General features: G+C 72.3%; 44 protein-coding genes and 1 other RNA gene (2 of these 45 running past the window's edge). 24 read left to right on the top strand and 21 right to left on the bottom strand.

Annotated elements, in window-relative coordinates; translation table 11 throughout:
- The 5 genes from ACZ67Q_RS19435 to ACZ67Q_RS19415 all read right to left on the bottom strand — a co-directional run.
- A protein-coding gene (locus ACZ67Q_RS19435; RefSeq protein ID WP_471183423.1) for a DUF58 domain-containing protein crosses the window boundary here: on the bottom strand, nt 1-1,144 show its 5' portion. 167 nt of this gene lie to the left of the window's left edge; 1,144 of the gene's 1,311 nt are visible here — the first part of the coding sequence; it begins with the start codon at nt 1,142-1,144; its stop codon lies off the left edge, out of view.
- Nucleotides 1,144-2,133: an AAA family ATPase gene (locus ACZ67Q_RS19430; RefSeq protein ID WP_471183421.1), complete on the bottom strand. Its 990-nt coding sequence runs from the start codon at nt 2,131-2,133 to the stop codon at nt 1,144-1,146. Before ACZ67Q_RS19430 ends, ACZ67Q_RS19435 begins: the two co-directional genes overlap by 1 nt.
- The gene (locus tag ACZ67Q_RS19425) at nt 2,133-3,329 is read right to left on the bottom strand and encodes a DUF4350 domain-containing protein (RefSeq protein ID WP_471183418.1); all 1,197 of its coding nucleotides are present in this window, start codon (nt 3,327-3,329) and stop codon (nt 2,133-2,135) included. The genes ACZ67Q_RS19430 and ACZ67Q_RS19425 overlap by 1 nt, the downstream gene beginning before the upstream one ends.
- Entirely contained in the window at nt 3,326-4,102 is a 777-nt protein-coding gene (locus ACZ67Q_RS19420) for a DUF4129 domain-containing protein (RefSeq protein WP_471183461.1), read from the bottom strand. Before ACZ67Q_RS19420 ends, ACZ67Q_RS19425 begins: the two co-directional genes overlap by 4 nt.
- Before the next feature lie 142 nt (nt 4,103-4,244).
- Nucleotides 4,245-5,567, bottom strand: coding sequence for a hypothetical protein (locus ACZ67Q_RS19415; RefSeq protein WP_471183416.1), 1,323 nt, complete (start codon nt 5,565-5,567; stop codon nt 4,245-4,247).
- A gap of 140 nt (nt 5,568-5,707) precedes the next feature.
- Here ACZ67Q_RS19415 and mtnA point away from each other — a divergent pair, with 140 nt between their 5' ends.
- The 7 genes from mtnA to ACZ67Q_RS19380 all read left to right on the top strand — a co-directional run bounded on the left by mtnA (nt 5,708) and on the right by ACZ67Q_RS19380 (nt 14,466).
- Complete coding sequence (gene mtnA / locus ACZ67Q_RS19410) at nt 5,708-6,850, top strand: S-methyl-5-thioribose-1-phosphate isomerase (RefSeq protein WP_471183414.1); 1,143 nt, start codon at nt 5,708-5,710, stop codon at nt 6,848-6,850.
- Nucleotides 6,851-6,976: 126 nt separating this feature from the next.
- Nucleotides 6,977-7,666 carry a two-component system response regulator MtrA gene (gene mtrA / locus ACZ67Q_RS19405; protein ID WP_009188938.1) on the top strand — a complete coding sequence of 230 codons (690 nt, stop codon included), beginning with the start codon at nt 6,977-6,979 and terminating at the stop codon, nt 7,664-7,666.
- A 1-nt stretch (nt 7,667) separates the two neighbouring features.
- Nucleotides 7,668-9,743: an MtrAB system histidine kinase MtrB gene (mtrB, locus tag ACZ67Q_RS19400; RefSeq protein ID WP_471183412.1), complete on the top strand. Its 2,076-nt coding sequence runs from the start codon at nt 7,668-7,670 to the stop codon at nt 9,741-9,743.
- Nucleotides 9,733-11,583 carry an LpqB family beta-propeller domain-containing protein gene (locus ACZ67Q_RS19395; protein ID WP_471183409.1) on the top strand — a complete coding sequence of 617 codons (1,851 nt, stop codon included), beginning with the start codon at nt 9,733-9,735 and terminating at the stop codon, nt 11,581-11,583. The genes mtrB and ACZ67Q_RS19395 overlap by 11 nt, the downstream gene beginning before the upstream one ends.
- A gap of 78 nt (nt 11,584-11,661) precedes the next feature.
- Entirely contained in the window at nt 11,662-12,504 is an 843-nt protein-coding gene (locus tag ACZ67Q_RS19390) for a ComF family protein (RefSeq protein WP_471183408.1), read from the top strand.
- 315 nt (nt 12,505-12,819) lie between these two features.
- A complete protein-coding gene (gene hpf, locus ACZ67Q_RS19385) occupies nt 12,820-13,512 on the top strand; it encodes a ribosome hibernation-promoting factor, HPF/YfiA family (protein WP_469813250.1) in 693 nt (230 codons plus the stop codon).
- A gap of 204 nt (nt 13,513-13,716) precedes the next feature.
- A complete protein-coding gene (locus tag ACZ67Q_RS19380; protein ID WP_391676480.1) occupies nt 13,717-14,466 on the top strand; it encodes a response regulator in 750 nt (249 codons plus the stop codon).
- Nucleotides 14,467-14,519: 53 nt separating this feature from the next.
- On the opposite strand, the gene ACZ67Q_RS19375 is transcribed toward ACZ67Q_RS19380, so the two are convergent.
- The gene (locus ACZ67Q_RS19375) at nt 14,520-15,710 is read right to left on the bottom strand and encodes a winged helix-turn-helix domain-containing protein (RefSeq protein WP_471183407.1); all 1,191 of its coding nucleotides are present in this window, start codon (nt 15,708-15,710) and stop codon (nt 14,520-14,522) included.
- An 87-nt stretch (nt 15,711-15,797) separates the two neighbouring features.
- Nucleotides 15,798-16,376: a GNAT family N-acetyltransferase gene (locus tag ACZ67Q_RS19370; RefSeq protein WP_471183405.1), complete on the bottom strand. Its 579-nt coding sequence runs from the start codon at nt 16,374-16,376 to the stop codon at nt 15,798-15,800.
- A gap of 281 nt (nt 16,377-16,657) precedes the next feature.
- On the opposite strand from ACZ67Q_RS19370, the gene secA reads away from it, so the two are divergent.
- Nucleotides 16,658-19,468 (top strand): preprotein translocase subunit SecA, encoded by a 2,811-nt coding sequence (secA, locus tag ACZ67Q_RS19365; RefSeq protein WP_471183402.1) that lies wholly within the window; start codon nt 16,658-16,660, stop codon nt 19,466-19,468.
- Between the two features lie 101 nt (nt 19,469-19,569).
- Here the strand turns inward: secA and ACZ67Q_RS19360 are convergent, their stop codons facing one another.
- Nucleotides 19,570-20,118: an Rv3235 family protein gene (locus tag ACZ67Q_RS19360; protein ID WP_471183400.1), complete on the bottom strand. Its 549-nt coding sequence runs from the start codon at nt 20,116-20,118 to the stop codon at nt 19,570-19,572.
- 284 nt (nt 20,119-20,402) lie between these two features.
- Here ACZ67Q_RS19360 and ACZ67Q_RS19355 point away from each other — a divergent pair, with 284 nt between their 5' ends.
- Together ACZ67Q_RS19355 and ACZ67Q_RS19350 are read left to right on the top strand one after the other, a co-directional pair.
- Nucleotides 20,403-20,918: a DUF6912 family protein gene (locus tag ACZ67Q_RS19355; protein WP_471183398.1), complete on the top strand. Its 516-nt coding sequence runs from the start codon at nt 20,403-20,405 to the stop codon at nt 20,916-20,918.
- Nucleotides 20,919-20,972: 54 nt separating this feature from the next.
- Nucleotides 20,973-21,638, top strand: a complete 666-nt coding sequence (locus ACZ67Q_RS19350) for an HAD family hydrolase (protein ID WP_471183395.1) — start codon at nt 20,973-20,975, stop codon at nt 21,636-21,638.
- Nucleotides 21,639-21,640: 2 nt separating this feature from the next.
- Here the strand turns inward: ACZ67Q_RS19350 and ACZ67Q_RS19345 are convergent, their stop codons facing one another.
- Nucleotides 21,641-22,207 carry a DJ-1/PfpI family protein gene (locus tag ACZ67Q_RS19345; RefSeq protein WP_471183393.1) on the bottom strand — a complete coding sequence of 189 codons (567 nt, stop codon included), beginning with the start codon at nt 22,205-22,207 and terminating at the stop codon, nt 21,641-21,643.
- A 937-nt stretch (nt 22,208-23,144) separates the two neighbouring features.
- Here ACZ67Q_RS19345 and ACZ67Q_RS19340 point away from each other — a divergent pair.
- A complete protein-coding gene (locus ACZ67Q_RS19340; RefSeq protein ID WP_471183390.1) occupies nt 23,145-28,097 on the top strand; it encodes an NAD-glutamate dehydrogenase in 4,953 nt (1,650 codons plus the stop codon).
- Nucleotides 28,098-28,170: 73 nt separating this feature from the next.
- Here the strand turns inward: ACZ67Q_RS19340 and ACZ67Q_RS19335 are convergent, their stop codons facing one another.
- The 3 genes from ACZ67Q_RS19335 to ACZ67Q_RS19325 all read right to left on the bottom strand — a co-directional run bounded on the left by ACZ67Q_RS19335 (nt 28,171) and on the right by ACZ67Q_RS19325 (nt 31,708).
- Nucleotides 28,171-29,823, bottom strand: coding sequence for a serine/threonine-protein kinase (locus ACZ67Q_RS19335; protein WP_471183388.1), 1,653 nt, complete (start codon nt 29,821-29,823; stop codon nt 28,171-28,173).
- 75 nt (nt 29,824-29,898) lie between these two features.
- On the bottom strand, nt 29,899-30,732 hold the full coding sequence (locus ACZ67Q_RS19330) for an ABC transporter ATP-binding protein (RefSeq protein WP_471183459.1): 834 nt from the start codon (nt 30,730-30,732) through the stop codon (nt 29,899-29,901).
- 58 nt (nt 30,733-30,790) lie between these two features.
- Nucleotides 30,791-31,708 carry an ABC transporter permease gene (locus ACZ67Q_RS19325; protein ID WP_471183386.1) on the bottom strand — a complete coding sequence of 306 codons (918 nt, stop codon included), beginning with the start codon at nt 31,706-31,708 and terminating at the stop codon, nt 30,791-30,793.
- Between the two features lie 158 nt (nt 31,709-31,866).
- Between ACZ67Q_RS19325 and ACZ67Q_RS19320 the strand changes: the two genes are divergently transcribed.
- A complete protein-coding gene (locus tag ACZ67Q_RS19320; RefSeq protein WP_471183383.1) occupies nt 31,867-32,493 on the top strand; it encodes a TetR/AcrR family transcriptional regulator in 627 nt (208 codons plus the stop codon).
- Nucleotides 32,494-33,086: 593 nt separating this feature from the next.
- Here ACZ67Q_RS19320 and ACZ67Q_RS19315 read toward each other — a convergent pair.
- Both ACZ67Q_RS19315 and ACZ67Q_RS19310 read right to left on the bottom strand, forming a co-directional pair.
- On the bottom strand, nt 33,087-34,337 hold the full coding sequence (locus tag ACZ67Q_RS19315) for a glycosyltransferase 87 family protein (RefSeq protein ID WP_471183381.1): 1,251 nt from the start codon (nt 34,335-34,337) through the stop codon (nt 33,087-33,089).
- Nucleotides 34,338-34,404: 67 nt separating this feature from the next.
- Nucleotides 34,405-34,902, bottom strand: coding sequence for a MarR family winged helix-turn-helix transcriptional regulator (locus ACZ67Q_RS19310; RefSeq protein ID WP_471183378.1), 498 nt, complete (start codon nt 34,900-34,902; stop codon nt 34,405-34,407).
- Between the two features lie 142 nt (nt 34,903-35,044).
- Between ACZ67Q_RS19310 and ACZ67Q_RS19305 the strand changes: the two genes are divergently transcribed.
- A complete protein-coding gene (locus ACZ67Q_RS19305; RefSeq protein ID WP_361622338.1) occupies nt 35,045-35,458 on the top strand; it encodes an organic hydroperoxide resistance protein in 414 nt (137 codons plus the stop codon).
- A gap of 118 nt (nt 35,459-35,576) precedes the next feature.
- On the opposite strand, the gene ACZ67Q_RS19300 is transcribed toward ACZ67Q_RS19305, so the two are convergent.
- The 6 genes from ACZ67Q_RS19300 to ACZ67Q_RS19275 form a co-directional block, all read right to left on the bottom strand.
- Nucleotides 35,577-37,226 carry a hypothetical protein gene (locus tag ACZ67Q_RS19300; RefSeq protein ID WP_471183375.1) on the bottom strand — a complete coding sequence of 550 codons (1,650 nt, stop codon included), beginning with the start codon at nt 37,224-37,226 and terminating at the stop codon, nt 35,577-35,579.
- A gap of 387 nt (nt 37,227-37,613) precedes the next feature.
- Entirely contained in the window at nt 37,614-38,069 is a 456-nt protein-coding gene (locus ACZ67Q_RS19295; RefSeq protein WP_471183464.1) for a hypothetical protein, read from the bottom strand.
- 134 nt (nt 38,070-38,203) lie between these two features.
- Nucleotides 38,204-39,118 carry a carbohydrate ABC transporter permease gene (locus ACZ67Q_RS19290; RefSeq protein WP_471183372.1) on the bottom strand — a complete coding sequence of 305 codons (915 nt, stop codon included), beginning with the start codon at nt 39,116-39,118 and terminating at the stop codon, nt 38,204-38,206.
- A complete protein-coding gene (locus ACZ67Q_RS19285) occupies nt 39,115-40,458 on the bottom strand; it encodes a carbohydrate ABC transporter permease (RefSeq protein WP_471183369.1) in 1,344 nt (447 codons plus the stop codon). The genes ACZ67Q_RS19290 and ACZ67Q_RS19285 overlap by 4 nt, the downstream gene beginning before the upstream one ends.
- A gap of 4 nt (nt 40,459-40,462) precedes the next feature.
- Nucleotides 40,463-41,854 (bottom strand): ABC transporter substrate-binding protein, encoded by a 1,392-nt coding sequence (locus ACZ67Q_RS19280; protein ID WP_471183367.1) that lies wholly within the window; start codon nt 41,852-41,854, stop codon nt 40,463-40,465.
- A gap of 214 nt (nt 41,855-42,068) precedes the next feature.
- Nucleotides 42,069-45,587, bottom strand: a complete 3,519-nt coding sequence (locus ACZ67Q_RS19275) for an FHA domain-containing protein (RefSeq protein ID WP_471183364.1) — start codon at nt 45,585-45,587, stop codon at nt 42,069-42,071.
- Nucleotides 45,588-45,930: 343 nt separating this feature from the next.
- Between ACZ67Q_RS19275 and ACZ67Q_RS19270 the strand changes: the two genes are divergently transcribed.
- The 4 genes from ACZ67Q_RS19270 (at nt 45,931) to ACZ67Q_RS19255 (ending at nt 52,033) form a co-directional block, all read left to right on the top strand.
- The gene (locus tag ACZ67Q_RS19270) at nt 45,931-47,661 is read left to right on the top strand and encodes a serine/threonine-protein kinase (RefSeq protein WP_471183361.1); all 1,731 of its coding nucleotides are present in this window, start codon (nt 45,931-45,933) and stop codon (nt 47,659-47,661) included.
- A gap of 118 nt (nt 47,662-47,779) precedes the next feature.
- Nucleotides 47,780-49,033: a serine/threonine-protein kinase gene (locus ACZ67Q_RS19265; RefSeq protein WP_471183359.1), complete on the top strand. Its 1,254-nt coding sequence runs from the start codon at nt 47,780-47,782 to the stop codon at nt 49,031-49,033.
- A gap of 693 nt (nt 49,034-49,726) precedes the next feature.
- Nucleotides 49,727-50,833 (top strand): peptide chain release factor 2, encoded by a 1,107-nt coding sequence (prfB, locus tag ACZ67Q_RS19260; protein ID WP_471183356.1) that lies wholly within the window; start codon nt 49,727-49,729, stop codon nt 50,831-50,833.
- A 285-nt stretch (nt 50,834-51,118) separates the two neighbouring features.
- On the top strand, nt 51,119-52,033 hold the full coding sequence (locus ACZ67Q_RS19255) for a hypothetical protein (RefSeq protein ID WP_471183354.1): 915 nt from the start codon (nt 51,119-51,121) through the stop codon (nt 52,031-52,033).
- A 116-nt stretch (nt 52,034-52,149) separates the two neighbouring features.
- Here the strand turns inward: ACZ67Q_RS19255 and ACZ67Q_RS19250 are convergent, their stop codons facing one another.
- Entirely contained in the window at nt 52,150-52,341 is a 192-nt protein-coding gene (locus ACZ67Q_RS19250) for a hypothetical protein (protein WP_361622371.1), read from the bottom strand.
- Between the two features lie 261 nt (nt 52,342-52,602).
- Between ACZ67Q_RS19250 and ftsE the strand changes: the two genes are divergently transcribed.
- From ftsE to ACZ67Q_RS19215, 7 genes are all read left to right on the top strand, one after another.
- A complete protein-coding gene (gene ftsE, locus ACZ67Q_RS19245; protein ID WP_361622374.1) occupies nt 52,603-53,292 on the top strand; it encodes a cell division ATP-binding protein FtsE in 690 nt (229 codons plus the stop codon).
- Nucleotides 53,293-53,343: 51 nt separating this feature from the next.
- A complete protein-coding gene (ftsX, locus tag ACZ67Q_RS19240; RefSeq protein WP_361622377.1) occupies nt 53,344-54,261 on the top strand; it encodes a permease-like cell division protein FtsX in 918 nt (305 codons plus the stop codon).
- A gap of 68 nt (nt 54,262-54,329) precedes the next feature.
- Entirely contained in the window at nt 54,330-55,502 is a 1,173-nt protein-coding gene (locus ACZ67Q_RS19235) for a S41 family peptidase (protein WP_471183350.1), read from the top strand.
- A 65-nt stretch (nt 55,503-55,567) separates the two neighbouring features.
- Complete coding sequence (smpB, locus tag ACZ67Q_RS19230; RefSeq protein WP_471183347.1) at nt 55,568-56,047, top strand: SsrA-binding protein SmpB; 480 nt, start codon at nt 55,568-55,570, stop codon at nt 56,045-56,047.
- 135 nt (nt 56,048-56,182) lie between these two features.
- Nucleotides 56,183-56,587, top strand: a transfer-messenger RNA (tmRNA) gene (gene ssrA / locus ACZ67Q_RS19225).
- A gap of 106 nt (nt 56,588-56,693) precedes the next feature.
- A complete protein-coding gene (tsaA, locus tag ACZ67Q_RS19220) occupies nt 56,694-57,098 on the top strand; it encodes a tRNA (N6-threonylcarbamoyladenosine(37)-N6)-methyltransferase TrmO (RefSeq protein ID WP_471183344.1) in 405 nt (134 codons plus the stop codon).
- Nucleotides 57,099-57,205: 107 nt separating this feature from the next.
- Nucleotides 57,206-57,671: the beginning of a DUF4232 domain-containing protein gene (locus ACZ67Q_RS19215; protein WP_471183342.1), read on the top strand. It continues 476 nt past the right edge of the window; only the first 466 of its 942 coding nucleotides appear in the window; its start codon is at nt 57,206-57,208; its stop codon lies off the right edge, out of view.

The following is a 57,671-nucleotide window of genomic DNA, read 5'->3' as shown; positions in this document are numbered from 1 at the left end:
CGGTGCTGCCTCGGGCCGCTGCCATCCGGGCGATATGGGGATCGGACACAGAGGCCACCAGGACCGTATGGCGCTGGGTCAGTTGGGGGATGACGGGGAGGAGCCCTTCCTCCACGGGCGCCGCGTCCAGCGTCGTCATGAGGACGATCAGGGAGCGGCGGGGGGCCGTACGCAGGGTTGTGGCGGTCAGGCCGCGGGCGTCTGTTTCGACGAGTTCGGGTTCGAGCGTCGCCATGGCGTTGACCAGGGACGGCAGGAGGTCGCCGGCCGTGCGGCCCTGGACCAGGGCGCGGACCCGGCGGTCGTAGGCGAGCAGGTCGACGCGGTCGCCGGCGCGGGAGGCCAGGGCGGCCAGTAGGAGTGCGGCGTCCAGGGAGGCGTCGAGGCGCGGGGCGTCGCCCACGCGGCCGGCCGAGGTGCGCCCGGTGTCGAGAACCAGGAGGATGTGGCGGTCGCGCTCGGGCCGCCACGTGCGGACGGCGACGGTGGTCTGGCGGGCGGTGGCACGCCAGTCGATGGAGCGGGTGTCGTCGCCGGGGACGTATTCGCGGAGGCTGTCGAACTCCGTGCCCTCACCGCGTTGCAGGACGCTGGTACGGCCGTCCAGTTCGCGCAGGCGGGCCAGCTTCGAGGGCAGGTGCTTGCGGCTGGTGAACGGCGGAAGGACGCGGACCGTCCAGGGAACCTTGTGGGTGCCCTGGCGGGAGAACAGGCCGAGGGGGCCGTAGGAGCGGACGGTGACGCGGTCGGCCTGGCGGTCGCCGCGGCGAGTGGGGCGCAGGCGGGTCGTGACGCGGCGGCGTTCGCCCGCCGGGACCGTGAGGTGGTGGCGGGAGGCCTCGACCTCCGTGCCGGGGCGCCAGCTGCTGGGCGGCCAGGCGTCGCGCAGATGGGCGCGGAGCGGGCGGCCGGTGGGGTTGGTGACCGTCAGGGTGACGTCGGCGGCGTCACCCAGGCGTACCGAGGTGTCGCCCGAGCGGGTGAGGCCGAGGCGGCGTACGGGGGCGGCGAGGGCGTAGTCGCAGGCGCACGCCAGGGCCAGGGTGCCGTTGACGGCGAGGATGCCCGTCCAGCCGGGTTCCAGGATGCCGACCGGGAGGGAGCCGAGTGCCGCGAGGAGCGCGGCGCGTCCGGTGAGCGCCATCAGCGGGGCACAGGGACGTGGGCGAGGATCGCGGTGATGACGGAGTCGGCGGTCACGCCCTCCATCTCGGCCTCCGGGCGCAGTTGGACGCGGTGGCGCAGCGTGGGCAGGGCGAGGGCCTTCACGTCGTCGGGGATGACGTAGTCACGGCCGGTCAGCCAGGCCCAGGCGCGGGCCGTGGACAGCAGGGCGGTGGCGCCGCGGGGGGAGACGCCCAGGGTGAGGGAGGGCGACTCGCGGGTGGCGCGGCAGATGTCGACGACGTAGGCGGCGATCTCGGGGGAGACGGTCGTCTTGGCGACGGCGGCGCGGGCGGCTTCCAGCTGGGCGGCGTTCGCGACGGGGCGTACGCCGGCGGCGCGCAGGTCGCGCGGGTTGAAGCCGGCGGCGTGGCGGGTGAGGACGTCGATCTCGTCCTGGCGGGAGGGCAGCGGGACCGTGAGCTTGAGCAGGAAGCGGTCCAGCTGGGCCTCGGGGAGGGGGTAGGTGCCCTCGTACTCGACCGGGTTCTGGGTGGCGGCGACGAGGAAGGGGTCGGGGAGCGCGCGCGGGGTGCCGTCGACGGTGACCTGGCGTTCCTCCATCGCCTCCAGCAGGGAGGACTGGGTCTTCGGCGGTGTGCGGTTGATCTCGTCGGCGAGGAGGAGGTTGGTGAAGACCGGGCCGGGCTGGAAGGAGAACTCGGCGGTGCGGGCGTCGTAGACCAGGGAGCCGGTGATGTCGCCGGGCATCAGGTCGGGGGTGAACTGCACGCGCTTGGTGTCGAGTTCGAGGGCCGCGGCGAGGGCGCGCACGAGGAGGGTCTTGGCGACGCCGGGGACGCCTTCGAGCAGGACGTGGCCGCGGCACAGCAGGGCGACGACGAGGCCGGTCACGGCGGGGTCCTGACCGACCACAGCCTTGGCGATCTCGGCGCGCAGGGCTTCGAGGGCGGCGCGGGGGTCGCCCGGCTGTCCGGTCTGCCCGGCGTTGTCAGTGGTCGGGTCCATCATGGACGGCGTACCTCTCTTTCGAGGGCGTCGAGTCGGTCGGCGAGGGTGATCAGGGCTGCGTCGTCGCTGGGCGGCGGCCCGAACAGGAGGGTGTGCAGGGCTTGTTGTCCGTCGCCGTGCAGGCGGGCGGACAGAGCCGGGAGCAGTGCTTCGGGCGTGTGCGCCTGGGTGGTGGGCACGCCGACGAGGGGGGCGAGGCGGGTGCGTGTGGTGGAGCGCAGAGCGGCGGCGGCGCGGTCGCGGGCGTTCGCCTTGCGGTAGAGGCGGGCGCGGCCTTCGGCGGTTTCGGAGGCGCGGATCGCGACGGGGAGTTTTTCGGGAACGAGCGGGCCGAGCCGGCGGGCGCGCCACAGGGCGGCGAGGGCTGCCGCGACGAAGAGTTGCAGGGTGCCCCAGAGCCAGCCGGAGGGGAGCAGGTCGACGAAGGATTTCTGGTCGTCGGGTGTGGTGGCCGAGGTGTCGGAGAGCGAGGGGAGGTACCAGACGAGATGGGGGCGGGAGCCGAGGAGTTGGAGGGCGAGCGAGGCGTTGCCCTGCTCGTCGAGGTGCTCGTTGAGGAGGATGTCGGGCGCGCCGAGGACGACGGTGTCGCCGCGCCCGGTGGTGTCGGGGACGCGTACGAGGGTGGCCAGGCCGTCGCTGGGGTAGCACGCGTCGGCGTCGGCGTGGGTGGTGGTGTAGCGGATGCCGCCGGTGTCGGCGGTGCCCGCGCGTCGGGCGGCGGGCAGCGCGCAGTCGGGTTCCAGCAGGGAGTCGGTGCTGGTGACGGGGTCGGCGGTGACGCCGGGGGCGAGCCGTTCGACGGAGGTGTTGCCGGCGACGAGGAGGGTGCGGCTGCCCGAGCCGACGGTGGACGTGCGCAGTTGGCGTTGCTGACCAGGTGTCAGCAGGTCGGGGACGGCGACCAGGAGGGTGGTGTCGGGGCCCGCGGCGGTGCGGGCCTCGTCCAGGGTGGTGACCACGCGCGTGTGCACGCCGTGGTCGGCGAGGAGTTCGGCGACGGCGCGGCTGCCGGCGGGGTCGGCGGAACGCGGGTCGAGGGAGCCGTGTTTGGCGGTGGAGCGGACCATGGCGATCGCGACGGCCGCCGCCAGGAGCACGACGAGCGCGAGGGCGATGCCTCGGGCGCGGGTGAGGACCTGACGGGCGGTGGGCGAGGCCGAGGTCGTGGGGAGCGTGGCCTCGGTGGTCATCCGGCGGCTCCCTGGCGGTCGTCGGGGGTCGGGCCGGCGGTGCTGGTGGCGAGCTGGGGCTTGGTGCGGTCCAGGTCACGGTCGAGTTCGGCGAGTCGGTGGTACGACTGCTCGCTCGCTCGGCGGCCGCCGTATGTGACGTCGTCGAACTCCCGGGCGGCGGCGCGCAGTCGTTCCAGGTGCGCGGGCAGGGCGCGGCCGGCTTCGTCGGCGGCTTCGTCGGCGGTGCGGCCGGGGCGTACGTCGAGCAGGGCGCGCTCTTCCAGGGAGCGGACGATGGCGCGCATGCGTTCCTGGACGGCCTGGTTCCAGTGGCCTTGGGCGGCGTGTGCCTCGGCGGCCGCGCGGTGTTCGGCGGCGCTGCGGGGCCGGTCGTCGAACAGGGCGGCGGCGGAGACGGGCCGGCGGCGCGGGGTGCCCAGGCGCCACCAGAGGGCGGCGAGGACCGCGAGCACGGCGACGACGATGACGACGAGGCCGACGGTGCCGCCGGGCGTCGCGGTGGTGGCGGCGCTGAAGAGGCGGTCCAGCCAGTCCCAGAAGGCGTTGAGGGCGCGCTGGAGCGGGCTGGGGTCGTCCTGGTGGTACATCCCCTTGGACAGTTCACGGCGGGCGGCCTCCCGCGCGGGGTCGCGCGGTGTAGTCACCGGGGGCTCGCCGTCGGAGCCGGCGCGCGTGAACAGTGATGTGCCGTGCAGGCGCAGCAGTGCGTGTACGGCGGTGTCGGTGGCGTGGGCCAGTGTGCTCGCGGCGGTGTCGGCGGCGCGGGCCAGCGTCGTGCCGGCCGTGTCCGCCGGGTGGGCCAGTGCCGCCGCGGCTGTGTCGGTGGCGTGTGGCCAGGTCGGCACGGCCGTGGCGGCGGTGTGCGGCGGTGCCGAAGCCGCCGTGACGATTCCCCCCGTCAGGCTCACGGCATCAGCTCCTCGGTGTGCTGCCGGCCGGGCCGGTGCTGTGGTCCTGGAGGCCGGCGGCGCGGGCGAGCTCGAGGTCGAGGGCCTCGCGGCGGATGCGCTGGTCGATGTAGAGCAGCACGGTCACGCCGGCGCTGATCGGGAAGGTGATCATGGAGCCGATCACCGAGCCGACGCCGCTGATGATGAGGAACGTCCAGCCGCGTTCGCCCTCCATGAGGCCGGAGACACCGCCCCCGTTCGCGGCGGCGGCGATGAAGGTGAAGGGGATGACGACGAGCGCGGCGACGATGTTCGCGATGATCGCGGCGAGCAACTGGATGCCGAAGACGCGCCACCAGGTGCCGTGTACGAGCTTGTCGGAGCGGCCCATCGACTTGCGGATGCCCTGCTTCTCCAGCATCAGGGCCGGGGAGGCCAGGGAGAAGCGGACCATCAGCCACAGGACGACGACGAACGCGGCGAGGCCGCCGAAAGCGGCGAGCCCCGCTCCGCCGTCCGCGTTGCCGCCGACGGCCACGAGGATGCCGGGGGTGATGCCCACGCCGACGACGACGGCGCCGATGAGGATCAGCAGCCCGATCAGTCCGAAGAGCCTGGGCAGCTGGGTGCGGGCGTCGCGCCAGGCCTCGCCGAAGGTCACCGGCCGGCCGAGGACGGCACGGCTGGTCACCGTGGTGAGCAGGGCGGTCGCCGTGACCGTGCCGATCATGGAGATCAGGAAGATGACCGTCGAGTTGAGCATCGTGTCGCCCAGGGCACGGGTCACCTCGCTGAGGGTGGCGCTGGGGTCGTCGAGGGCGTCGGTGCCCGTGGTGTCGAGGGCGAGGCCCTGCAGCAGGACGGCGAGGACCTCGGTGACGACGGCGACGGACAGCGTGATGCCGAGCACCGTGCGCCAGTAGGTGCGCATGGTGGACACCGCGCCGTCGAGGATCTCGCCGACGCCCAGGGGGCGCAGCGGGATCACGCCGGGCTTGGCCGCGGGCGGCGGCCCGCCCCAGCCGGCCCCCCAGGCGCCGTGGCCGGGGGCGCCGTAGCCGTAGCCGCCGGGAGGTCCGTAGCCGCCGGGGCCCGCCGGGGGCCGGGTGCCCCAGCCGGGGCCCGGTGGTGGGGGCGGCGGGGACTGGCCCGGGCTCTGCTGCCCGGTCGGCGCCGACCACTGGCCGGCGGGTGGCTGCACCTGGGACCACTTCGTGCCGGGGCTCTGCGGGTCCTGAACCGGCTGGTCCGCGGGCTGCTCCGGCTCGGCGGGGCGGGACGCGCCGGGCTCGTGCCCGTCGGACGGGGCGGATCCGGGCGAGGCCCAGCCCGGAGTGTCGTTCATCGTCGCTCCTTCACGGTGCCCGTCCGCGGTCGCGGCGGCAGGTTGGCAGCCATCGTGCCATGGGGTGGTCACCCGGGTACCGGCCGAGGTCGGGCGCGCACATCTTCAATTGTCCGCCGGATACGGGGAAGACTGACGGCATGGCTGATCAGTACGCGCACGCCGGCGAGGACACGCGGCTCACCGGGATCCCCGCGATCCGCTGGGAGGAGCCGCCCGAAGGCCCCGTTCTGGTCCTGCTGGACCAGACGAGACTGCCGACCGAGGAGGTCGAACTGGTCTGCACGGACGCGTCCGCGCTGGTGGAGGCGATCCGTTCGCTCGCCGTGCGCGGCGCCCCACTGCTGGGTGTGGCGGGGGCGTACGGGGTCGCGCTCGCCGCCGCGCGCGGGTTCGACGTGGACGAGGCCGCGACCGCGCTGGCCGGGGCCCGGCCGACGGCGGTGAACCTGTCGGTCGGGGTGCGCCGTGCCGTCGAGGCGTACCGGGCGGCGTTTGAGAAGGGCGCCACTCCCGGGCAGGCCGCGCAGGCGGCGCTGGCCGCGGCGCGGACGCTGCACAGGGAGGACGCCGAGGCCAGCGCCCGCATGGCCGAGCACGGCATGGCGCTGCTGGAGGAGTTGCTGCCCGCCGGAGGGCACCGGATCCTCACGCACTGCAACACCGGGTCGCTGGTGTCCGGTGGTGAGGGCACCGCGTTCGCGGTGGCGCTGGCGGCGCACCGGGCGGGGCGGCTGCGGCGCCTGTGGGTGGACGAGACACGGCCGCTTCTGCAGGGGGCGCGGCTCACGGCGTACGAGGCGGCCCGGCACGGCATGGCGTACACGCTGCTCGCGGACAACGCGGCGGGGTCGTTGTTCGCGGCCGGTGAGGTGGACGCGGTGCTGATCGGGGCGGACCGGATCGCGGCCGACGGGTCGGTGGCGAACAAGGTGGGCAGCTATCCGCTCGCGGTGCTCGCTCGCTACCACCATGTGCCGTTCATCGTGGTCGCGCCGGTGACGACGGTGGACCTGGACACCCCGGACGGGGCGGCCATCGAGGTGGAGCAGCGTGCCGGGTTCGAGGTCACGGAGATCCCGGTGCCACAGGTGCAGGCGAGCGGCCCGGGTGGCGGGGTGCCGGTGGCGCCGCTGGGCACGCAGGCGTACAACCCGGCGTTCGATGTGACGCCGCCGGAGCTGATCACGGCGATCGTCACGGAGGGTGGCGCGCTGTCGCCGGTGACGGGCAAGGGGCTCGCGGAGCTGTGCGCGCGGTCCCGGGAGGGGGCCGCCGGGTAGGCACGCGGCCGGTGCGGTGCTCGCGCCCGCGACGGTCGTGGGCAGACAGTGACCGGTGAGTACGACTATCGTCACGGGCCAGTGACGTGCCTCACCAGGCGCCCCGGTCACTGTTACGAGAATGGGATGATGTCGTTTATGAAGGGACGAGTCCTTGTCGTCGACGACGACACCGCACTGGCCGAGATGCTCGGCATTGTGCTGCGTGGTGAGGGTTTTGAGCCGTCTTTCGTAGCCGACGGCGACAAGGCGCTGGCCGCGTTCCGGGAGGCCAAGCCCGACCTGGTGCTGCTGGACCTGATGCTGCCCGGTCGGGACGGTATCGAGGTGTGCCGTCTGATCAGGGCGGAGTCCGGGGTGCCGATCGTGATGCTCACGGCGAAGAGCGACACCGTCGATGTCGTGGTGGGCCTGGAGTCGGGTGCTGACGACTACATCGTCAAGCCGTTCAAGCCCAAGGAGCTGGTGGCCCGGATCCGGGCGCGCCTGCGCAGGTCCGAGGAGCCGGCGCCGGAGCAGCTGGCCATCGGTGACCTGGTCATCGATGTGGCCGGGCACTCCGTGAAGCGGGACGGGCAGTCGATCGCGCTGACCCCGCTGGAGTTCGACCTGCTGGTGGCGCTGGCCCGCAAGCCGTGGCAGGTGTTCACCCGCGAGGTGCTGCTGGAGCAGGTGTGGGGCTACCGCCACGCGGCGGACACCCGCCTGGTCAACGTGCATGTGCAGCGGCTGCGCTCCAAGGTCGAGAAGGACCCGGAGAAGCCGGAGATCGTGGTGACCGTCCGTGGTGTCGGTTACAAGGCCGGACCGAGCTGACATGTCCAGGGACAGTGCCGCCTCGGCTCCCGGCCGGTCCGGGGTCCGCGCCGGGCGGCCTGTCGGCCGGAAGCCGGTCAGCTCGCGCTGGGCACGGCTGGTGGAGAGCGGGCTCCTGCAGGGCGGGGTGCACGGCAGCCCCGTGGTCCGGCTGTTCATGCGCTGGATACGCCGTCCGCTGCTGCCGGTGATGCGGCTGTGGCGGCGCAACATCCAGTTGAAGGTCGTCGCCACGACACTGCTGATGTCGCTCGGCGTGGTGCTGCTGCTCGGCTTCGTCGTCATCGGGCAGGTGCGCAACGGCCTGCTGGAGGCGAAGGTGAAGGCCTCGCAGAGCCAGGCCGCGGGCGGCTTCGCCGTGGCCAAGCAGAAGGCCGACGAGGCAGCCGCGGGCACCGACGACGGCACCGGTGTCGACACGCGTCCCTCGCAGAACGTCATCGAGTGGATGAGCAACCTCGTCTCGTCCCTCGCCAGCGGCGGACAGGGCGCCTTCGACGTGGTCACGCTGCCCGCCGGCGCCGCCAGCGCGGGCGGACTCGGCCCGCGCGCCTCCGGGTTCGTCAGCCCGTCGGAGAGCGTGCCGCTCGCCCTGCGCGAGCGGGTCGACTCCAGCCCGGGCGCGGCGCAGAGCTACACCCGCATCATCTACAGCAACGGCCGCCCCTCGCAGCCGGCGCTGGTCATCGGCAAGCAGGTCAACGACCCCAACAGCGACCCGTACCAGCTGTACTACCTCTTCCCGCTCACCCAGGAGGAGAAGTCGCTCAGCCTGGTCAAGGGCACGCTGGCGACCGCGGGGCTGTTCGTCGTCGTCCTGCTGGGCGCCATCGCGTGGCTCGTGGTGCGCCAGGTCGTCACGCCGGTGCGGATGGCGGCCGGGATCGCCGAGCGGCTGTCGGCGGGGCGGCTGCAGGAACGTATGAAGGTCACCGGCGAGGACGACATCGCGCGGCTCGGTGAGGCCTTCAACAAGATGGCGCAGAACCTCCAGCAGAAGATCAGCCAGCTGGAGGACCTGTCGCGGATGCAGCGCCGCTTCGTCTCCGACGTCTCGCACGAGCTGCGCACGCCGCTGACGACCGTGCGGATGGCCGCCGACGTCATCCACGAGGCGCGCGAGGACTTCGATCCGGTGACCGCGCGGTCCGCGGAGCTGCTCGCCGACCAGTTGGACCGGTTCGAGTCGCTGCTCGCCGACCTGCTGGAGATCAGCCGCTTCGACGCGGGCGCGGCGGCCCTGGAGGCCGAGCCGATCGACCTGCGCGAGGTGGTGCGGCGGGTGGTCAGCGGGGCCGAGCCGCTCGCCGAGCGCAAGGGCACGCGGATCCGGGTGGTCGGCGATCAGCAGCCCGTGGTCGCCGAGGCCGATGCCCGGCGTGTGGAGCGCGTCCTGCGCAACCTCGTCGTCAACGCCGTCGAGCACGGTGAGGGCAGGGACGTGGTGGTCAAGCTGGCCGCTGCGGGCGGAGCGGTCGCGGTCGCGGTGCGCGACTACGGCGTCGGGCTCAAGCCCGGCGAGGCGACCCGCGTGTTCAGCCGCTTCTGGCGCGCCGACCCGGCACGCGCGCGTACCACGGGCGGTACGGGCCTGGGCCTGTCGATCGCCCTGGAGGACGCGCGGCTGCACGGCGGCTGGCTGCAGGCGTGGGGCGAGCCGGGCGGCGGCTCGCAGTTCCGGCTGACGCTGCCCAGGACCGCCGACGAGCCGCTGCGCGGCTCGCCGATACCGCTGGAGCCCAAGGACTCGCGGCGCAACCGCGGGCTGAACGACGCAGGGGCCGCGCGCGGCGGCGGGGAGAAGACGGCCACCGTGCCGGCCCAGCCGGCGGCCGGTGAGCAGCGGCCCGGGCTGCCGTGCCGGACGCAGCTGCCGCCCCGGCCGGCCGGGTCCGCGGCCACCGCCGACCCGACGGCCCTGCCCGGCAACGGCGCGCGCGTGGTGCCCCGGCCCGGCGGCGCGGCGCCACGCCAGGACGGTGCGGCGGGTGGGGAGCCCGCCAAGGGCCGGGCGGACGCCGCCGTGGCCCGGCCCGACGACTCGGACACACAAGGGGAGGCCTTCCGTGGGCGCTGACCGCGAGGGGGGCGCCCGGCGCACGCCGGCGCGCGCGGTGGCGTACGCCGCCTGTGGGGTCGTTCTGCTGGCGGGCTGCGCGTCGATGCCCGACAGCGGGGACCTGCGGGGCGTGGAGTCCACGCCGCGGCCGGACTCGCAGGTGCGGGTGTTCGCGATGCCGCCCGCGGAGGGCGCGCCGCCGGCGGACATCCTGCAGGGCTTCCTGGAGGCGCTGACCAGTGACGATCCGGGCTATGCGACGGCACGGCAGTACCTGACGCCGCACGCGGCGCGGGCCTGGCAGCCGGGTCGGGCCACCACGGTGCTGGAGGACGGCCCCAGCACGCAGGCCGCCCGCTCCGCCAGCCGGGAGGACGCCGACGACGCCGCCTTCACGCTGACCGGCACCCGGGTCGCGACGGTGGACGCGCAGCAGTCGTACCGGCCCGCCGAGGGCCCCTACCGGCAGACGGTGCACCTGACACGGGACGACAAGACGCAGCAGTGGCGCATCGACGGACTGCCGCAGGGCGTCGTCATGGGCAAGTCGGACTTCCAGCGCAACTACATGTCCGTCAACAAGTACTACTTCGCGTCCAACGTGGCCGCCACGAACGGCGAGACCACGGCCGTCGCCGACCCCGTCTACGTACGCGAGCGGGTGGATCTGATGACGCAGGTCGTGCGCTCCGTGCTGCAGGGCCCCACGTCGTGGCTGCGGCCGGTGGTCCGCTCCAGCTTCCCCACCGGCACCGACCTGGCGCGAGGTACGGCCGCCCTCGCCCCGGACGACCAGAACAAGCTGACCGTGCCGCTCAACGACAAGGCCGCGCGGGTCGGCCGGGCCCGGTGCGACGAGATGGCGGCGCAGCTGCTGTTCACCCTGCAGTACGTCACGCCCACGGTGAACGAGGTCGAGCTGCGCTCCGGCGGCGAGCACCTGTGCTCCCTCACCGCCGATCAGGCCGAGGCGGTGGCCGCCCGCGGCTCGACCGCGCACCCCGACTACGTGTACTTCATCGACGACAAGAGCCGGCTGGTGCGGCTGGCCACCGGCGCCGCCGGCACCAGGGCCGAGCCGGTGCCGGGCGCCCTGGGCCAGGGGGTACGGCCGCTGCGCGCGGCCGCCGTGTCGCGGGACGAGCGCGAGGCGGCCGGCGTCAGCAGCGACGCGAGCGCCCTGTACGTCGGCTCGCTGGTCTCCAGCAGCTCGCTCGGCAGCGCGGTGGTGACCAGTCATGGCGCGACGCCCGCGGACCGGCTGACGACGCCCAGCTGGGACGCGAACGGCGACCTGTGGGTGGCCGACCGCGACCCCGTCCATCCGCACCTGTGGCTGTTGCAGCAGGGCGGCGGTACACCGGTGGACGTGGCCGTTCCGGGCCTGGACGGGCGCATCCGGGAGGTCCGGGTGGCCGCGGACGGGGTGCGGATCGCGCTCGTCGTGGAGAAGGACGGCAAGCAGTCGCTGTTCGTGGGGCGGATCCAGCGCCCCGACGACAAGGACGGCACCGGGCCCGAGGGCGCGCACCCGGCGGTGTCCGTGCTGGAACTGCGCCCCGCCACGCCCGGCTTGGAGGAGATCAAGGCGATGTCGTGGTCCGGCGACAGCCGGCTCGTCGTGGTCGGGCGCGAGGCGGGTGGTGTGCAGCAGATGCGGTACGCCCAGGTCGACGGCTCCACCCCGGAGGGGCCGCCGCCGGCCGCGTTGTCCGGCGTGGAGGACATCGCGGCCGCCGAGGACGACCGGGTGCCGCTGGTGGCGTACTCCGGTGAGGACGGCATCGTGCGGCTGCCGTCGGGGACGCAATGGCAGAAGCTCGTGAAGAGCGGTACGGCGCCGGTGTACCCGGGCTGATCAGGGCGCTCGGGAGTTTTCCACAGGGCGTTGTCCACAGGGGTGGCCGGGGCTTCGCGGGCTTGGCACAGTGGTCCTATGCGGGGGTGGTGGCAGGACCTCACCGACCTGGTGCTGCCGGTCGAGTGCGCCGGCTGCGGGCGGCCTCGTGCGGTGCTCTGCCCCGAGTGCCGTACGGCGCTGAGCGGGGCCGTGCCGTGCCGGGTGCGGCCGGAGCCGCAGCCGCCGGGCCTGCCGGCCGTGCACGCGGCGGCACCCTATGCGGACGAGGTGCGGGCGCTGCTGCTCGCGCACAAGGAGCGGGGTGTGCTGGCGCTGGCCCGGCCGCTGGGCGAGGCGCTGGCGGCGGCGGTGCGGGCCGGGCTCCGGCAGGGCGGCGCGTCGGGTGACGCGGGGGCGGGTGGGTGCGTGCTGCTCGTGCCGGTGCCGTCGGCGCGTGCGGCGGTGCGGGCGCGCGGGCACGACCCGGCGCGGCGGATCGCGCTGGCGGCGGCCGGGGAACTGCGCCGGGGTGGGATGCCGGCCCGGGTGGCGGCCGTGCTGCGGCAGCGGCGGGCGGTGGCCGACCAGGCGGGGCTGGACTCGCGGGAGCGGCTGGCGAATCTCACCGGGGCGCTGACCGTCGTACCCGGTGGCGGGCGGCTGCTCGCGCGGGGCCCGGTGGTGCTCGTGGACGATCTGCTGACGACCGGAGCCTCGCTCGGTGAGGCGGCGCGAGCGGTGCGTGATACCTGCGTGTCGCCCGTGTACCCGCGAGCCTGTGGGGAAGGACGAGAGGAACACGAAGCCGCTGTGCCGGAAGGGAGACCGGATCGGGCGCACGTGAGGTGGGGAATGCCGGATGAGGACCGCGCGGCTCGTGTCGTCTGCGCGGCGGTGGTCGCGGCTTCTCCGGATGCTTTCGAAATAAACCGGAACTGATCGAGAACCTCTGTCGTTGCAGGTAATGAGGGGTCAATTCACCTGAAGGGAGGTACACGTCAGGAGAGGGTGACGACATCCGGCCGGGCGAGATATGTTCGGTTGTGAGGGAAAGCCGCAGGCCATGCCCCTCGTTTCCGAATGCCGTGCCGCGGGTTTTGAGTAATCATCCGCAGCACAGGGGGTGTAGATCTTGCCCATGGGGGAGGAGGAGGTGAAAGTCACCGAGTCCGAGGTTCCGGGCCACACCGGAGCCTGGTGCAAAAGGGAGATGCCCCGCCGGTGAGGCGGGGTGATCCGGGAACGGAGTTCTGCGTGGACATCGTCGTCAAGGGCCGCAAGACCGAGGTGCCCGAGCGGTTCCGGAAGCACGTGGCCGAGAAGCTGAAGCTGGACAAGATCCAGAAGCTCGATGCCAAGGTGATCAGCCTCGACGTCGAGGTGTCCAAGGAGCCCAACCCCCGACAGGCCGACCGATGCGACCGAGTGGAGATCACGCTCCGCTCCCGCGGTCCGGTGATCCGGGCGGAGGCGGCTGCCAACGATCCGTACGCGGCACTCGACCTGGCGGCGGAAAAGCTGGAAGCCCGGCTGCGCAAGCAGCACGACAAGCGGTTCACCCGCCGCGGAGCCAAGCGGATCAGCGCGGCAGAGGTCCCCAACCACGTCCCGGGCGTCGCAACGCTCAACGGGAACGGCCATCCCGTCCCGGCGGAAGAGCCGGACAGCGTGCCCACCAAGAAGATCGGCTCGCTCGAGGTGCAGGGCGACGGCCCCCTCGTCGTACGCGAGAAGACCCACGTCGCCGCCCCCATGACACTCGACCAGGCCCTCTACGAGATGGAACTGGTCGGCCACGACTTCTACCTCTTCGTCGACTCCGAGACCAAGGAGCCCAGCGTCGTCTACCGGCGCCACGCCTACGACTACGGCGTGATCCACCTCAGGACCGACACGATGGTCACCGAGGCGTCCTCCCCTGACGCGGGCGGCTCGCTGGGCGGTTGACCCTCCGTACGACAGCCGGGCCGGTGCCCCTGGAGCGCGGCGTGCGCCCCCAGGGGCACCAGCGTGCGCCCCTTCGCCCACCGCTGCGTCACCGCGTTGTCCCCGAGGCATGGAATCATGGCCGCAACGGCTCAACCGGTGGGTCGTTGCCTTGGGTTGGCGATGGCACAGGACCACAGGCCACAGCCTTCAGGGGGAGGAACGATGGCGGACACCTTCGGACCGATGCGGGACGAGGACGCCGATGACGGCGTCGTCGGCATGAGCCCGGGCGCGGCGGGCTCCGCACGCAGCGAGCCGATCAGAGTCCTGGTCGTGGACGACCATGCCCTCTTCCGCCGCGGCCTGGAGATCGTGCTCGCCGCCGAGGAGGACATCCAGGTCGTCGGCGAGGCCGGCGACGGCGCCGAGGCCGTGGAGAAGGCCGCCGACCTGCTGCCCGACATCGTGCTCATGGACGTACGCATGCCCAAGCGTGGCGGCATCGAGGCCTGCACCTCCATCAAGGAGGTGGCCCCCAGCGCGAAGATCATCATGCTGACGATCAGCGACGAGGAGGCCGACCTCTATGACGCGATCAAGGCGGGCGCGACCGGCTACCTGCTCAAGGAGATCTCCACCGACGAGGTGGCCACCGCCATTCGCGCGGTGGCCGACGGCCAGTCGCAGATCAGCCCTTCCATGGCCTCCAAGCTGCTCACCGAGTTCAAATCGATGATCCAGCGCACCGACGAGCGCCGACTGGTGCCCGCGCCGCGGCTCACCGACCGTGAGCTGGAGGTGCTCAAGCTCGTCGCCACCGGGATGAACAACCGCGACATCGCCAAGGAGCTGTTCATCTCCGAGAACACCGTGAAGAACCACGTGCGCAACATTCTGGAGAAGCTGCAGCTGCACTCCCGGATGGAGGCCGTGGTCTACGCGATGCGGGAGAAGATCCTCGAGATCCGCTGAGCGTTCCGGCGAGCGTTCCCGTTGATCGCTCGGGTGATCGCTCCGGGTGGGTGTCAGGCCGTCAGCCGGGCCAGCTCGGCGACCAGCGCCTCGCGCAGCTCCGGCACCTCGACACGCTCCACGCGTACGTCCGTGCAGTCCACCCACGACGCCGCCTCCACCAGCGCCTGGGCGACCGCTGGAACGGCCTTCTTCCCGTCCAGGGTGACCTGCTTGGCGACCAGCGTGGCCCCCGCGCGCGCCGGGTCGACACGGCCCACGAGGCGGCCACCGGCCAGGACCGGCATCGCGAAGTAGCCGTGGATCCGCTTGGGCCGCGGGACGTAGGCCTCCAGGCGGTGGGTGAAGCCGAAGATCCGCTCCGTGCGCGCCCGCTCCCAGATCAGGGAGTCGAACGGGGACAGCAGCGTGGTGCGGTGCCGACCGCGCGGCGGGGTCCCCAGGGCCGCCGGGTCCGCCCAGGCGGGGCGGCCCCAGCCCGCCACCGTCACCGGCACCAGACCCGAGTCGGCGATCACCGCGTCCACCTGCTCGGCCTTGAGCCGGTGGTAGTCGGCGATGTCCGCGCGCGTGCCCACGCCGAGCGCCTCGCCCGCCTGGCGGACCAGACGGCGCACGCACTCGGTGTCGTCCAGCTCGTCATGCAGCAGCTCCGCCGGGATCGCGCGCTCGGCCAGGTCGTAGACGCGCTTCCAGCCGCGGCGGGTCACGCAGACCACCTCGCCGTACATCAGCGCGCGTTCGACGGCGACCTTGGTGCCGGACCAGTCCCACCAGTCGTTCGTCTTCTTGGCGCCGCCCAACTCCGTCGCGGTCAGCGGGCCGTCGCTGCGGAGCTGCTTGATGACCTGGTCGTAGGCGCCGTCGGGCAGCTCGTGGCTCCAGTGCGGGCGGTTGCGGTAGGCGCGGCGGCGGAAGGCGAAGTGCGGCCACTCCTCGGCGGGGAGGATGCACGCGGCGTGCGACCAGTACTCGAAGGCGTGCGCGTCCGTCCAGTAGGCCTGCTCGACGGTCTTGCGGCCCACGGCGCCGAGGCGGGCGTAGGGGACGAGCTCGTGCGAGCGGGCCAGGACGGAGATGGTGTCGAGCTGGACCGCGCCGAGGTGCCGGAGAACACCGCGGACGGCTGCGCCGGAACCTGTGCGGCGGGCGTACGACGGCGTGCCGAGGAGGCCCTGGGCCCGAAGGGCGATGCGGCGGGCCTCGTCTGCGGTGAGCTCTGCTGTGGGGCGCGGGGTCGTCATGTTCGGCACGATAGGGGTGGGCACTGACAGGGCGCGATGAGCTGGAGGTTCTCGCCGAGTGGGGTGGGGTGCTCCGGCCGGGTGCGGCTACGCGGGCTCCGCGCGGGCCGGCAAGTAGGGCGCCGTCGAGGGGAGGTTGAGGTCCGAGGGGAGCAGGGAGCCGACCCAGCAGTCCCGGCGTACGCCCTTGTTGTTGAGCGCGGAGCGCAGCGTGCCCTCGATGGTGAAACCGGCCCGTTCCGCCACCGCGCGGGAGGCGTGGTTGCCGACCTCGGCTCGCCATTCGACGCGGTCGACGGCGAGGTGGGTGAAGGCCCAGCGGGTGGCGGCGACGGTGGCCTCGGTGAGGTAGCCGTGGCCGCGGTGCTCCTTCGCCGCCCAGTAGCCGACCTCCGTCATGCCCAGGGAGCGCATCGTCAGGGCGAGCATTCCGGTCAGCTCACCGCCGGGCAGGAACACGCCGAAGGTGCACATCGAGGCGTCGGCCCAGCCCTCCGGGACCGTCTGCTCGGTGAAGGCACGCGCGTGCTCGGGGAGGTAGGGCGAGGGGATGGTCGTCCAGCGCTGGATGTCCGGGTCCTGGGCGGCGGCGTACACCGCGTCGGTGTCCTGCGGGCCCACCGTGCGCAGGACGAGGCGGTCGGTGGCGAGCGTGACGGGTTCCATCGGCCGATTCTGCTCGGACCGCTCGGTGACCGCCATCCCTTTGCTCTGGGTGAGCGGGCGATCACATTTCGCGCAATTCGTCGACGCCATCCGGCACCATCGGCGCGGCTCGGCCGTTGTCCTCTTTGAAGGAGATTTGAAGCAGAGCAGAGAAGGAGTGGACGGTCCTCGTCCCGGCAGGCCTCCCGGCGCGGCGGGGTCCTCGCATACGATGGCCGTTGCTCAGTAAGTCAAGTGGTAACCGACCGTCCCAGGCCCGACCGGCAAGGAGACCAACCCCCGTGTCCGTCCTCTCGAAGATCATGCGTGCAGGCGAAGGCAAGATCCTGCGCAAGCTGCACCGCATCGCGGACCAGGTCAACTCCATCGAAGAGGACTTCGTCGACCTCTCCGACGCCGAGCTGCGGGCCCTCACCGATGAGTACAAGCAGCGGTACGCCGACGGCGAGAGCCTGGACGACCTGCTGCCCGAGGCGTTCGCCACGGTCCGCGAGGCCGCCAAGCGCGTCCTCGGCCAGCGCCACTACGACGTGCAGATGATGGGCGGCGCCGCCCTGCACCTGGGGTATGTGGCCGAGATGAAGACCGGTGAGGGCAAGACCCTCGTCGGCACCCTGCCCGCCTATCTGAACGCCCTGTCCGGCGACGGCGTGCACATCGTCACGGTCAACGACTACCTGGCCGAGCGCGACTCGGAGATGATGGGCCGCGTCCACCGCTTCCTGGGTCTGTCCGTCGGCTGCATCCTCGCGAACATGACGCCGGCCCAGCGCCGCGAGCAGTACGCGTGCGACATCACCTACGGCACGAACAACGAGTTCGGCTTCGACTACCTGCGCGACAACATGGCGTGGTCGCAGGACGAACTGGTCCAGCGCGGGCACAACTTCGCCATCGTCGACGAGGTCGACTCCATCCTCATCGACGAGGCCCGTACGCCGCTGATCATCTCCGGCCCGGCCGACCAGGCCACCAAGTGGTACGGCGACTTCGCCAAGCTGGTCACGCGCCTCAAGCGCGGCGAGGCCGGAAACCCGCTGAAGGGCATCGAGGAGACCGGCGACTACGACGTCGACGAGAAGAAGCGCACGGTCGCCATCCACGAGTCCGGCGTCAGCAAGGTCGAGGACTGGCTGGGCATCGACAACCTCTACGAGTCGGTGAACACCCCGCTGGTCGGCTACCTCAACAACGCCATCAAGGCCAAGGAGCTGTTCAAGCGCGACAAGGACTACGTCGTCATCGACGGCGAGGTCATGATCGTCGACGAGCACACCGGCCGTATCCTCGCGGGCCGCCGCTACAACGAGGGCATGCACCAGGCGATCGAGGCGAAGGAAGGGGTGGACATCAAGGACGAGAACCAGACGCTCGCCACGATCACCCTGCAGAACTTCTTCCGCCTCTACAACAAGCTGTCCGGCATGACCGGTACGGCCATGACCGAGGCCGCGGAGTTCCACCAGATCTACAAGCTCGGCGTGGTCCCGATCCCGACCAACCGCCCGATGGTCCGCAAGGACCAGTCGGACCTCATCTACCGCACCGAGGTCGCGAAGTTCGAGGCGGTCGTCGACGACATCGCCGAGAAGCACGAGAAGGGCCAGCCGATCCTCGTCGGCACCACGTCCGTCGAGAAGTCCGAGTACCTCTCGCAGCAGCTCAGCAAGCGCGGCGTCCAGCACGAGGTGCTCAACGCCAAGCACCACGAGCGCGAGGCGCAGATCGTCGCCCAGGCCGGCCGCAAGGGCGCCGTGACGGTGGCCACCAACATGGCCGGCCGTGGTACGGACATCAAGCTCGGCGGCAACCCCGAGGACCTCGCCGAGGCGGAGCTGCGCCAGCGCGGCCTCGACCCCGAGGAGCACATCGAGGAGTGGGCGGCGGCCCTGCCCGAGGCGCTCAAGCGCGCCGAGCAGGCCGTCAAGGCCGAGAAGGACGAGGTCGAGAAGCTCGGCGGCCTCTACGTGCTCGGCACCGAGCGGCACGAGTCGCGGCGGATCGACAACCAGTTGCGCGGTCGTTCCGGCCGTCAGGGCGACCCGGGCGAGTCCCGGTTCTACCTGTCGCTGGGTGACGACCTGATGCGGCTGTTCAAGGCGCAGATGGTCGAGCGCGTGATGTCGATGGCGAACGTCCCCGACGACGTGCCGATCGAGAACAAGATGGTCACGCGCGCGATCGCGTCCGCGCAGGCGCAGGTGGAGACGCAGAACTTCGAGACGCGCAAGAACGTCCTGAAGTACGACGAGGTGCTCAACCGCCAGCGTGAGGTCATCTACGGCGAGCGCCGCCGCGTCCTGGAGGGTGAGGACCTGCACGAGCAGATCCAGCACTTCATGGACGACACCATCGACGCCTATGTGCAGGCCGAGACCGCCGAGGGCTTCCCGGAGGACTGGGACCTGGACCGTCTGTGGGGCGCCTTCAAGCAGCTCTACCCGGTCAAGGTGACCATCGAGGAGCTCGAGGAGGCGGCCGGCGACCGGGCCGGGCTCACCGCCGAGTTCATCGCCGAGTCCATCAAGGACGACATCCACGACCAGTACGCGGCGCGTGAGGAGCAGCTCGGCTCCGAGATCATGCGGGAGCTGGAGCGCCGGGTCGTGCTGTCGGTGCTGGACCGCAAGTGGCGTGAGCACCTGTACGAGATGGACTACCTCCAGGAGGGCATCGGCCTGCGCGCGATGGCCCAGAAGGACCCGCTGGTCGAGTACCAGCGCGAGGGCTTCGACATGTTCACCGCGATGATGGACGGCATCAAGGAGGAGTCCGTCGGCTACCTGTTCAACCTGGAGGTCCAGGTCGAGCAGCAGGTCGAGGAGGTTCCGGTCGAGGACGTCGTGCCGGCCGCGGGTGTCCAGGACGCGGTGCCGGCGCAGGCGGGTGCCTCGCGTCCGGAGATCCGGGCGAAGGGGCTGGACGCGCCGCAGCAGCGGAACCTGCACTTCTCCGCGCCGACCGTGGACGGCGAGGGCGGGATCATCGAGGGTGACCTGCCGACCGACGAGGACGGCGTGCGGTCCGAGACGGACGGACTGACGCGGGCGGAGCGGCGCAAGCAGCGGGGTGGGCGTCGCCGTAAGAAGTGACGTGCGCTGCGCGGCTTTTGCCGGGTGACGTGAGCTGAGGGGCCGGGTACCTGTCGGGTGCCCGGCCCCTTGTCGTTCTTCTGTCGTTCTTCGCCGTCGGGTCAGTCCGTGTCCGGGCGGCGGGGGCCGCCCGTGTCGACCGCTGTGCAGCGCCAGCGGTGGTCCTGGCCCCGTTCCAGGCGGAAGGCCAGGGCGCTCAGGCGGTTGCCCGTGGTGATGCGGGCGAAGACCTCCAGGGCGCCGGGGTGGACCTCGTAGTAGCCGAGGTCGTGGACGACCGGTTGGGGGCCGCGTGCGGTGCGCAGAGGGCCGCGTTCGGCCAGCCAGGCCAGTTCGTCGTAGGCGCGGCCGCGGGTGTGGCCGAGCATGAAGTGGACGGGGCGCCGGCCGGTGAGGACGGCGAGGAGGCGTTCGGCGAAGAAGTCCGTGGGGACGGGGGCCGGCGGGGTCGTCGGTGGGCGGGTGTCCGTGGGCCGGGTGCGGGCGCGGGGGGTGCGGCCCGGGCCGGCCGGTGGCCGGGCGCCGGAGGTCGTGCGGGGTGGGGTGCCGCCCGGGGTGCGCGGGGGAGTGCCGCTCGGCCGGGTGGTGTCGCGGCGGCCGGTCGGGCGGGTGCCGGAGCGGCGCTGCAGCCTGGTCATGACCTTGTTCATTCGTGTCCCCGTTTCACGGCGAGCCGGTCGATACCGCTCGGTAACTTGTTGTCACGGATCTTGTACGGCTGGTGAGGGCCGGGCAAGCGACGGATCCGCCGTCGAGGGCCGGGTGAAGGTTCACTTATCCGGGTGACGGGGTGACGCCGACCCCGCCGCCGGGTGGGCGGTGGAGGGTGAACCGGCGGACGGGGATGGACGCCTGCGGGACGGGGGACAGGAACCCGAAAGGGGACCGTCCCACGTATCCTGAAGTCCCTTTGACCACGAGAAAGCGGCCGGCCATGCGCGTCTACGTCCCCTTGACACTCCCCGCGCTCGCGGAGGCGTACAAGTCGGGTGAGCTGGGGACCGGCGAATCGGTGACGGCGTACGCGGTCACGCCCGGGCTGCGGGAGTGGTACGTCTCCGACGACATCGAGGAGCTGGAGTACGCGGCGCTGAGCCGGGCCGCGCTGGCGTCGCTGAGGCTGCTGGCGGCGGACCCGGGCGCGGCGCGCCGGCGCGTGGTCGTAGCCGTGGACGTGCCCGACGGCGCGGCGAGCGCCGATCCCGGCCGGGCGCTGGAGCCGGCGGCGCTCGGCGAGGTGCGGGTGAGCGGGGTCGTGCGGCTGGCCAAGGCGGCTGCGGTGCACGTGGACGCGGACGACGCCGAGGCGGACGTGGCGGCCGCGGCGCAGGCGCTGGCGGCGGCGGACGACGGGGACGACGACGCGCAGTTCGTGGTGGACGGCGCCGAGGACCATGAGCTGCTGTGGTTCGCCACGCAGGAGATCCCGAATCTGGTGCAGGGTGTCTGACCTGCGGTGATCACCGGTCCCCGATTGTCAGTGGGTGCGGGTACCTTTTTCGATATGGGGATGCGAGGAGCGTCGCACATTGTCTGGGACTGGAACGGCACGCTGTTCCACGACAACGAGGCGATCATCGGGGCGACGAACGCGGCGTTCGGCGAGCTGGGGCTCGAGCCGATCACGCTGGAGCAGTACCGCGCGCTGTACTGCGTGCCGGTGCCGAAGTTCTACGAGCGGCTGCTGGGCAGACTGCCCACGGACGCCGAGTGGGAGCTGATGGACGGCGTCTTCCACCGGTACTACGCCGAGCACCGCATACGGTGCGAGCTGACCGTGGGCGCGGCCGAGCTGCTGGCCGGGTGGCGGTCGGCGGGGCACAGCCAGTCGATCCTGAGCATGTACGGGCACGAGGACCTCGTCCCGCTGGTGCGGACCTTCGGGATCGAGGAGCACTTCCTGCGGGTGGACGGGCGTACGGGGCCGTCCGGCGGCAGCAAGGCCGAGCACATGGTGCGGCATCTGAGTCTGCTGACGGGCGTGGACCCGGCGCGCACGGTGGTGATCGGGGACGCCGCCGACGACGCGGTGGCGGCGCGGCACGCCGGGGCGCAGGCGGTGCTGTACACCGGCGGGTCGCACAGCCGGGCCAGCCTCGAGGGGGTCGGGGTGCCGGTGGTGGACACGCTCGAGGAGGCCGTCGAGGAGGCCCGGCGCATAGCCGCGTGAGGTCAGGTCACGGGGGCCTTCGCGCGCAGCACGGTCAGGAACTCGCGCATCCAGGTCGGGTGGTCCGGCCAGGCGCGGGAGGAGACGAGGGTGCCGTCCACGACCGCCTCGGCGTCCTGGAACGTGGCGCCGGCGGACTGCATGTCCATCTCCAGGGCCGGGTACGCGGTGACGCGGCGGCCACGTAGGCCGTCGACGGCGGCAGTGACCAGCGGGCCGTGACAGATCTGCGCGACCGGCTTGTCGGCGTCGAAGAAGGATTTGAGGATCTTGCGGAGTTCGGGATCGTTGCGGAGGTACTCCGGGGCGCGTCCGCCGGGGATGACGACGGCGGCGTAGACACCGGGGTCGACCTCCGAGAAGGCGAGGTCGGCGGGCCAGGTGTAGCCGGGCTTTTCGGTGTAGGTGTCGAAGCCCTCTTCGAAGTCATGGACGACGAACCGGAGCTTCTTGCGGGTCGGGGCCGCGATGTGGACCTCGTAGCCCTCCTCGATGAGGCGCTGGTAGGGGTAGAGGACCTCCAGGGACTCTGCTGCGTCGCCGGTGACGATGAGGATTTTGGCGGGCATGTCGGCTGCGCTCCCCTCGGGGCAGTGGCTTCCAAGGGCAACGTGCCTCGCGCGGGCGCCCTTGCCAAGGGGGACGCGCCGGATTGCGTGCCGGATTCCATGGGGGCGGACACCGGCCCTTGGCCGGGCAGCCCCCGGGCGGCCCCCGGGTGGGCTAGGGGTGGGCTCCGGGCGGGCGGCTGGCAGGTCCTGGGCAGGCGGGCCCTGCGGTTGGCTGTCGCCCGCCGGGGGCACGTGCGGGCAGGCGCGGGCTGCTTGCCCGAGCAGGCGTGCAGGGCGGCCGCTGCCCGCAGGCGCTCTGCGGTTAGCGGGCAGCTGTCGGCTGGCGAGGGGGCTGCCTGGGCCCCCGGCGGACAGGCGGGTGCTTACGCGCCAAGGCAGGCGCGCGGGACGCCCTTGCGGTTGCCCATGGCGGCTCGGTGTGGCTGGCCGGTGGCCGGTGGGTGCCGGTGTCGGCCGCAGGCTGGTCGCTGCGGATTTCGTACCTACGCCACCCCTCGCCCCCGGGCCCCTGTGCAGAACGTCAAACTTCCACCCCTGGATTTGTACACATACGGCTCATGACGGGCCCCCGGTAAGGAGCGATAGCCTTGTGGCGTGATCAGCGCGATAGCTCGCGGGGGCAGTGTTGCCCCTGCCCTGCGCCCGGCGAGCACGGACGACAGCCGTGACCGGGCGGCGGTCGCTGGTCTTCACGGGCGGGTCGGGGCCCCAAGGGCTCCCAGGACGCCGGACACATCCCTGAAGCAGGCGGCACGCGAAACGGCGTCCCGTGTTGCGGGTGTGTTGAACATGGCCGATATCCCCCCACTCATCTCACCTTGCGGCATAGCGTCGGAACAGACCGGACACCCCGCGTCTCGGCGTCACGTCGGAAGGGCGGAGACCGTACTTCCTTCTACGTCACGCAACGGCGCGCGACAGGAGCCAGAGGACAATGCAGACCAAGCTGGACGAAGCCAAGGCCGAGCTGCTCGAGAGGGCGGCCCGGGTCGCTGAGAACAGCCCGGTCGGGGGGCACCTTCCGACCGGGGCGACGGCCGAGGGCTCCCCGGACACCCCGGGCACGGGCACCTCGGACCGGGAGACCGTACTCGCGTTCCTCCAGCGTTACTACCTGCACACCGCGCCCGAGGACCTCGCCGACCGCGACCCGGTCGACGTCTTCGGTGCCGCCTACTCGCATTACCGCCTGGCCGAGAACCGCCCCCAGGGCACGGCGAACGTCCGCGTGCACACACCGACGGTCGACGAGAACGGCTGGACGTGCAGCCACTCCGTCGTCGAGGTCGTCACCGACGACATGCCCTTCCTCGTCGACTCGGTCACCAACGAGCTCACCCGGCAGGGCCGCGGCATCCACGTCGTGATCCACCCGCAGGTCGTGGTGCGCCGCGACCTCACCGGCAAGCTGATCGAGGTCCTCACCACCCCGCCGTCCGGCGACCTGCCGCACGACGCGCACATCGAGTCCTGGATCCACGTCGAGATCGACCGCGAGACCGACCGCGGCGACCTCAAGCAGATCACCGCGGACCTGCTGCGCGTGCTGTCCGACGTGCGTGAGGCCGTCGAGGACTGGGAGAAGATGCGGGACGCCTCGGCCCGCCTCGCCGACGGACTGCCTTTCGAGCCCCGCCCCGACGACCTGCCCGAGCAGCAGGTCGAGGAGGCCCGTGAGCTGCTGCGCTGGCTGTCCGACGACCACTTCACCTTCCTCGGCTACCGCGAGTACCAGCTGCGCGAGGACGACTCCCTGGCCGCCGTCCCCGGCACCGGCCTCGGCATCCTGCGCTCCGACCCGCACCACGCCGACGACGACCAGCACCCCGTGAGCCCCTCCTTCGAGCGGCTGCCCGCCGACGCCCGCGCCAAGGCGCGCGAGCACAAGCTGCTCGTGCTGACCAAGGCCAACAGCCGCGCGACCGTGCACCGGCCGTCGTACCTCGACTACATCGGTGTGAAGAAGTTCGACGCGGACGGCAACGTCGTCGGTGAGCGCCGCTTCCTCGGCCTGTTCTCCTCGGCCGCCTACACCGAGTCCGTGCTGCGCGTGCCGGTCATCCGCCGCAAGGTCGACGAGGTCCTGCAGCTCGCCGGTTTCTCCCCGAACAGCCACGACGGGCGCGACCTGCTCCAGATCATGGAGACCTACCCGCGCGACGAGCTGTTCCAGACGCCGGCCGAGGAACTCCAGGCCATCGTCACGTCCGTGCTCTACCTGCAGGAGCGCCGCCGGCTGCGGCTGTACCTGCGGCAGGACGAGTACGGCCGCTACTACTCGGCCCTGGTCTACCTGCCCCGCGACCGCTACACCACCGGGGTGCGGCTGCGGATCATCGACATCCTCAAGGAGGAGCTCGGCGGCACCAGCGTCGACTTCACCGCCTGGAACACCGAGTCCATCCTGTCCCGGCTGCACTTCGTCGTCCGGGTCGCGCCGGGCACCGAGCTGCCGGAGCTGAGCGACAGCGACAAGGAGCGCATCGAGGCGCGCCTGGTGGAGGCGGCCCGCTCCTGGGCGGACGGGTTCTCGGAGGCGCTGAACGCCGAGTTCGGCGAGGAGCACGCCGCCGAGCTGCTGCGCCGCTACAACAACGCCTTCCCCGAGGGCTACAAGGCCGACCACAGCCCGCGCTCCGCTGTCGCCGACCTCGTCCACCTCGAGGCGCTGGGCAAGGAGAAGGACTTCTCGCTCAGCCTGTACGAGCCGGTGGGCGCGGCCCAGGACGAGCGCCGCTTCAAGATCTACCGCAAGGGCGAGTCCATCTCCCTGTCGAAGGTGCTGCCCGTGCTGGCGCAGCTCGGCGTCGAGGTGATGGACGAGCGGCCCTACGAGCTGCGCTGCACGGACCGGTCCGTGGCGTGGATCTACGACTTCGGCCTGCGCATGCCGAAGGCGGTGGGCGGCGGCGACTACCTCGGCGACGACGCCCGCGAGCGCTTCCAGGATGCCTTCGCCGCGACCTGGACCGGCAAGGCGGAGAACGACGGCTTCAACGCCCTCGTGCTGAGCGCCGGGCTGACCTGGCGGCAGGCCATGGTGCTGCGCGCGTACGCGAAGTACCTGCGGCAGGCCGGCTCCACCTTCAGCCAGGACTACATGGAGGACACCCTCCGCAACAACGTCCACACCACGCGGCTGCTGGTCTCGCTGTTCGAGGCACGGATGGCGCCTGAGCGGCAGAAGGCCGGGCTCGAGCTGATCGACGCCCTGCTGGAGGAGGTCGACGCCGCTCTCGACCAGGTGGCCAGCCTCGACGAGGACCGCATCCTGCGCTCCTTCCTCACGGTCATCAAGGCGACCCTGCGCACCAACTTCTTCCAGAAGACGGACGCGGGCACGCCGCACGCGTACGTGTCGATGAAGTTCGACCCGCAGGCGATCCCCGACTTGCCGGCGCCGCGCCCGGCGTTCGAGATCTGGGTGTACTCGCCGCGTGTGGAGGGCGTGCACCTGCGCTTCGGCAAGGTCGCCCGCGGTGGTCTTCGCTGGTCCGACCGGCGTGAGGACTTCCGCACGGAGATCCTCGGCCTGGTCAAGGCGCAGATGGTGAAGAACACCGTCATCGTGCCGGTCGGCGCCAAGGGCGGTTTCGTCGCCAAGCAGCTGCCCGACCCGGCCGTGGACCGCGACGCGTGGCTGGCCGAGGGGGTCGCCAGCTACAAGACGTTCATCTCGGCGCTGCTCGACATCACCGACAACATGGTCGCGGGCGAGGTCGTCCCGCCCAAGGACGTGGTGCGGCACGACGAGGACGACACCTACCTGGTGGTCGCCGCCGACAAGGGCACGGCGACCTTCTCCGACATCGCCAACGACGTGGCGCAGTCCTACAACTTCTGGCTCGGTGACGCCTTCGCCTCCGGTGGCAGCGCGGGCTACGACCACAAGGGCATGGGCATCACCGCCCGCGGTGCCTGGGAGTCGGTCAAGCGGCACTTCCGCGAGCTGGGCGTGGACACGCAGAGCGAGGACTTCACGGTCGTCGGCGTCGGTGACATGTCCGGTGACGTGTTCGGCAACGGCATGCTGCTGAGCGAGCACATCCGGCTGGTCGCCGCGTTCGACCACCGGCACATCTTCATCGACCCGAACCCGGACGCGGCGACCTCCTTCGCCGAGCGTCGCCGCCTGTTCGACCTGCCGCGCTCCAGCTGGGAGGACTACAACAAGGAGCTGCTGTCCCCGGGCGGCGGCATCTTCCCGCGCAGCGCCAAGTCGATCCAGGTGAACGCGCACATCCGCGAGGCCCTCGGTATCGAGGCGGGCGTCACCAAGCTGACCCCGGCCGAGCTGATGAAGGCGATCCTCCAGGCGCCGGTCGACCTGCTGTGGAACGGCGGCATCGGCACCTACGTCAAGGCCTCCACGGAGTCGAACGCCGACGTCGGCGACAAGGCCAACGACGCGATCCGCGTCGACGGCGCCGACCTGCGGGTCAAGGTCGTCGGCGAGGGCGGCAACCTGGGTGCGACGCAGCTGGGCCGGATCGAGTTCGCGCACCACGGTGGCAAGATCAACACCGACGCCATCGACAACAGCGCGGGCGTGGACACCTCCGACCACGAGGTGAACATCAAGATCCTGCTCAACGGCCTGGTCGCGGACGGCGACATGACCGTCAAGCAGCGCAACAAGCTGCTCGCCGAGATGACCGACGAGGTCGGCCGTCTCGTCCTGCGCAACAACTACGCGCAGAACACCGCGATCGCCAACGCGCTCGCCCAGTCCAAGGACATGCTCCACGCCCAGCAGCGCTTCCTGCGCCATCTGGTGCGCGAGGGCCACCTGGACCGGGCGCTGGAGTTCCTGCCCACCGACCGCCAGATCCGTGAGCGCCTCGCGCAGGGCCAGGGCCTGACCGGCCCGGAGACCGCCGTGCTCCTGGCGTACACGAAGATCACGGTCTCCGAGGAGCTGCTGGCGACCTCGCTGCCTGACGACCCGTACCTGCGCGAGCTGCTGCACTGCTACTTCCCGACCGCGCTGCGCGAAGGGTTCGCCGAGCGCATCGACGGCCACCCGCTGCGCCGCGAGATCACCACGACCGTGCTGGTCAACGACACGGTCAACACGGGCGGTACGACGTATCTGCACCGGCTGCGCGAGGAGACCGGGGCGTCGCTGGAGGAGATCGTCCGGGCGCAGACCGCGGCCCGTGTGATCTTCCGGTCGGCGGCCGTGTGGGACGCGGTGGAGGAGCTGGACAACAAGGTCGACGCCGCCGTGCAGACCCGTATCCGGCTGCACTCGCGCCGCCTGGTGGAGCGCGGCACGCGCTGGCTGCTCAACAACCGGCCGCAGCCGCTGCAGCTGCGCGAGACGGTGGACTTCTTCGCCGAGCGCGTCGAGCACGTCTGGCAGGAGCTGCCGAAGCTGCTCAGGGGCGACGACCTCGAGTGGTACGAGCAGATCTACGACGAGCTGACGCGGGCCGGTGTGCCGGACGAGCTGGCCACGCGGGTCGCCGGGTTCTCCTCGGCGTTCCCGACGCTGGACATCGTCTCGATCGCCGACCGCATGGGCAAGGAGCCGCTGGACGTCGCCGAGGTGTACTACGACCTCGCCGACCGGCTCGGCATCACGCAGCTGATGGACCGCATCATCGAGCTGCCGCGCAACGACCGCTGGCAGTCGATGGCCCGCGCGGCGATCCGCGAGGACCTCTTCGCGGCGCACGCGGCGCTCACCGCGGACGTCCTGGCCGTCGGCAACGGCACGTCCACGCCGGAGCAGCGCTTCGAGCTGTGGCAGCAGAAGAACGCGCCGATCCTCGGGCGGGCGCGCACCACGCTGGAGGAGATCCAGGGTTCGGACGCGTTCGACCTCGCCAACCTGTCGGTGGCGATGCGCACGATGCGGACGCTGCTGAGGGCGCACTCGTAGTCGCACCCGCGCACCAGGGGGGCGCCCCGGGCCCGTACGGCCCGGGGCGCCCCCCTTTCGCGTGTCCGGCCGGCTACCGCTGCTTGAAGAGGGTGAGCTTGGTGGCGTAGTCGGGGAGGTTGCCCGCGCTCGCGGTGATGGCGGTGACCTTCAGCATGGCCAGGTTGCCCTCGTCGGTCTCGGTGCACAGGACGCTGCCGACCGGGATCGTGGTGCGCAGGTCCTTCGCGTCGATCTGGGTGGGCAGGACGTCGCCCCGGGCGCCCTCCAGGCACTGCTCGGGCGTGGTGCCGGCGCTCTTGCCCCAGGGCGTCTTGAAGCTCCAGTGTCCGCCCGCCACCTCGTCGAGCTCGATCTCGTTGCCCGACGTGATGTCCGACGTGCCGTGCACCTTGGGGATGTCCAGGTCGGCCTCGACGACGGCCGCCGGGCCCGGGGAGCGCAGGGCGAACGTCCGGTCGGTGAACACGGCCGTGTACCCGGAGTCGGCGGAGGGGGAGCCCGAGTCCGAGGCTGTCGGGTCCGGGCTCGGCGGGGGCGTGGCGGAGTGCGTGGGCTGCGCCGTCTGCTTGCCGTCTCGCTGCCCCTCGTCCGACGTGCCGTGCGAACGGGTCAGCGTCCACGTCACGACCACCGCGAGAACGACGGCCACGGCGGATCCGGTGACGACGAGCCCGGTACGGGAACGCCGCGGGGCGGCCGGGGCGTACGTCGGCGGGGGCGGGGCCATGGTCGGGGCGGCGGCGAACGTGGGACCGTGCGGCGGAGTCGGTCCCGGTGTCCCCGGGTCGGCGACCGTGGGCTCCGGCGGCGGGGTGAGGGCAGCCCGTTCGCGGGCGGCGAGGTCGGCGGCGAGCGGCTCCGGAAGCCAGCCGGTGAAGTCGTTCAGGGGGCGGCCCGCGGTCTGTTCGCACAGCGCGGCCAGTTCCTCGGTGCCGATGCGGGCGGCGGGGTCGGCGGCGAGGCAGCGCTGAAGGATCGGGCTCAGCCGCTCGTCGTAGGCGTCCAGGCGGGGCGGGCGTACGGCGGTGTTGGCGATCTGCGCGGCGAGGGTGAGGGCGCCGCCGTCGCCGTAGGGATGGCGGCCGGTCGCGGCGACCGCGGCGATCAGGCCGAGCGAGAAGACGTCGGTGGCGGGCCCGACGGGCTCGCCGAGGGCGTGCTCCGGGGACATGAACTGCGGGGTGCCGATGACACCGCCGGACACGGTGAGCTGGGTGGCGTCGGCGGCCCGGGCGATGCCGAAGTCGATGACGTAGGGGCCCTGGTTGCTCAGCAGGATGTTGCTGGGCTTGAGGTCGCGGTGCACGATGCCGGCGGAGTGGACCGCGGTCAGTGCCCGCGCCGTGCAGCCGACGAGTTGCAGCACGGCAGGGAGCGGCAGCGGGCCGTGCGCCGCGAGGGCCTCGTGCAGGGGCAGACCGGGGACGAACACGGAGGCGAGCCAGGGCCGTTCGCCGGTGGTGTCGTGGTCGACGACGGGGACGACGTGGTAGCCGTGGACCCGGCGGGCCGCCTGGACCTCCTGCTCGAAGCGGGCACGGAAGCCCGGGTCGCCGCCGAAGTCGCGCCGGATCACCTTCAGCGCGACGGGCTGGCCGCCGCGGGTGCGGGAGAGGTAGACGGTGCCCATGCCGCCCTCGCCGATGCGGGCGAGCAGCCGGTACCCGGCGATCTCCCGCGGGTCCTCGGCCCGCAGCCGCTCCCCTGTCACGTCCGCCGCCATGCCGACCGCGCCCCCGTTCCCTGATCGTCGCGTGCGGCGAGGGTAGCGGAGGGCGGCCCGGCACCGCGCGCGGTTTCAAGTGCCGGGCCCGTCGGGACCGTTGGCCTGGAGGGGACTGGGCTTCTTGCCGCCCTTGGTGAAGGCCTCGTACTCCTTCATGACCTCCTCCGTGGGGCCGTCCATGAGGAGTTCGCCGCGCTCCAGCCACAGCACGCGGCCGCAGGTCTCGCGGATCGAGGCGTTGCTGTGGCTGACGAGGAAGACCGTGCCGGCCTGCCCCCGCATCTCCTCGATGCGCTCGGCCGAGCGCTTCTGGAAGCGGGCGTCGCCGGTGGCGAGGGCCTCGTCGATGAGGAGGACGTCGTGGTCCTTGGCGGCGGCGATGGAGAAGCGCAGCCGCGAGCCCATGCCGGAGGAGTACGTGCGCATCGGCAGGGAGATGAAGTCGCCCTTGTCGTTGATCCCGGAGAAGTCGACGATCTCCTGGTAGCGGGCCTTGATCTGCTCGCGGGACATGCCCATGGCGAGGCCGCCGAGGTAGACGTTGCGCTCGCCGGTCAGGTCGCTCATCAGGGCCGCGTTGACGCCGAGCAGGGAGGGCTGGCCGTCGGTGTAGATACGTCCGTTCTCCACCGGCAACAGGCCCGCGACGGCCTTGAGCAGCGTGGACTTGCCGGAGCCGTTGGTTCCGACGAGCCCGACCGCCTCGCCCTTGTACGCGACGAAGGAGACGTTCTTCACGGCGTGCACCCGGCGCACCCCGGACACCTTCTCGGTGTTGCCGCGGCGCAGGATGCGGTTGAGGGCGGCGGTGGCGCTGCCGCGGCCGGCACCGGTGCCGTTGACCCGGTAGACGATGTCGACGTGGTCGACGACGACGGTGGGGGCCGGTTCGCCGGCGCCCCGCAGGCCTTCGGTCGGGGCGTCGCTCAGCAGGCCGTCGGCCAGGGTGCCGTTCAGGAGGGTGTCAGCCACGGCCGTAGGTCTCCTCTGCCTTCCAGAAGTAGATGAACCCGCCGACGCCGGCGAGCAGGGCCCAGCCCGTCGCGACCGCCCACACGTGCGGCGGCAGCTGGTTCGCGTGGAAGGTGTCGATGAGGGCGAAGCGGATCAGGTCGATGTAGACGGCGGCCGGGTTGCACTGCAGGGCGGTGAGGACGCCGTGCGGCAGATGGTCGTGACCGACCGTCTTCTGGATGCTCCACATGACGCCGGAGACGTACATCCAGGTGCGCAGCAGGAACGGCATCAGCTGGGCGATGTCCGGGGTCTTCGCACCCATCCGCGCCATGATCATCGACACGCCTGCGTTGAACGTGAACTGCAGGACCAGCGCCGGGACCAGCAGCACCCAGGACAGGGTGACGGGGACGCCGCAGCACAGCAGGATGACCAGCAGCGCAGCCATGGAGAACATCAGCTGCTGGAGCTGCTGGAGGCAGAAGGAGATCGGCAGCGCGGCGCGCGGGAAGTGCAGGGCGCGCACCAGACCGAGGTTGCCGGAGATGGCGCGGGTGCCGGCCATGATCGAGCTCTGCGTGAACGTCCACACGAACACGCCGGTGACCAGGAACGGGATGTAGTCCGCCACGCCGTGCTTGGTGCCGAGCAGCACGCCGAAGATGAAGTAGTACACCGCCGCGTTCAGCAGCGGGGTCATCACCTGCCACACCTGGCCCAGCTTGGCCTGGCTGTACTGGGCGGTGAGCTTGGCGGTGGCGAAGGCGGTGATGAAGTGGCGGCGCGCCCACAGCTGGCGGACGTACTCCGGCAGGGAGGGGCGCGCGCCGCTGACCGACAGGCCGTGGCGGGCGGCGAGCGCCGCGAGGTCGATCTGGGCGGCCGGCTTCGAGGTCGGGGGCGGTGTGTCGAGGGCCTGGCTCACATCCGCTGCTTTCGTTCGGGGCGGGGTCTTCCCGTCGTTCCTTACGGTTCTCTGTCCCGTTTCTTACGTCGGAACGAGACCGTAGCGTCGTAACGCGAGCGTAGGCCCATCCGACGTCGGGACGCAACCGTTTCGTCGTGACGCCCTATGCTGGGCGTATGACGACGAACGCCGACGGGCCCCAGACGCCTGCGCGCCGCCGGGCTCCCGCCGGCGCCGCCGTACTCCGTGAGGACGTGACGGAGGCCATCCGCGCGGCCGTCTTCGAGGAGCTCGCGGCCGTGGGCTACGCGCGCATGTCCATCGAGGGCATCGCGCGGCGGGCGGGCGTCGGCAAAACGGCGGTGTACCGGCGGTGGCGCTCCAAGCTGCACCTGGTGCTCGACGTGGTGTCGGCGCTGGCGGTGATGGGCCTGCCGGTGCCGGACACGGGCACACTGGAGGGCGATCTGCGGCTGCTGTACCAGGTGACCTCGCGCGCCCTGCGCCACCCGGTGGCCTCGCAGATCATCCCCGACCTCCAGGCGGAGGCGGCACGCAATCCGGACATCGCCGAGGCCATGCAGAAGACCCTGCGCGAGGGGCAGGAGGGCGTGGCCAGCGGCATCGTGGCGGCGGCGCAGCGGCGCGGCGAGGTCCGCGACGACGTCGACGAGGACCTGGCCCTCGACCTGATCTCCGGCCCCCTGTACTGGCGCTCGGTCGTCATCCGCAGCCCCCAGCTGCCGCGGGGCTACCTGGACGCCCTGGCCCGAGCGACGGCGGCTTCCCTCAGAGCGCTGTAGGCTCCGCCGTTCCCCGACCTCACGGCCGACCGGGGGCGGGCTGCGCGCCCGGCATTTCCCGGCGCCCGGTTGCGGGTGCAGCTCTTCGAGCAGGGGGCCCAGCACCCACCCGTGCCGCCCCGGGCGGCACGCATGCCTGCGGACCGAGCGGACGAACTGCCCGCAGCTACGGCGAGACGGCGCCCGCCCGCCGCAGCCACGTACGACGGCGCCCCGCACCTCGCGCGCCACGGCGTTGCCACCCGCCCCCCGCCACGATGCCGGTGCACCCGCGTACGGCGGCGAGGGGCCGGGGTGGGGGGTGTCCGCCCGCAGCGTCCGGCACCGGGCAACAGTGAGCGTGTCGGACGCGGACGGCCGGACCGAGGACGGACCCCCCACCCCGGCCCCGACTCGGAAACCGGCCGTAGGCACGACCGCAACCGGCCACCGAACGGAAACGGGCCGCCGCAGGCACAAAAAGGGGCGCGAGGAACGGCGCGAGCAACCACAACGCAACCCGCACAGGCCGCCGCAGGCAGACGCGCCCAGCCCCACGCACCCGCAGCCGACAACGCACACCCAGCGCCGCAGGCACCCGCAGGCACCCCCACTCAAGACGCCCTGCTCAGCGCCCGGTCCGGGGACCGGCGCGTGTCCGGGACCGATGCCGGGTCGGGCGCCGCCCGCGTGGCCCGCCACAGCCGCACGAGGGACCAGACCGCGGCCGCCGTCAGCAGTCCGTTGCGGGCCAGCATCAGGCCCACACCCGTGGTCGTACTGAGGATCACCTCGCGGTACAGCACCGGGTACACCACCACGCTCACCGCCGCCGCGACCGCGACCAGCACCGCCACCGGCCGCTGCACCGTGCGCCGGACGGTCAGGCAGGCCGCGGACAGCCCCAGGAGCCAGATCAGGTACTGAGGGCTCAGCACCCGGCTGGTGATCGTGAACAGCAGCACCGCCGCCAGGGCCGCGTCGCACGGCGTGGCCGCAGTCCACCGGCGGGACCGCAGCCGCCAGGCCAGCAGCAGCGCGAAGGACACGGCGGTCAGCGCCAGCGACGCGTGGGCGACCGCGGTGACATGCGGGCCGACGAACTCCATGGCCCCGTACTGGTACCGCACCCGGCCCGGCCAGCCGGCGTGCCGGGCGAGGCCCAGCAGCGTGCCGCCGAGCGACTCGATCTGGACGCCGCGGCCGCCCTGGTTGCCGAGGAAGGACAGGGAGTTGCGGAAGACCACGCCGAGCAACGCGCACGTCACCGCACCCGCCGCCGCCGCCCAGATCCACGCCGCCCGGGTCGCCCGGCCTTTCGCCGTGCCCAGCAGCACCAGCACCGGCCACACCTTCACCAGCGCCCCCAGTGCCGCGAGCGCCCCGCCCACGCGCGGGAAGCGAGGCAGCGCCAGCAGGCCGAGCACGGCGAACGCGGTCACGATCACGTCGTAGCGGGCCAGCGGCAGGTGCAGCAGCAGGGGCAGGCCGCACGTCCAGTACCAGGCGCCGATCCTGCTGCCGCCGGCCCGTCCGCCCGCGCGAGCCAGTGCGAACGTGACGGCCGCGTCGCACAGGAGCGTGAGCAGCACGAACGCCTGAAGGTACGTCAGTCCCGGCAGCGCCGCCGGCGACAGCATCACCAGCCCGGCGCCCGGCGGGTACTGCCACAGCGTGTCGTGCGCCGGGAACGCGCCGTGGGCGAGGACGTTCATCCAGTGGTGGTAGAGGCCCCACACCTCGTGCGCGACCCTGCCGTTGCCGAGTGCCGCCGGGGTGCTGTGCGTGAGGATCCACAGCATCAGGCCGCGGGTGGCGAGCCACGCGGCGGTCAGCGGGACGGCGCGAACGAGTCGTCTTGTCATCACGGCGGATCGTAAGACGGACGAATGCCGTGTCAGGTGTCATCCGGCCTGTCGACGCCGAAGGCCATCAATTCGGGGCAACTCCGGGCGGCTCGTCCTGCTGCGCCGCTGCGTCGAGCGCCGTCGTCAGCCGGTCGAGGCGGCCGCGCAGTTCACGGATCTCGTCGAGGTCGAAGCCGGTGGAGGCCATGATCCGGCGGGGCACCTGCAGGGCGTGCTCACGCAGGGCCGTGCCCTCCTCGGTGAGCCGCACCCGGACCGACCGCTCGTCCTGGGCGTCGCGCTCGCGCCGGACCAGGCCGGCCGCCTCCAGTCGCTTCAGCAGCGGTGACAGTGTGCCGGAGTCCAGGCGCAGGTGTTCGCCGAGCTTCTTGACGGGCAGCTCGCCCCGCTCCCACAGCACCAGCATCGCCAGGTACTGCGGGTAGGTGAGCCCGAGGTCCTTGAGGATCACGCGGTAGACGCCGTTGAAGGCGCGGGACGCGGCGTGCAGCGAGAAGCAGATCTGGCGGTCCAGGCGGAGCCAGTCCTCCTGCTCGGCGGTCGGCGGGGTGGTCGGGGTCATGAGGTCCAGGGTAGCTCTGACGGGCCATTCGGTTGTGGGCAGCAAAGCGTCACCCAATGAAGTTGTAAGCCATTAGGTTGTGCACAACTGAATTTCGTGCTCTACTTGAGTCCGTCACCGACACCGAGAGGGAAGGCCCGTCATGGACACGCTCTACACCGCCGTCGCCACCGCCACCCACGGCCGCGAGGGCCGTGCCGTCAGCTCCGACGGCCGGCTCGACCTGCAGCTGGCCATCCCGGTGGAGATGGGCGGCAACGGTCAGGGCACCAACCCCGAGCAGCTCTTCGCCGCCGGTTACGCCGCCTGCTTCGCCAGCGCCCTCGGCCTGGTCGGCCGGCAGGCCAAGGTGGACGTCAGCGACGCCGCCGTGACCGGCGAGGTCGGCATCGGCAAGCAGGGCGAGGGCTTCGGGCTCGCCGTCACCCTGCGCATCGAGCTGCCGGCCCACATCGACGAGGCCACCGGCCGCAAGCTGGTGGAGACCGCCCACCAGGTCTGCCCCTACTCCAACGCCACCCGCGGCAACATCCCCGTCGACCTGGTCATCGAGTAGTCCCCGCGCGCGCCGCGCTTCTCACGGACCGGTCCCGCGAGCGTCCGTCGCTCCTGATCGAGCAGTCCCGCGCGAGCCCGCAGCGCCTCAGCGCAGTCCCGAGCCCGCCCGCCACTCCTCACCGGGGAGTCGCGGGCGTGCCCGTGCTTCTCGCGCGGGAGTCGCCCGCCGTGCCCCCGACCCGCGCGAGCACCTCCCCGGTCCGCCCGCTCCAGGCCACCACGACCGCCTCCGCGGGCAGCCGGCGCCGGGGCGTCAGCAGCAGCCACCGCACGTGGTAGCGGCGGGCGATGGCGGTGCGTTCGGCGCGGGTGGAGCTGTCGGCGAGGTAGGCGTTCACGTCGGCCTGACGCCGCAGCCGCTCGTGCTCGTCCAGCGCCGGGTCCGGCCAGGTCGGCGCGGCCAGGTCGGGGCCGTATCCGGGCAGCAGGCGCTTGGCCCGGTAGCCGTCGGCGATGACCGCCTCGCCGGGCCGGATGTACCGCGCGGCCCAGGCGTACGACGGCCAGTGCGGGGGCTGTTCGAAGCCCACGGGGTCCAGCCAGCGCGGTACGACCGCCCCGGCCTGCACCGTGCAGAAGCCCACCCCCGCCGTCACGGCGGCAACCGCCCCCAGCGCCCTGCGCCCCGTCCGCCACGGCCGGGGCGCCGCCAGTTCCACCGCGAGCGCGATCTGCGGTGGCAGCAGGGCCGCGCCGAGAACCCGGCCGTAGGTGTAGTGGCCGCTGATCCAGCCGTACGCCACGACCAGGCAGTCCAGCGTGAACATCAGCACCAGCGGATCGCCGCACCCGTGCCGCCGGGCCCGCAGCCACAGCGCTGGCAGCCCCGGCAGCAGCGCCAGCCAGAAACGGCCCACGAGGTCGTCGTAGAGGCCCCGGTGGATCGCGTCCACGCTGCCGTTCCCGACCAGCGCGAGCACATCGCAGTACGGCCACACCGCGGCCGTCAGCAGCGCGACCGCGCAGGTCAGCGCCCAGCGGGCCACCACGGCGATACGCCGTCCGCGCTGCCGTCCGGCCACCAGCGCCACCGCTCCGGTCGTCGTCGCCACGAAGGTGATCGGATGCACGAGAAGGATCGCGCCGTACAGCACGCCCAGGGCCGCGTACCCGGCGAAACCGCGCAGGCCGCTCGGGCCGACGTAGCGCACCCGGCGCGTGTCCCGGGCCCGCGTCCCGGTCAGCGCCCACGCCCACAGCGTCAGCCCGAGCGCGGCGGTGGAGGGATAACCGAGGTTGGTGGTCATCGCGATCAGGCTCGGACAGCCGCTCCACAGCACCCGCTCGGTGCCCCACAGCAGCGTCATCGCGCCCAGGGCGAGCACCGGCGCCCACGGGCGCGGGGTGAGCGTGCGCACGAAGCGGCCGAGGCCGGTCAGCAACAGCAGCAGGTTGAACGGCCCGGCCAGCCGCACCACCTCCCGGCCGCCCAGCCCGGTCAGTCGCGCGAAGACGCCCTCGGCCAGCGCGTACGGCGAGTAGTACGGGCTGCCCGCGCCCGGCAGATCGGCCATCGGGTGGCGCGGATGCAGCAGATCGGCGCGCAGCCGTTCGATCACCGCCGCGTGCTGCCCGGCGTCGCAGCACAACGGCACCCGCCAGTACGCCAGCGTCATCACCAGCCAGAACAACAGGCCGGCGGCCTGGTACGGCGTCGGGCGCCACTGTCGTCCACCGCGCCGGGCGGTCGCACCGCGCGCGGGCCGGCGGACGAGGGCGTCGGGGCTCGCGCCCGCGGTCACGCCCGCGTGGGCACCCGCGCTCATCGGACGACCGGATGATCGAACATTCGGGGCATTGGGCTTATATGCCCGCACGGTCCGGCGCAGGTCGTCGGCCGCGCCGCCGCTCACCCCGTCGGGACGCTACGTCACCCGATCGGCCGTCCGCGCCCGCCGCCGCCCCCGGGTCGGCCGGCCGGGCGCCAGGTGGGCGGCCGGGACGGAGTGGGCCGCGAGGGGCTGGACGGCATGGGAACTCCCGGGACTCAAGGACGTTCAGAGGACGGTCGGTCGGTGGTGATCGGCCGATGACGGCCGGTCGGTCGTGAGCCGGTCGGCGACGGCCGGTCGGTGGTGAGCCGGTCGGCGACGATCGGTCGGTGATGGCCGGCCGGTCGGTGTCGCTCGGTCGGCGTGGTTCAGCGGTGACGGTCAGCGGGGCTCGAGAGAGGCTCGCGGACCCTGTGGCGACGGCACGGTGGCGAGCGGGCTGCGCGCGGTGCCCGCCGGCGGCACGGGGTGCTCGGGGCACACGATCCACGCCGTGCGGATGTGCGGGGCGTGGGTGCCCAACGCGGTCTCCGGCGCGCCCGGGTCACCGCCGTACCCGGGTTCGCTGTCGGCCGTGATCACCGCCCGGTCGGCACACAGGTGCAGGCACCGCCGGACGCGGTGGTGCAGCCGCAGCGCGACCACCCGCACAGCCCGGGCCAGCCGTACGGCGAGCCGGCCGGTCCGGCGTGCCCCGGCTGACGCCAGCCGCAGCGCGCGCACGGTGCGCAGCAACCCGGACCGGATGGCGCACGACCGCGACAGGGCCGACTTGAGACACGCGGGCAGATACGCCTGCACCTGGTACGCGGGGACGATGACACTGAACCTGGGCAACGGGCATCCATGGTCTCGGCACGGGCGTTTGCCCGGCAACGGCCCAGGTGGGGGACGGGTTACGGCCCGTACGGCATCCGGGGGAACGGCGAAGGGCGCACCCCTCGCCGTCCCCAACCGTCCCGGCGGCGCGGCTACTTGACCGCGCCCGCCATCACCCCGGACACGAACTGCCGCTGGAACGCGAAGAACACGGCCAGCGGGACCACCATCGAGATGAACGCGCCCGGCGCCAGCACGTCGATGTTGTTGCCGAACTGCCGTACCTGTGTCTGCAGCGCGACCGTGATCGGCTGGGTGCCGGACTTGGTGAACACCAGCGCCACCAGCATGTCGTTCCACACCCACAGGAACTGGAAGATGCCGAGCGAGGCGATCGCCGGCCCGCCCAGCGGCATCACGACCCGCGTGAACAGCCGCAGTTCGCCCGCGCCGTCCAGCCGGGCCGCCTCCAGCAGCTCGCGGGGGATCTCCGCGAAGAAGTTGCGCAGCAGGAACACCGCGAACGGCAGGCCGAACCCGACGTGGAACAGGATCACCCCGAAGATCGTGCCGAACAGGCCGAGCTTGCCGAACAGTTCGGCGATCGGGATCAGCGCCACCTGCACCGGCACCACCAGCAGCCCGACCACGCCGAGGAACCACCAGTCACGGCCCGGGAACTCCATCCACGCGAACGCGTAGCCCGCGAGCGAGCCGATCACCACGACCAGCACCGTCGCCGGGACCGTGATGAGCACGGTGTTGATCAGCGAGTTGGTGATGTCCGGGTTCTCCAGCAGCTTGGAGTAGCTGGCGAAGGTCAGCTGGGACGGCTTGGTGAACACCGTCCACCAGCCGCTGGCGCTCATGTCCTCGGGCGTGCGCAGCGAGGAGATCAGCAGACCGATCGTCGGCACCAGCCAGAACAGGCCGACGACGATCAGGAACGCGCGCACCGCGCCGCCGCTGACCCAGCCCGCGAGCCGGGAGGCCGGCGACCGCTTCGCCTTCACCGTCCCGGCCGGCGGCGGCACCGCCTGCGCCAGACTGCCGGCGTCCGCCGTCATCGCCGCACCTCCCGCCTGAGCCGCCTGATGTTGAACCACATGACGGGAATCACGAGCAGCAGCAGGAACACCGCGATCGCGCTCGCGATGCCCGGCTGGTCCTCCGAGAAGCCCTTGCGGTACAGCTCCAGCGCCAGCACGTTCGCGTCGTCCTGCGAGGAGCCCGGGGCGATGATGAAGACCAGGTCGAAGATCTTCAGCACGTTGATCATCAGCGTGACGGCCACGACCGCGAGCACCGGCGCCAGCAGCGGCACCGTGACCCGCCGGAACACCTGCCACTCGTTGGCCCCGTCGACCCGCGCCGCCTCCAGCAGCTCACGTGGCACGCCCGCGAGCCCGGCCGCGATCAGCACCATCGCGAAGCCCGCCCACATCCAGATGTACGACCCGATGATCGAGGGCGTGACCAGCGACGGGCCGAGCCAGTCCAGACCGTTGTACGGCTGCTTGAAGTTGCTCGCCGGGAGTCTGAGCTGCGCCCCGGCGGCCTTGTCCGGCAGCGTGAACGTGCCGTCGTCGCCGGCCGTCGTGGACGCCACCACCTTGCCGTCCTTGACCGCCTCGATCCGCATCCCGGCATACCCGAGTTCGGACGGGTCGGGCGAGCCCAGCTTGCCGACGCCCTTGCCGCGCGTGAAGTCCTGCCAGGTCGTGCCGGTGATCTTCCCCGGCTCGGCCTTGGGCGGCACGGCCTTCTTCGCGCTGCCGGGCATCTGGTCGGGCGCGACACCGACCAGCGGCAGCAGGACCGGCTGCCCCGCCTGCACCGGTGTCGTCGTGACGAAGCCGCCACCCTCCGGCTTCAGCGGCGAGTTGCGGCCCGGGTGCGCCTTGGGGAACGCGGAGGACTGCACGAACGTGTCGTGCACGCCCACCCACACCGCGTTCGCGACACCCTTGTCCGGGTCCTGGTCGTAGACCAGGCGGAAGATGATGCCGGCCGCGAGCATGGAGATCGCCATCGGCATGAAGACGACCAGCTTGAACGCCGTGCCCCAGCGCACCCGTTCGGTCAGCACCGCGAAGATCAGCCCCAGGGCGGTGGCGACCGTCGGCGCGAACACCACCCAGATGATGTTGTTCTTCAGCGCGGTGCGGATGCCCTCGTCCGTGAAGAGGGCCTTGTAGTTGTCGATGCCGGCGAAGGAGTGGCCGGACTGGTCGTAGAAGCTGCGCACGACCGAGTACCCGATCGGGTACACCACGAGCGCGCCGAGCAGCACCAGCGCGGGCAGCAGGAACAGCGCCGCCACGGTCTTGCGGGTGCCCGTCACGCTCTTGCGCCTGCGAGGAGCGGCAGGGGTCTTGGAGACCCCTGCCGCCGTGGCCGACGCCATGACGTCAGCTCCCGTAGGCGGCGGCCGCGTCCGCCTCCAGCTTCCGCTGCGTGCCCGCGACGTCGCTCGGGTTCTTCAGGAAGTCCTGCAGGTCCTTCCACTCGCCCTTGCCGGGCGTGCCGCCGAAGGACTGCGGGGCCTGGTCGGACATGTCGAACCGGAAGTCGTCACCGGAGTCGATCAGCGCCTTGGCGATCTTGCGCTGCACCTCGTTCGGGTACGCCGAGTTCGGCACGCTCTTGTTCGGCGACAGGTAGCCGCCCAGCTTGGCCTGGATCGTGGCCGCGTCCGGCGAGGCCAGCCACTTCGCCAGCGCCTGCGCGCCCTTGGAGTCCTTCAGGATCACCGCCGCGTCACCACCGGAGACCACCGGCGCGGTGCTGCCCACGGTCGGGAACGGGAACACCTTGGCGTCCGTGCCCACCTTCGCCTTGGTCTCAGCGATGTTGACCTGCGCGAAGTCGCCCTCGTAGACCATGGCGGCCTTAGGCTGGTCACCGCCGGTGAAGGTCTGCGTGACCGACGCCGGGAACTCCGTCTGCAGCGCGCCGTCCGGGCCGCCCGCGATCCAGTCCTTCTTGCCCCAGATCTGCGCCAGCGTGGTCAGCGCGTCCTTCACGGACGGGTCCGTCCACTTGATCTTGTGCTGGGCGAGCTGGTCGTACTTCTGCGGACCGGCCTGCGACAGATAGACGTTCTCGAACCAGTCGGTGAGCGTCCAGCCGTCCGCGCCGCCGATCGAGAACGGCGTGACACCGGCGTCGGACACCGTCTGCGCGGTGTTCAGCAGGTCCTTCCACGTCTTGGGCTCTTTCGCGGCCGCGTCCTCGAAGACCTTGGCGTTGTACCAGATCAGCGACTTGTTGGCGGCCTTGTAGTACACGCCGTACTGCTTGCCGTTCACCTTGCCGATGTTCTGCCAGCCCTGCGAGTAGTTCTTGCTCAGCTCGGACTCGACGTCGGCGTTCACCGGCTTCGCCCAGCCCTTGTTCACGGCCTGCTTGATGGCGCCGGGCTGCGGCAGCATCGCCACGTCCGGCGGCTGCCCGCCCGCGATCTTGGAACCGAGGAAGTTGATGATCGGGTCCTGCGCGGGCACGAACGTGACGCTCGCGCCGGTGCGCTTCTCGAACTCCGAGAGGACCTTCTTGAAGTTGGACTGTTCGGCGCCGGTCCAGACGGCGGCGACCTCCAGGTGGGTGCCGTTCAGCTTCGGCAGGTTCAGGCCGCTGTCGCTGCCGGCGGCGCTGGGCGTGGAGCCGCCCGTGTCGGTGCCGCCCTTGTCGCCGCCGCCCCCGCACGCGGCGAGAGAGAAGGCCAGGGCGCTCGCGGCCACGGCCGCTGCGGCCCTCGCTCCCTTGGTGTTCCGGATGGTGCTGCTGCTCGTGGTGCGCATCACTTCCCCGTTCTTTCGTTCGTCGTCGAACGATCGAGTGTTTGCCCCGTGGCGTCTGGTCTACGCCGGGTCAAAGGGGTCGGCAAGACCGCGAAGGGTGTCAACCCGGGGATCGTGACCGCGTCGTGATGGGTCTTGAGCCTCACTGAGCCCGTGTCCGAGGAAACGCCCGCCTCCCGCCCCCGCGCTTCGGGAGCCGAGCCGCGCGGGTCGGCTAAAGGAGTGACGGGACCTGCGCCGCCGACACCTCCTTCGCCGCTCTCTGCAACGCGCTGGCGAGGAGCGCCAGGTCCGTCGGGCCGTTGCCCAGCTCGCGCACCGGGCGGCGGGCCGGCGGATCGCCCATCCGGTGCCACTCCAGCGCGACGACCGTCGGGCGCAGCGTCGCCGTACGCGGGATACGGCCCGTGACGCGCCCCGCCTGGAACGTCGTGGTCCGCCCGCGCGCCCCGGTCAGCCGCCCCCGGCCGGGTGACGGGGCGTCCGGTCCGGCCTCCGGAGCCTCCAGCACGATCCGCAGCGCCGCCTGCCGCACCGGCTCCGACTCGGCCGTACGGCCCCCGGGATGGGCAGCCGCCACCAGGTGCACGCCGAGCCGCTCGCCGTCCCGGGCCACCGCCTCCAGCGCCCGCATCACCGAACCGGCGGCCGGCCGGCCCGGCGCGCCCAGCGGGGGCGCGACCAGGGCGTCCAGGTCGTCGACGACCACCACGAGGCGGGGGAGCGGGGGAGCGGCCTCCGCCTGCCGACGGGCGGCCGCGGAGGGGCGCAGCCGCAGGGTGGCGCTCGGCGGGGCGTCGAGGTCGGCGGCACCGGTCGAAGTCCCGGCCGAGGTACCGGTCGAGGTACCGGTCGGTGTGCCGGTCGCTCCGGCGGCCGTGGCGGGGGAGCCGCCGGTGGGGTGAGCGGTGCCCGCGAGGCCGTGCGCGGTGCGGGCGCCCGGCGCGGTGCGCTGGGCGACCAGACGGCCGGAGACCTCGCGGTGCCGGTGCCACTCGGCGAAGTCCGAGCGGCCCAGCAACTCGGCCCGCCGCTTCAGCTCCGCGCTCAACGACTGCGCGAACTCCCGCATCAGCACCGGGTCGTTGGCGGTGAGGTGGGTCGTGACGTGCGGGACGTCCCGGCACACGTGCAGGCCGTCGCCACCCGCGCCGCTCACCCGGTCCCGGCCGTCCATCAGCACGATGCCGAGCCGGTCGGGCCGCTCGGCCGCCGCGAGCGAGGCGACCACGGCCCGCAGCAGCTCGGTGCGGCCGCTGCCGGGCGGCCCCTCGACAACGAGGTGCGGGCCCTCGGCCACCAGGTCCACGGTGACCGGGCCGCGCGGGCCCGCGCCCAGCACCGCCCACGCCCGTCCGCCGAGCGCCTCGGCGTCGTCGGCCGCGTCCGCCCACCGCGCCATCAGCGACGTCGGCGTGGCCCGGGCCAGACCCAGCTCGTCCAGGAGGCGGGCCGACGACGGCAGCGGGGCCGACACACGCGCGTGCTTCTCCCCGGCCCCGTCCGGCCGCAGCGGCGCCAGCGCCCGCGCGAAGCGCTCCGCCCAGGCCGTGGAGACCGCGTCCACCACCGCGACCGTGCCGTGCCCGACGGGCGCCGGGTCCGGTGCGGGCGCCACCCGCAGCAGGCGCAGCGCGCTCGCCACGTCACCGCTGAGCAGGGCGACGGCACCGCACTGACGGAACGTCGGAGCGGCCGCGCAGGCCGCCTCGTAGGTGTCGGTCACCGGGGAGGCGGGGGAGGCCGGGGCCGTCTCGGCGAGGCACACCACATGGATGCCGGCGCGCGGGCCGTCCAGCGCGAGCCGCGCCACCGTCTCCCGCAGCCCGGCCCCGCCCGGGTCGCCGTCCACGACGAGCACCGTGTACGGACCGGGGAAGGCGGTCGACGCGCCCTGAGCGCCGTCGCCCGGGGCGTCGTCGTCGGGGCGGGCCCAGGAGGGGCGGCGCGGGGGCGCCTGGGTGCCCTCGGCAGCGGCCGGCGTCATCGGTACGGCGGGTCCGGTCCCGGTGTCCGGGCGGGACGGTGGCTGGTCGGCGAGGTGGTCCGCCAGGCGGCGCAGCAGTTCGTCGGTGCGGGCGGCGGCCTGCTCGCGGTCGTAGGCGAGCAGCAGGCGGCAGTCCTGTCCGTGACCGGGGCGGACATGGGGCAGCCAGCCGAGCCATCCCCATTCGGCCGTGCGCTCTTCCAGCGTGCGCGCACGGTCGACGCTGATCAGCACGATCTCCAGCACGTCCGGGGAGTGCAGCGCGGCGAGCTGGGCGACCACCGCGCGGGCCAGCCCCGACAGCCTCGGACGCGGCCCGGCCAGCCCCAGCGCCCCGGCCTCGCGCAGACCGGCGGTCACGGGCACGGCGGGCAGCAGGCCGCAGCCGTCGGGCGTGGTGCGGTCGGCCGTGCCCAGCCGGACGGTGAGCGCCTCCGGGTGGCCCGGGCCGCGCTCCCACAGCCGGGGGCCCGGGCCGAGCGCGGTGAGCAGCAGAGCCGCCGGATCCGGCCAGGTCTCGGCGCGGGCGGTGGCCGTGTCGGCCGTCACGGGCGGCGCGGGGGCGGGCCGCTCGCCGTCCGGTGCGGCGGACGGCGCGCCGTCGGCCTCGACCTGCGTCGGCGCCTGCTCCGACTCGCCGCGTCCGCCGGTCAGCCGGCGCGCCCACGCCGAGAGCCCGCCGCGCCGTCGGCCGCCGCCCCTGCGACCGCCGGCCTCGGCGTCGTCACCGTCGGTGAGGGGATGCGGATGCGCGGACGCTGGGTCGTGGGCGTCGGCGAGCGCGCCGAACGGGACGCCGCCGCCGTGCGTGTCCAGGGCGCGGTGGTGGTCGGCCGGGGCGGTTGAGGCGGCGCGCGGAGCGGGCGTACCGGAGGCGCCCGGAGCGGGCGCACCCACGGCCGGCGGACCCGGGACCGTCGTACGGGGAGGGCCGCCGGGGGCCGCCGCGCCGCCGTAGCTCTCGGCGCGGGGTGCGCCGCCCTGGCCCGGCACCGTCGCGGGTTGTGCGAGAGCGGCCGGCCGGGGCCCGCCTCCGTGCGGCTGAGCCGCGTCCCCCGCCGCGCGCACGCGCAGGTGTCCCTCGCCGTCCGGCGCCGTCGCCACGCGTACGTGTCCCTCGCCGTCCGGTGTCGTCGCCACGCGTGTGCCCGGGCCGCCGGGCGGGGCGAGCCGCAGGGCCGACTCGCCGATCCGCAGCAGGGAGCCGGGCGAGAAGCGCACCGCTCGCTCGCCCACGCGCGTGCCGTCCAGCGTGGTGCCGTTGGTGGAGTTCAGGTCGGCGACCGTGACGCGGCCGTCGGCGGACAGGGTCACCGCGCAGTGCAGCCGGGAGACGTCCGGGTCGTCGAGCGGGACCTCGGCGTCGGCGGAGCGGCCCACCCGCACCTCGCCGCCGTGCAGCAGATGGACGCCGCCCGCGTCGGGGCCGGCCACGACCTGCAACTGGGCAGGGGCGTCGTCCAGCTCCGGATGGGGTTCGGGATCGGCGGGCGCGCCCAGCGAGAGCACGGCGCCGTCGGTGAGCGGGGGCTCGCCCAGCGTGCAGCGCTGTGCGTCGAGCCGGTCGGCACCCGCGTACAGCACGACCGGGCCGTCACCGGCCTGGACCGCCGCGGCGAGCGCCGACGCCACCGCGGCCAGGGCCGTGCCCGCGGGGGCCGTCACCAGCACGTCGCAGCTCGCGGCGCGGCCGCGCGCCCCCGGGTGCGGGGCCTGCGGATCTACGACGGTCAGCCGGATCTGCATCGGCGTCAGCGGTCCCTTCTGCGCGGGCGGCGCGGACTCCCCCCACCCCACACGAGCACGACGGCCAGTTGCTTCCAGGCATCCTCGCACCTGCCACTGACAACACGCCCACGTGTCCAGGACAAGTGATCTTGATTGGTCGGCTCTGCCCGCAAAAGTGCTGGACCCGGGCGGCAGCGGCGACCGCTTGAGATCGGTCACGTCCGCTTCCGGCAACCCGTGAGACCACCTCGCGCGTCTTTCGTACGCAAGACGTACAGATCTCCGACTCCGCCGGTGCCCGGCACCACGGCACTACAGTGGGTCGGAACGTAGGCAAGGCAAGCAGCAGGGAGCGCGTGACGTGCGGCCAGTCGGCAGCAAGTACCTGCTCGAGGAGCCGCTCGGACGCGGCGCCACGGGCACCGTCTGGCGAGCCCGCCAGCGGGAGGCCGCGGGCGCCGAGGCGGCCGTGGCGGGCCAGCCCGGCGAGACCGTCGCCATCAAGGTCCTCAAGGAGGAGCTGGCGAACGACGCCGATGTCGTGATGCGGTTCCTGCGGGAGCGGTCCGTCCTGCTCCGGCTGACCCATCCGAACATCGTCCGGGTGCGCGACCTGGTCGTCGAAGGCGATCTGCTGGCGCTGGTCATGGACCTCGTCGATGGCCCCGACCTGCACCGCTACCTGCGCGAGAACGGCCCTCTCACGCCCGTCGCCGCCGCCCTGCTCACCGCGCAGATCGCCGACGCGCTCGCCGCGAGCCACGCCGACGGCGTCGTCCACCGCGACCTGAAGCCGGCCAACGTCCTGCTCAAGCAGGACGGCGACCAGATGCACCCGATGCTGACCGACTTCGGCATCGCCCGGCTCGCCGACTCGCCCGGCCTCACCCGCACTCATGAGTTCGTCGGCACGCCCGCGTACGTCGCCCCCGAGTCCGCCGAGGGCCGCCCGCAGACCTCGGCCGTCGACATCTACGGCGCCGGCATCCTGCTGTACGAGCTGGTCACCGGCCGCCCGCCGTTCTCCGGCGGCAGCGCGCTGGAGGTCCTCCACCAGCACCTGAGCGCCGAGCCGCGCCGTCCCTCCACCGTCCCTGACCCGCTGTGGACGGTCATCGAGCGCTGCCTGCGCAAGAACCCCGACGAACGGCCCAGCGCCGTCAACCTCGCCCGCGGACTGCGGGTCGTCGCCGAGGGCGTCGGCGTGCACGCGAGCTCCGCGCAGATCGCCGCCGCCGAGGGCGTCGGCGCCCTGCTCGCGCCCGACCCCGCGCCCGCCGCCGTACCGGGCGTGCCCGGCGCGGCCGACCCGACGCAGGTGCTGCCGCACGGCGCCGGGGGGTACGACCCGAACGCCGCGACCAGCTTCCTGCCGCACACCGGCGCCCCGGCCGGCGCCGCCGACCCCACCGCCGTCCTGCCGCACACCGGCCCGGGCGCCGGAGCGGCCGACCCGACCGCCGTCCTGCCGCCGGTGCCGCAGCACCAGCCCGGCCAGCAGGGACAGGGCCAGTACGGGCAGCAGGGGCAGTACGGCCAGCAGGGGCAGCAGGGCCCGGATCAGCCGCACCCCTGGCAGACCCAGCTGCGCGCCGCCCGCGACCGCAACGAGCAGACGCAGATCCAGTACCTCGACCCGAACGACGACCCGCTGCGCCGCCGCCCCCAGCGGCAGGTCGCCCGGCCCCAGCAGCCGGCGCCGCGCCCGCAGCAGCAGTCCGCCCCGCAGGGCCGGCAGCCGCGCTACCAGCAGGGATACGGCTACCCGCAGGGTCAGCAGCCGCAGCAGTACGCGCCGCCGGCTCCGCCCCAGCAGCCGCAGCGGCCGGTCCGCGAGCCGCGGCCGGCGCGCCAGCGCAGCGCCAACCCGATGAAGATCCCCGGGCTCGGCTGTCTGAAGGGGTGCCTGTTCGTGATCGTCATCCTCTTCGTCGCCGGCTGGATGATCTGGGAGTTCACCCCGCTGCAGGACTGGATCGGGACCGGGCGCAGCTACTGGGGCGAGCTGAAGCACTGGTACGACACCGTGACCGGCTGGATCGGTGATCTGGGCGGTTCGTCCGGCGGTTCGTCGGGGGGCAGCAGCAACTGACCCGCCGGCGCGAGTCTGGAGATTTGTCGACAACGGACGGGTGATTTCCGTCTCCGCGGTGAACGCCGGCTCCTCGGACGCGTAGCTTTAGCGACAACACGCGTCTGTAGGAGCAGTCTTGGCACGGAAGATCGGCAGCCGGTACACCGCCCACCAGATCCTCGGCCGGGGCAGCGCCGGCACGGTGTGGCTGGGCGAGGGCCCCGACGGGCCCGTCGCCATCAAGCTGCTGCGTGAGGACCTCGCGTCCGACGAGGAGCTCGTGGGCCGCTTCGTGCAGGAGCGAACCGCGCTGCTCGGCCTGGAGCATCCGAACGTGGTGTCGGTGCGGGACCTGGTCGTCGACGGCAACGACCTCGCGCTGGTCATGGACCTCGTGCGGGGCACGGACCTGCGGACGCGGCTGGAGCGCGAGCGGCGCCTCGCGCCGGCGGCGGCCGTGTCGATCGTGGCGGACGTCGCCGAGGGACTCGCCGCCGCGCACGCGGCCGGGGTCGTCCACCGGGACGTCAAGCCGGAGAACGTCCTGCTCGACATGCAGGGCCCGCTCGGGCCCGGCGGCTCGCACCGGGCCCTGCTGACGGACTTCGGGATCGCGAAGCTGATCGACACCCCGAAGCGGACCCGCGCCACGAAGATCATCGGGACGCCGGACTATCTCGCCCCCGAGATCGTGGAGGGCCTGCCGCCGCGGGCGGCGGTGGACATCTACGCGCTCGCGACGGTGCTCTACGAGCTGCTGGCGGGCTTCACGCCGTTCGGCGGCGGGCATCCCGGGGCGGTGCTGCGGCGCCATGTCACCGAGACGGTGGTTCCACTGCCCGGCATCCCGGAGGAGCTGTGGCAGCTGCTCGTCCAGTGCCTGGCCAAAGCCCCGGCGTCCCGGCTGCGCGCCTCCGAGCTTGCGGTACGGCTGCGGGAGCAGCTGCCGATACTGGCCGGCCTGCCTCCGCTGGACGTCGACGAGCCGGACGCGGACGCGGAGGGCGACGAGGAGGCCGAGGACGGCGACGGCACGGGGGAGCCGGCGGGGGACCCCGCCCGGACCCGGGCCCGCCGGGGAGCCGTCCCGCTGGTCCGCGGCGCGGCGCCCGACTCCAACCGCGACACGCATACGTCGATGAGGGTGCCGGGCCCCGACGAGCTGGCCGGCGGAGCCCTCGGCACGGCCCGCGCGCCCCGCGCCGCGGGCGCCCCCCGCCCCGGCTCCGCCCGCAACCGCGCGACGGCCGTGCGGCGGCGCCGGCTGACGTTGGGGGTGGCGGGAGTGCTGGTCGCTGCCGCGGTGGGCATCGGGGCATGGGCCGCCGCATCCGACGACGAGGGCTCCCCTTCCCCGAACACGAAGAACTCGGCCCCGGTCACGCCGTGAGGTACGGCGCGGGGTGAGCCCCGACTCAGGCCGTGAGGTACGGCGCGGGGTGAGCCCCGACTCATGCCGTGAGGTACGGCGTGTGGGGAGCGCCGGTCATGCCGTGAGGTACGGCGTGGGGGGAGCGCCGGTCATGCCGTGAGGTGAGCGCCGGTCACTCCGCGACGCAGGCCGCCTCACGCCCGACGCTGCCGCAACAGCCCGGGGCTGCCCGGACCCGACCAGGGGCTCCGCCCCTGGCCCCGGGGCGTTTCCCACCCACCCACCCGACTCCCTTGCGCAAGAGCCACCGCCCGGGGCTCCGCCCCAGCCCCCGACGGCCTCCCCCCCCGGGGCCCCAGTGCGGCGGCCCGCCCCCGGGCGGGGTCAGGGGCGCGCCCCCGGATCTGACCCCGCCCGGCCCCGCCGAGGGGCTCGGCCCCGGACTGCGGCGGGGGTAGACGCCCCGGGCCCCTGCGCGGCAGGCCTCCGGGCCCGGGCGCCGGCAGGCCTCCGGGCCCGGGCGGGGTCAGAGGGCGCGTCCCCGAATCCGCCCCGGCCCCGGCGGGGCAGGCGCCGGATCCGGGCGGGGGTCCGGCCCATGCCCCGGTGGGGCGGGGCCGGCCCGGGTCCGGTGGGGCGGATCCGGGTCCCCGTGCAGCCGACGGCAGTCGCCCGGCGTTGGTCGGACGGTGGAGCCGTTACGCTGGAGGCGTGGCAGTCGTCGATGTATCCGAAGAGCTGAAGTCCCTCTCCTCGACCATGGAGTCGATCGAGGCCGTCCTGGACCTCGACAAGCTGAGGGCAGACATCGCCGTGCTCGAGGAGCAGGCGGCCGCGCCGTCCCTGTGGGACGACCCGGACGAGGCGCAGAAGATCACCAGCAAGCTCTCGCACCTCCAGGCCGAGGTGCGGAAGGCCGAGGCCCTGCGCTCGCGGATCGACGATCTCGCCGTGCTCTTCGAGATGGCCGAGGAGGAGAACGACCCGGACACCCGTGCCGAGGCCGAGTCCGAGCTCGTCTCCGTCAAGAAGGCGCTGGACGAGATGGAGGTCCGCACGCTGCTGAGCGGCGAGTACGACTCCCGTGAGGCGCTCGTCAACATCCGCGCCGAGGCCGGTGGCGTCGACGCCGCCGACTTCGCGGAGAAGCTGCAGCGGATGTACCTGCGGTGGGCGGAGCAGAAGGGCTACAAGACCGAGCTCATCGAGACGTCGTACGCCGAAGAGGCCGGCATCAAGTCGACCACCTTCGCGGTGCACGTCCCCTACGCCTACGGCACCCTCTCCGTCGAGCAGGGCACGCACCGCCTCGTGCGCATCTCTCCCTTCGACAACCAGGGCCGCCGCCAGACCTCCTTCGCGGGCGTCGAGGTCCTCCCCGTCGTCGAGCAGTCAGACCACGTCGACATCGACGAGTCCGAGCTGCGCATCGACGTGTACCGGTCCTCCGGGCCCGGCGGTCAGGGCGTCAACACCACCGACTCCGCGGTGCGCATCACGCACCTGCCGACCGGCATCGTCGTCTCCTGCCAGAACGAGCGCTCGCAGATCCAGAACAAGGCCACCGCCATGAACGTCCTCCAGGCCAAGCTGCTCGAGCGGCGCCGCCAGGAGGAGCAGGCCAAGATGGACGCCCTCAAGGGCGACGGCGGCAACTCCTGGGGCAACCAGATGCGTTCGTACGTCCTGCACCCGTACCAGATGGTGAAGGACCTGCGGACCGAGCACGAGGTCGGAAACCCCGAGGCGGTCTTCAACGGCGAGATCGACGGTTTCCTCGAGGCCGGAATTCGCTGGCGCAAGCAGCAAGAGAAGTAAGTTTGTCGACAAAGCCAACCGCCCCTCTCGCAGGGGCGGTTGGCGTTTGTCCAGGTTTTACAGCACGCTCACACTCGCCAACCCGCGGCAAAGATCCCCTTATCCGGACATCGCGCCCGCAACGGCCTTGACGTTGCTTTGAAAAATGGGAAGGGTTGGGCGCGGCATGCGTATTTCTGGGGCGCATGTGAACCGGGGGAACGTGAGCAAACGTGCTGCCTCCTCCGTCGATCACCGTCCCGAGCGCCGCCTCACTGACGATCAGCTACTGGGGGTAGCAACCACATGACCAAGAAGACGCGGATCCGCGTCGCGCGGATAGCCGCCGGCGCCGTGATCGCGGCCGGTGCCTCCCTGACGGCGGCAGGCGCCGCCTCGGCACTCGACTTCAATGTCGGCGTGAGCCTCGACAGCGGGACGACCGAAGGCTCGACCGAAGGGGCGACCGAAGGGACGACCCAGGGCACCACCGAGGGCACGACCGAGGGCGCCACCCTGGGCCTGACCGAGGGCACCTCGCTGGGCACGACCGAGGGCACGTCCACGGGCACCTCCGAGGGCACGTCCACCGGTACGTCCGAGGGCACGTCCACGGGCACCTCCGAGGGCACGTCCACCGGTACGTCCGAGGGCACGTCCACGGGCACCTCCACCGGTACCTCGGCGGGCACGTCCACCGGCACGTCGGCGGGCACCTCCACCGGTACGTCCGAGGGCACGTCCACGGGCACCTCCACCGGTACCTCGGCGGGCACGTCCACCGGCACGTCGGCGGGCACCTCCGCCGGTACCTCGGCGGGCACGTCCGCCGGTACCTCGGCGGGCACGTCGTCCGGCACCTCCGCCGGCAACGACGGTGGTAACGGCAACGGTGGTAACGGCAACGGCGGCAACGGAAACGGCGGGAACGGTGGCGGCGGTTCCACCACCGGCGGTTCCACCGGCGGTGACCACACCGACCCCAACGGTGGCAGCTCCACCCAGGAGGAGGGCTCCTCGGCCCTGACCGACACCGGTGAGGCCACGTCCTCCACCGGCGGTTCCGCCGCCTCCGCCCAGGGCAAGGACGGCCAGCTCGCCGAGACGGGTGCCGGTCAGACCGCGTTCCTGGTCATCGGCGCCGCCACGATGATCGCCGGCGGTATCGGCTTCCGCATCCTGCCGCGCCTCGCCGCAGGCCGCGGCGCTGCCGCTGCCTGACGGTAGCGACAGCGGCACCAGCGGTAACGGCAGACGCCGTACAGCGCACGACGAAGGGCCCGGAGCATCCCGCTCCGGGCCCTCGGTCGTCGTCCGTGCGCTGCGGTGACCGCCTGCTACACGGTCTGGTGCGCCAGCAGCGCCACCGCCGCGATCAGCGCGGCCAGCAGGGCGATCAGCGCCACGGGGTTCAGTCCGGCGAAGAAGTTCTCCTGCTGCAGCCGCTCGCGGTTCGCACGGCACACAGGGCACCGGCCCTCGCTCACGGGCGCCGCGCAGCTCGCGCACACCAGCCGGTCGTACGTCATGCGCTCGCCCTCCTTGAACCGGTTTCTGTCCCGTACAACGCATACGGAAACGCGAACGTTCCCCCTACCACTGTGCCAGGTTCCATCGGAGGCTGCGCGGGGCCCTGCGAAGGGGGCGCCTTACGTGGGCGTCGTCACCGGCGTTGCAATGTTCCGTACAAAAACGTACAAGCCTCGCTCAACCGTTACCGGTGACTGCGCGCCCACACCCGCTTCGCGTATGGTCACGCTCATCTACCCCCGGCGACCCGTGGTGCATCCGTGATCCGATTCGACAACGTCTCCAAGGTCTACCCCAAGCAGACCCGCCCCGCCCTCAGGGATGTCTCCCTCGAGGTCGAGAAGGGCGAGTTCGTGTTCCTCGTGGGGTCCTCCGGCTCCGGAAAGTCCACCTTCCTGCGGCTGATCCTCCGCGAGGAGCGGTGCAGCCACGGACAGGTGCACGTCCTCGGCAAGGACCTCGCGCGCCTCTCCAACTGGAAGGTGCCGCAGATGCGCCGCCAGCTGGGGACCGTCTTCCAGGACTTCCGTCTGCTGCCGAACAAGACGGTCGCGGAGAACGTCGCCTTCGCGCAGGAGGTCATCGGCAAGTCCCGTGGCGAGATCCGCAAGTCCGTGCCGCAGGTGCTGGAGCTGGTCGGCCTCGGAGGCAAGGAGGACCGCATGCCGGGCGAGCTGTCCGGCGGTGAGCAGCAGCGCGTCGCCATCGCGCGCGCGTTCGTCAACCGGCCCAAGCTGCTGATCGCGGACGAGCCCACCGGCAACCTCGACCCGCAGACCTCCGTCGGCATCATGAAGCTGCTCGACCGGATCAACCGGACCGGTACGACCGTCGTGATGGCGACGCACGACCAGAACATCGTGGACCAGATGCGCAAGCGCGTCATCGAGCTGGAGAAGGGACGCCTCGTCCGCGACCAGGCCCGCGGCGTCTACGGCTACCAGCACTGACCGACGCGTACGAGACCGCATCCAAGCCACGGAAAGGCATAACCAGCCGCCATGCGCGCCCAGTTCGTCCTGTCGGAGATCGGTGTGGGTCTCCGCCGCAACCTGACGATGACCCTCGCGGTGATCGTCTCCGTCGCCCTCTCGCTCGCCCTGTTCGGCGCCTCGCTCCTGATGAGCGACCAGGTGAGCCAGATGAAGGGCTTCTGGTACGACAAGGTCAACGTCTCGATCTTCCTCTGCAACAAGAGCGACGCCGAGTCCGACCCCAACTGTGCCAAGGGCGCGGTGACCGCGGACCAGAAGAAGCAGATCCTCGACGACCTGAAGAAGATGACGGTCGTCGACAAGGTCGTGTACGAGTCGCAGGACGAGGCGTACAAGCACTACAAGGAGCAGTTCGGCAACTCGCCGCTGGCCAGCTCCCTGACGCCGGACCAGATGCAGGAGTCGTACCGGATCAAGCTGAAGGACCCGGAGAAGTACCAGGTCATCGCGACCGCCTTCAACGGGCGTGACGGCGTGCAGTCGGTGCAGGACCAGAAGGGCATCCTGGACAACCTGTTCACGCTGCTCGGCTATCTCAACCTCGGCGCGCGCGGCGTGATGCTGGTGATGCTGTCGGTGGCGCTGCTGCTGATCGTCAACACCGTGCGCGTCTCGGCGTTCAGCCGCCGGCGGGAGACCGGGATCATGCGGCTGGTCGGCGCCTCCGGCCTGTACATCCAGGCGCCGTTCATCATGGAGGCCGCCGTCGCCGGGGTGATCGGCGGCACGGTCGCCTGTACGTTCCTGGTCCTCGGCCAGTACTTCGTCATCGACCACGGTGTGGCGCTGTCGCAGAAGCTGCCGCTCATCAACTTCGTCGGCTGGGACGCGGTGTTGACCAAGCTGCCGCTCATCCTCGCCGCGAGCTTCCTGATGCCCGCGTTGGCCGCGTTCTTCGCGCTGCGCAAGTATCTGAAGGTGTGACCAACGCCAAGAGGGCCGCGGGGGCAAGAGCCCCTGCGGCCCTTCGTCGTTGTCCTAGACTCACCGCCATGTCAGGTCGTGACCTGTTCTGTCAGCCCCGCCGCATCGGCCGCGGGGCCACCCTGACCTTGGTGTTCGCGAGCGTGCTCGTCGCGGGAGCCGCGACCGGTTCGCTGCCCGGCACCGATCGCAGGACCACGGCGGACACGGTCCGGGCGGCCACCGCCCCCGGCGGGCGCCACGAGGCGGTCGCCCGGGCCGCCGCCGAGGCGATGGCCGACGGCAAGTCCCCGACGGAGGCCGCCGAACGGGCCGTCAGCCGCAGCGGGGACCGCTGGGGCGCCGTCTACTCGCAGGGCGAGTACGAGGAGTTCCAGGACGCCCTCGACGGCCGTTACACCGGCGTCGGGCTGTGGGCGCGGCGCGAGCGGGGCGGCCGTATCGAGGTGACGAAGGTCAGCGCCGGGTCGCCCGCGGCCGAGGCCGGCATCCGCGCCGGCGACCGGCTGCGCAGCATCGACGGACACGCGGTCGACGGCCGTCCCGTCACCGACGTCGTCGCCTTACTGCGCGGCGACGCCACCGACGCCGGAGCCGGTACGACGGTCAGGCTCGGCCTGGAGCGTGGCACGCGCGCGTGGACGCTCACCCTGCGCCGCGCCCGGCTGTCGACGAACTCGGTGACCGTGCACAGGCTCCCCGGCGGCATCACCGTGATCAGGATCGCCTCCTTCACCAAGGGCGTCGGCGACGAGGTGCGCGCCGCGGTACGGCGGGCGCCGGCCGACGCGGGGATCGTGCTCGACCTGCGCGGCAACTCCGGCGGCCTGGTCACCGAGGCCGTGGACACAGCGTCGGTGTTCCTCGACGGCGGCCTCGTCGCCACCTACGACGTGGACGGCGCCGAGCGCGTCCTGCGCGCCGCGCCCGGCGGCGACACCGCGAGGCCCCTGGTCGCGGTCGTCGACGGCGGGACGATGAGCGCGGCCGAGCTGCTCACCGGCGCCCTGAAGGACCGTGGCCGCGCCGTGGTCGTCGGGTCGCGCACCTTCGGCAAGGGCTCGGTGCAGATGCCGAGCCGGCTGCCGGACGGCTCCGTGGCCGAGCTGACCGTCGGGCACTACCGCACCCCCTCGGGCCGTGGCGTCGACGGCGCCGGCATCACGCCGGACCTGGACGCCGACGGCGAGGCGCTGAAGCGGGCCCAGACGGTGCTCGGCGGCCTGGGCGACACCACGTAGTTCGAGCGGGCCGGGTTAATCCACTTCCCGCGCACCCCCGGTGTGGTGCGAAAATGGTCGGCACTATGGCTAAGGAAAAAGGGCGCAAGCTGATCGCGCAGAACAAGAAGGCGCGGCACGACTACCTCATCATCGACACCTACGAGGCCGGTCTCGTCCTCACCGGCACCGAGGTGAAGTCGCTGCGCCAGGGGCGGGCGTCGCTGGTCGACGGCTTCGTGCAGCTCGACGCGCACGAGGCGTGGCTGCACAACGTGCACGTCCCGGAGTACAGCCAGGGCACCTGGACCAACCACAGCGCCCGCCGCAAGCGCAAGCTGCTGCTGCACCGCGAGGAGATCGCCAAGCTGGAGTCGAAGTCCCAGGAGACGGGGCACACGATCGTGCCGCTCGCCCTGTACTTCAAGGACGGCCGGGCCAAGATCGAGATCGCGCTGGCGAAGGGCAAGAAGGAGTACGACAAGCGCCAGACGCTGCGCGAGAAGCAGGACCGCCGCGAGACCGAGCGCGCCGTCTCGGCGGTACGGCGCAAGCAGCAGGCGTAGGGGGCCTCCCGCCGATCACGCCGGCACCCAGGGCCGGACCGACCGGGAATGCGCTGGCATCCACCGGCGTTGGTCACGTACGATGGCAGGTAGCACCGGACGTGATGCCCGGTGTGCTCATTGAAAAATCAACATGGGGATGATCGGTTTCGACAGCGGCTGTCGAAGCAGGGGAAGCGTGTCGAGGAAGCGGCCATGATCTCGTAAACCACAGGCCGAAAAAAATAATCGCCAATTCCAAGCGCGATCTCTCCCAGGGCCAGCTGGCCCTCGCTGCCTGATCTCAGGTAGCGAGCAGCGGCTGCCCTACTCATAGGGAGTGTCAGCCCGGGGGTGTTCCCGACCCGGATCCTGGCATCAGCTAGGGAACTAAACCTCTAGGCCCGGTCACGGGGTGTAGAGGGAAATCACACAGTGACTGAGCCCGTCGGAGACTTGTCCGCGTGATCTCCGGGGCTGAGAAAAGCACAGCGGACTGCACACGGAGAAGCCCTGATTCCGCACCGTTGGACGCGGGTTCGATTCCCGCCATCTCCACGAGATCCCTCCGGGGATCAACCCCATGTGGGCGAAGGCCCCGTCGCTTCGAGCGACGGGGCCTTCGTCATGGGTACGTGGGTACCGGTACGGAAGGGGTCGAAGGAACGTGACCGCATACGCACTGCGCCCGATCGGGCGCGTCGAGTCCCAGCTCACGGACCGGGCCGCGGCGCCCCGCCAGCCCGACGAGGGAGCGCCCGACGCCTGGCTCGTCTTCGACGAGCGGTACGCCGCCGCGCTCGACGGTCTCACCGAGGGCGCCGACGTGGTGCTGCTGACCTGGCTCGACCGCGCCGACCGCGACACGCTCACCGTGCACCCGCGCGGCGACGCCGCCCGGCCGCTCACCGGAGTCTTCGCCACCCGCGCGCCGGACCGCCCCAATCCGATCGGCCTGCACACCGTCCGCATCCTCACCGTGGCCGGGACGCGCGTCCATGTGCGCAACCTGGAGGCCATCGACGGCACGCCCATCCTGGACGTCAAGCCCGTCCTCACCCCGGACCGCTGACGTACACCGGGCGGTGCCGGCCCTGTGGGGCGGTCTGTGACACCTCTGTTGCCGGAGCAGTGGCTTCCACCACAGCCGCCCGGCAGGGGCTCTGATGGGGTGACCGGATGCGGACCTCTCACCTCGCCGTCCCGGCCGTTCTCGCCGCCGCCCTGCTGCTCGCGGCGTGCGGCACGCGGGCGGCGGACGGGCCGGCCGGCGCAGACCCCTGCGCCTCGCCCTCCGCGGCGACCGGCAGCGCGGGGGAGGAGAAGGACGGGGTGCGGATCACCGCGCTCCCGGTCTCCGGCCCGGACGGCGCCTGCCGCCACACCGGCTCCACGGTGGCGTACGAGGTCACCAACCGCACCCGTGCCGAGCTGACGTACACGGTCACGCTCAGCTTCCTCGCGGCCTCCGGCGGTGCGCTCGACAACGTGTCGCAGACGGTGGAACGGGTGGCGCCGGGCGCGACGGTCCGGCGGACGGCCGGACCGTCGTACCGGGTGGGCGACGTGGCGGGCGCCAAGATCCTCCAGGTGCGCAGTGTCCCCTCCGCCGAGGCGCCCTCGCAGGCCGGCCCGTGCCCGGCCT

It is taken from the genome of Streptomyces sp. NPDC036813 (assembly GCF_055609245.1).
This window is presented reverse-complemented; position numbering and strand designations above follow the sequence as displayed.

Bases quoted from the DNA above. Each gene is read 5' to 3' on its own strand.
- ACZ67Q_RS19430 (WP_471183421.1), bottom strand. From the start codon at position 2,133: ATGGACCCGACCACTGACAACGCCGGGCAGACCGGACAGCCGGGCGAC.
- ACZ67Q_RS19425 (WP_471183418.1), bottom strand. From the start codon at position 3,329: ATGACCACCGAGGCCACGCTCCCCACGACCTCGGCCTCGCCCACCGCC.
- ACZ67Q_RS19415 (WP_471183416.1), bottom strand. From the start codon at position 5,567: ATGAACGACACTCCGGGCTGGGCCTCGCCCGGATCCGCCCCGTCCGAC.
- mtnA (WP_471183414.1), top strand. From the start codon at position 5,708: ATGGCTGATCAGTACGCGCACGCCGGCGAGGACACGCGGCTCACCGGG.
- mtrA (WP_009188938.1), top strand. From the start codon at position 6,977: ATGATGTCGTTTATGAAGGGACGAGTCCTTGTCGTCGACGACGACACC.
- mtrB (WP_471183412.1), top strand. From the start codon at position 7,668: ATGTCCAGGGACAGTGCCGCCTCGGCTCCCGGCCGGTCCGGGGTCCGC.
- ACZ67Q_RS19390 (WP_471183408.1), top strand. From the start codon at position 11,662: ATGCGGGGGTGGTGGCAGGACCTCACCGACCTGGTGCTGCCGGTCGAG.
- ACZ67Q_RS19380 (WP_391676480.1), top strand. From the start codon at position 13,717: ATGGCGGACACCTTCGGACCGATGCGGGACGAGGACGCCGATGACGGC.
- ACZ67Q_RS19375 (WP_471183407.1), bottom strand. From the start codon at position 15,710: ATGACGACCCCGCGCCCCACAGCAGAGCTCACCGCAGACGAGGCCCGC.
- ACZ67Q_RS19370 (WP_471183405.1), bottom strand. From the start codon at position 16,376: ATGGAACCCGTCACGCTCGCCACCGACCGCCTCGTCCTGCGCACGGTG.
- ACZ67Q_RS19360 (WP_471183400.1), bottom strand. From the start codon at position 20,118: ATGAACAAGGTCATGACCAGGCTGCAGCGCCGCTCCGGCACCCGCCCG.
- ACZ67Q_RS19355 (WP_471183398.1), top strand. From the start codon at position 20,403: ATGCGCGTCTACGTCCCCTTGACACTCCCCGCGCTCGCGGAGGCGTAC.
- ACZ67Q_RS19350 (WP_471183395.1), top strand. From the start codon at position 20,973: ATGGGGATGCGAGGAGCGTCGCACATTGTCTGGGACTGGAACGGCACG.
- ACZ67Q_RS19345 (WP_471183393.1), bottom strand. From the start codon at position 22,207: ATGCCCGCCAAAATCCTCATCGTCACCGGCGACGCAGCAGAGTCCCTG.
- ACZ67Q_RS19340 (WP_471183390.1), top strand. From the start codon at position 23,145: ATGCAGACCAAGCTGGACGAAGCCAAGGCCGAGCTGCTCGAGAGGGCG.
- ACZ67Q_RS19335 (WP_471183388.1), bottom strand. From the start codon at position 29,823: ATGGCGGCGGACGTGACAGGGGAGCGGCTGCGGGCCGAGGACCCGCGG.
- ACZ67Q_RS19320 (WP_471183383.1), top strand. From the start codon at position 31,867: ATGACGACGAACGCCGACGGGCCCCAGACGCCTGCGCGCCGCCGGGCT.
- ACZ67Q_RS19315 (WP_471183381.1), bottom strand. From the start codon at position 34,337: ATGACAAGACGACTCGTTCGCGCCGTCCCGCTGACCGCCGCGTGGCTC.
- ACZ67Q_RS19310 (WP_471183378.1), bottom strand. From the start codon at position 34,902: ATGACCCCGACCACCCCGCCGACCGCCGAGCAGGAGGACTGGCTCCGC.
- ACZ67Q_RS19305 (WP_361622338.1), top strand. From the start codon at position 35,045: ATGGACACGCTCTACACCGCCGTCGCCACCGCCACCCACGGCCGCGAG.
- ACZ67Q_RS19300 (WP_471183375.1), bottom strand. From the start codon at position 37,226: ATGAGCGCGGGTGCCCACGCGGGCGTGACCGCGGGCGCGAGCCCCGAC.
- ACZ67Q_RS19290 (WP_471183372.1), bottom strand. From the start codon at position 39,118: ATGACGGCGGACGCCGGCAGTCTGGCGCAGGCGGTGCCGCCGCCGGCC.
- ACZ67Q_RS19285 (WP_471183369.1), bottom strand. From the start codon at position 40,458: ATGGCGTCGGCCACGGCGGCAGGGGTCTCCAAGACCCCTGCCGCTCCT.
- ACZ67Q_RS19280 (WP_471183367.1), bottom strand. From the start codon at position 41,854: ATGCGCACCACGAGCAGCAGCACCATCCGGAACACCAAGGGAGCGAGG.
- ACZ67Q_RS19275 (WP_471183364.1), bottom strand. From the start codon at position 45,587: ATGCAGATCCGGCTGACCGTCGTAGATCCGCAGGCCCCGCACCCGGGG.
- ACZ67Q_RS19255 (WP_471183354.1), top strand. From the start codon at position 51,119: ATGACCAAGAAGACGCGGATCCGCGTCGCGCGGATAGCCGCCGGCGCC.
- ACZ67Q_RS19250 (WP_361622371.1), bottom strand. From the start codon at position 52,341: ATGACGTACGACCGGCTGGTGTGCGCGAGCTGCGCGGCGCCCGTGAGC.
- ftsX (WP_361622377.1), top strand. From the start codon at position 53,344: ATGCGCGCCCAGTTCGTCCTGTCGGAGATCGGTGTGGGTCTCCGCCGC.
- ACZ67Q_RS19235 (WP_471183350.1), top strand. From the start codon at position 54,330: ATGTCAGGTCGTGACCTGTTCTGTCAGCCCCGCCGCATCGGCCGCGGG.
- smpB (WP_471183347.1), top strand. From the start codon at position 55,568: ATGGCTAAGGAAAAAGGGCGCAAGCTGATCGCGCAGAACAAGAAGGCG.